Source organism: Streptomyces sp. NPDC053665, assembly GCF_055585285.1.
On record NZ_JBVJKK010000004.1, the window covers coordinates 222,031 to 277,369 of the forward strand.

Sequence of the window (55,339 nt, forward strand, 5' to 3'; positions counted from 1 at the left end):
GACGAGCCGGAGACCCTCGTCGTCGACATCGAGGAGCCGGCGGCCGGCGACGGCCGCCGCTGGCAGCACCTGCGCAGGCCCGAGGCGTACCGGGCGCTGCTGACCCCGTACGTCGGAGCGGACCGGGACCTGGCGGCCGAACTGCGGGCGTCCCTGACCGGGGGCGGCGGCCCGCAGCGGGGCGGGCCCGTCACCGCGACCAGCACACAGGAGGGGACCCGTTCGTGACCATCTTCGTAGCGCAGCACGCCCGCCGGGCCACACCGGAGGCGACGGCCTCCGCCGTACTCGACGATCTGGACGGCCGGGTGACCGACCAGGCGACGTTCGTCGTCCTGCCCGAGAACGTCTTCACCACCGGCGACGACGTCCGGGCGCTGCCCCCGGCGCTGCGCGAGCGGTGCCTGGACCGGCTGTCGGCACTGGCACGCACCCGCGGCACCTACGTGCTCACCGGCTCCTGGCCTGAGGAGGGGCCCGGCGGCGACCTGGTGCAGGTGGCCCGGCTGCTGGATCCGGACGGATCGGAATGCGCCCGACTCGAACGACCCGTCCTCGCCGACGGGACGACCGGCACCGGCGACGACTTCCCGGTCGTCGAGACGCCCTTCGGCCGGGTCGGGTTGCTCCTGGGCCCGGACTTCTGGCTCATCGAACCGCCCCGCATCGCCTGCCTCACCGGCGCCGAACTGCTGCTGGTGGCCGGCTCGCTCGACGGCACGCAGCAGGAGTCGCAGCGGGCCGCGGTGTGGGGCATCGCGACCCTCAACACCGTCGCCGTCGCCTTCGCCGGGTCGCTGAGCGAACGGTGCGGCGGAGGCAGTGCCGTGGCGGTGCCCGAGGGGTTCCTCACCGAGGCGGGCACCGGCGAGGACGTCGTCGAGGCGCCCTGGGACGTGGCGAGGATCCGGCGTTTGCGCGAACCCGACCTGCGGTTCCAGCAGACCCTCTGGTTCGGGCTGTGGGCGCGGCGCACCGAGCTGTACACGGACCTGACGGCGCGGGTGAGTTGAGATGCGCGCAGCCGGTTCCCCCGCCGCCGACGTCCGGCGGCGCATCGCCGCCGAGATGGCGGACGACGTGCCGTGGGAGAGGGTGCTCAACTCCATCTGCACCGAACCCCATCCCCTGGGGGTGGAGATGGCCTCCGCCGCCGCGCACACCAACCTCGGTGACGTGCGCATCTTCCGCGGCACCAAGCGCATCGAGCGCAAGGTCGTCGCGCTGCTGCTCGACCTGGTCGGCAACCCGGGCGGATCCGGCAGCCTGGTGTCCGGAGGCACCGAGGCGAACCTGATCGCCATGCTCGTGGCCCGCGAGTCGGCCCGCGCCCGGGGGCGGCTGACCGACCGGCCCGAGGTCGTCGTCAGCAGCACCGTGCACTTCTCCTTCACCAAGGTCTTCTCCCTCCTGGGGCTCACACCGGTCGTCGTGCCGGTCGACGAGTCGCTGCGGCTGCCGGCCGCCGAGGTGGCCCGCAGCATCGGCGAGCACACGGTCGCGGTCGTCGCGACCGCGGGCAGCAGCGAGTTCGGGGTGGTCGACGCGGTCGACGAGATCGGGCCGGTCGTGGCCGGGCGGGGCGTGCACCTGCACGTCGACGCGGCCACCGGCGGGTTCATCATCCCCTTCGCCCGTGAACTCGGGCACGACCTGCCGCAGTTCGACTTCACCGTCGAGGGCGTCGACTCGATCACCATCGACCCGCACAAGTACGGACTGGCCAACGTCCCGGCCGGGGCGATCCTGTTCCGCGGCGCACAGGACGCCGGACGCTTCGCCGTCGACTCCTTCTTCATCGACACACCGGTCCACCACACCCTGCTGGGCACCCGCCCCGGCTCGGCAGCCGTCTCGACCTACGCCGTGCTGGAACACCTCGGGCGCGACGGCTTCCTCGACCTCACCCGCACCAACTACGAGGTGACGCGCCACCTGGTGGACGGACTGCGGGCGGCCGGACACGAGCTGTTCGCCGAACCGCAGCTGAACATCGTCGTCGTCACCATGCCGCACGCCGTGCGGATCTCGCAGCTGCTGGAGACGCGGGGCTGGATCGTCTCCACGTCGAAGCGGTTCGGCGAGACGCTGCGGCTGGTCGTCACCCGCCACGTGACACCGAAGACGGTGGACGAGTTCCTCCCCGAGCTGGAACGGGCCTGCCGGGACGCGGCCGCCGAGGTGGCGCCGCGATGAGCCTCTTCCGTGGCGCCCGGACCCGGCTCGCCGCCCTCCAGATGCGGATCGAGCCCGGGCAGCGGGACGACAACCTGGCGCGGGCCGCGAAGCTGCTGTCCACCGCCCGCGAGCGGGAGGCCGACCTGGCATGCCTGCCGGCCACCTTCGCCACCGGCCTGAACTTCCCCACCCTGCGCACCGACGCGACCGGCGAGGACGGTCCGGTCGTCGAGTTCCTCGCCGAGCAGGCCCGCACCCTCGGCCTCCACATCGCCGCGGGCGTCCTGCTCGGCGCGGGGCGGGACGTCTACGACGCCGCCGTCCTGGTCGGCCCCGACGGGAACACGCTCGGCTGGTACCACCGCGCCTGCGTGTGGGCGGGCGAGTCCGCGTACATCTCCACCGGCTCACCCGGCGAGGTGATCGACACCCCCGTCGGGCGGATCGGCCTCCAGGTCAGCTACGACCTGCGGTTCCCCGAGGCGAGCCGGCAGTACCTCGCCCAGGACGCCGACCTCGTCGTCTGCGTGGCGAACCTCTTCGGGCCGTTCTCCCATCCGCTGCGCTCCCTGTGCCGGGCCCGGGCCGCCGACAACGAGTGCGCGCTGGTGCTCGCCAGCGGGGTGGGGGAGAACCGCTTCGCGAACATGACCTACGTCGGCCGCAGCATGATCGTGGACGGTCTGGTGCAGGACGCCCGCGAGGACCGGGACGCGGACATCCTCGCCGAGGCCGCCCCGGGCAGCGGGGAGACGGTGATCCACGCGGACGTGCACTGGCGGCAGCGGCGCAAGGTCCGCGCCGGACTGCCCTTCCACGACGACCTGCGCTCGACCTGGACCACGATCCACGGGGGGCGCGCCTGATGAGGGCCACGCGTATGCAGCCGGAGTCCGGCTGGCTCGGCGACGTCCTGGGCCTCGTCGTCATGGACATGCGGCAGTTCTTCGACAACCGCCTCTTCGCGGTGTCCACGCTGCTGACGTCGGTCTCGATGGTGCTGGCCTTCGGGGCGGCGACCGACCAGATGGTGAGCCCGGCCCCGACGGCCGCCACCTACTTCGGTTTCGTCTTCCCCGGCATCATCGGCGCCGGCATCATGTTCAGCTGCACCTACACCGTCGGCTACACGGTCATCATCGACCGCAACCGCCGCACCATCGAGGACCTCATCCTCTCCCCGCTGTCGTACTCGGGGTTCCTGCTGGCCCGGATCATCGGCGTCGTCCTCAAGTGCCTGTTCCAGTTCGTGCTGGTGCTCCTGCTCGGCGTCGGCGTGTTCGACGCCCGCATCGAGTCCGTCCCGATGTTCACCCTGGGCTTCTTCACCGCCTGCACGGCCTTCGCCGGGCTGGGCATCCTCATCGCGACCTACACCAACGAGATCTCCTTCCCGGCGGTGGTCAACATCATCGTGATCCCGCTCATGTACTTCGCCGGGATCTTCTTCCCCCTCGGCAACCTCGGCACCCTGGGCGAGGTCTTCGACAAGCTGCCCCTCGCGGTGCACGTCGACATGTTCCGCGCCGCCACCTCGCCGGACGTCTCGGCCACCGGGGCGTCGGTGCTGGCGGTGGCCTACTCGGTCCTGGCCCTGTCCGTCGCCGCCTGGGCCTTCCGCAGGAGGATCGGCCATGGCTGACACCACGAGCGCCGCAGCACCGGTCCTGTCGGTCACCCGCCTCGACCACCGGGTGAGCCCCGGCTTCGCCTTGCGCTCCCTCACCTTCTCCGTGCACGCGGGCGAAGGCGTGGCCGTCATCGGCACCAACGGCGCCGGCAAGACCACGCTGATCCGGCTCGTCGCCGGCCTGCTGCGCCCCTCCGGCGGCGAGGTGCGCGTCTGCGGCACCCCGCCCCGCCGCTGGGGCCAGATCGGCCGTCACATCGGCTACGTCCAGCAGGCCAAGGACCTCCCGGACGGCGTCAGCGTGGAGACCTACGTCAAGCACCAGCTCAAGCTCCGGCGGGCGGACCCCGGCCGCTACGAGGAGCTGATCGCCCTGGCCGGCCTGGAGCAGTACCGGCACCAGTACGTGCGCAGTCTGTCCGGCGGCAGCCAGCGCAAGCTGCACGTCATCTGCGCCGTGGCGCACCGGCCCGACCTGCTCATCCTGGACGAGCCGACCACGGGCCTGGACCCCGCGGCGCGCGAGACGCTGCTGGAGCTGCTGGGCGGCCTGAAAAAGGACGGCGTCGGCGTGCTCTTCGCCAGCCACCACCGCGACGAACTGGTCGCACTGGCCGACTCCGTCGTCGTGCTCCACCAGGGACGGCAGGTCCAGGACGCCTCGCTCGACGCCGTGACCCGGTGGGGCGAGCGCTCCAGCCTGATCCTGGAGGCCTTCACCGACACCCATCTCGCCCGGCTGCGCGACTGGGCCGGGCAGCAGGCGCAGGCCGGGGACGGCCCGATCCGCAGCGCCGGCCCCGCGGATCAGGGCGTGCGGCTCGACCTGGCCGACGGCGACCACCAGGGCACCCTGGCCGAGGTGGTCGCCCGGGCCCACGCAGCCGGCCTCGCACTGCGCTCCGCGTCCTACTTCCAGCCCACTCTGGCGGACGTCGTCCGTTCCATCGTCGACCGAGTCGAACCGGAGGACATCGCATGAGCATCACCACCACGACCACGAGCATGCCGTTCTGGAAGGAGTACCCGGAGCGCGACAGCGAGTGGGTGCGGCAGTACCCGACCAAGCACGTGCCGGTGAACGAGGACGAGGTGTTCACCCGCAAGCCCATGGGCGTCTACGTCCACATCCCGTTCTGCAACCGCCTGTGCTTCAGCTGCCCCTACATCAAGCACCAGACGGACCGCGACCTGACCCGCACCTATCTCGACGCTCTGAAGGCGGAGATCACCAACTACGCCGAGCGGCCCTACATCCAGGACCACGTCATCACCCTCGGCTACATCGGCGGCGGCACCCCGACCGCGCTGACCGCGCCCCAACTCGACGACCTGCTGGGCCACATGTACAGCAGCTTCGACATCGAGGAGGGCGCGGACTTCTCCATCGAGACCACCCCGGTCGACATCTCCGAGCGCAAGGCCACCGTCCTGCTGGAGCGCGGGATCCGGCGCATCAGCCTCGGTGTGCAGACCTTCGTGCCGGAGGAACTGAAGAACATCGGCCGGCCCAACGACCCCGAGATGCTCAAGGAGAGCATCAGGCTGCTGCGCCGGTGCGGCTTCGAGAACATCAACATCGACCTGATGCACGGCATCAACGGCCAGACGATGGAGAGCTGGGAGCACAGCCTCGACGTCGCCATCGACCTCGGGGTCACCTGCATCTCGTTCTACACCTACATGGAGTTCGCCCAGGTCTCCACCAAGCGCAGGAAACTGCCGCCGGTGCCGGAGAAGGCCGTGGTCGACGAGATGTTCCTGTTCGCCGCGGAGAAGCTGGCGAAGAACGGGTTCCTGGGCTACTACGGCGACTGCTTCGCCAAGCCCGGCTACCAGCCCAAGTACGGCGAGACGTCCTGGAGCGAGGACATCCCCATCATCCCGCTCGGCCCCACCGCCACCGGCCACCTGCGCGACCACTGGTACTTCAACGAGCCCGACATCGGCCGCTACATCCAGACGGTGCGGGAGGGGCGGCTGCCCATCTCCATGGGCAAGCACATCACCAAGTCGGAGTCGATCCGGCGGTCGATGGTGCTCGGCGTCAAGGCCGGACGGGTCGACCGCGAACGCTTCCGGCGCATCCACGGCGTGGACTTCATGGAGATGTTCCGCGCCGAGATCGACGACCTCATCGAGAAGGAACTCATCACCGCCGACGAGAACGGCATCGAGGTGACCGGCCCCAAGGGCTGGTACTACCTGGACAACATCTCCAAGGCGTTCTACTCGCCGGAGTACCGGCGCTACCCGCAGCACCTGGGAGCGGACATCTCCAACTTCATCTCGCGCCAGCCGATCCCCCTGCAGCTCACCACGCGCCCCAAGGACGAGGAGGCCGGCTGTGACCACTGCTGACACCCGACTGCTGAACCTCGGCGAGCGCGTTCCGCAGGCCTCGCCGCACGACGACATCGACCAGGTGCGCTTCTACGACCTGGGCATGCGACGCTCCGCGCTGATGGCCTACAAGCGGCCGAGCGACCGCATCCTGGCCAACGTCCGCGAGGGCATGACCGACCTGGTCGAGGTCGGCTTCAACACCGGTCTGCTGTCGCTGCACGTCGCGGGCAAGCTGCCCGACCTGGCCGTGTCGGGCGTGGAGGAGAACCAGAACCTGGTCGACGTCGCCGAGGACAACCTGACGCTGGCCGTGTGGGCCAACAGCGCCGGTGACGTGGAGTTCGAGATGGCCAAGCTGAACCGGCTGCCCTTCCCGGACGACTCCGCCGACGTCGTCTTCTCGTTCTCCTCGCTGCACCGCTGGCGCCGGCCCGTGGAGACGCTGAAGGAGTGCGCCCGCATCTGCAAGCCCGACGGTGTCGTGATCATCGAGGACATGAACCGGCACGCCGAGGAGGGGCACATCACCTTCATCCTGCAGTTCGTGAAGGAGGGCGGCGACGAGTTCATGCGCTCGCTGCAGGCCGCCTACACCCGGGACGAGGCGGCCGAACTGCTGCGGGAGGCGGGCCTGTCGGACTGGCAGGTGGTCGAGGAGGACCTCGGCCTGGTGATCTCCTCGCGCCCCCTCGAACCGGTGAGCATGTGATGCCCGGGACGAGGATCGCGGTGGTCCAGATGGAGTCCAAGCTCGGCAAGCCGGCCCAGAACCTGCGCCGCGCAGAGCACTACATCGGTGAGGCCGCCGCGCAGGGAGCCGACCTGATCTGCCTGCCCGAGGCGTTCTCCACCTCGGGCAACATCCTGGAGGTCGCCGACGTGTCGGTGCCCGTCCCGGGACCGGAGACCGCGTTCCTGTGCGAGCAGGCGAAGCAGGCCGGCGTGCACCTCGTGGCGGGCCTGCTGGAGCGCGGTGACGACGGCAGGTACTACAGCACCTCGGTCCTGTGCGGCCCCGAGGGAACCGTGCTCGGCCGCTACCGGCGGGTGCACTGCCACGAACTGGAGGCCCGCTACCTCACCGGAGGATCGGAGTACCCGGTCTTCGACGTCGAGTTCGGGCGCATCGGCCTGATGCAGGGCTACGACATCAACTTCCCTGAGGTCGCGCGGGAGTACTGCCGCCGCGGGGTCGACGTCATCGTGTGCTCCGCGCTCGTACCGGAGATGTTCGCCTACGTGGCGAACATGCGCCTGCCGGTCCGGGCCGTGGACGCCGAGTGCGTCGTGGCGTTCGCGTCCGGGATCGGCAACAACCTGTACGCCGGATTCGGCTACATGGGGCGCAGCCAGGTCCTGGCGGACCCGCTGTTCCTGGAGGCCGAGCGGTTCGACTTCGTCGACGGCGACGAACGGATGGTGGACCTCGGCAAGGAGCCCGGAGTCGGCGTCGTCGAGGTCGACCTGGACCGCATGCGGCGCTACCGCACCAAGGCCACCCTGAGCGGCGACTTGCAGCCGGCGACGTACTGGCAGTCCTGACGAGAGTGAAGGCCCATGCGCGTACTGCTCATCTCCACCAACAAGATCCGGGTACCGAGGCCGGCGCTGCCCATCGGCATGGCCTACATCAGCGCCGCCCTCAAACACGCCGGGCACCACGTCGACGTCCTCGACCTGCTCTGGGAGTCGCGCGAGCTGAAGGCGGTCCGCGAGAAGCTGACCACCGGGACGTACGACGTGGTCGGCATCGCCGTGCGCAACCTGGACAACCTGACGTTCATCGACCCGGTCTTCTTCGGCCCGATGACCGAGAAGATCGTCCAGTGCGTCCGCAAGTACACCAGCGCCACCGTCGTCCTCGGCGGATCGGGCTTCTCGGTCGAACCGCTGTCGTTCTTCGAGTACGCCCAGCCCGACTACGGCATCGCCGGTGAGGGCGAGGCCGGCATCGTCCAGCTGCTGGACCACCTGGAGAACGGCGGGCGGCTGGAGTCGATCTCCGGGCTCTGCTACCTCGACGAGGACGGCAGGTTCTGCCAGAACCAGTCGAGTCAGGCGTTCGACCTCGGAGCGCTGGAGCCCGACCGGTCCGTGTACGACCCGCGGTACTTCGAGGAGGGCGTCTCGGCGGCCTCCGACCTCACCCGCGACCACCAGCCGGCCATCGAGACGTTGCAGACCAAGCGGGGCTGCAAGCTGTTCTGCTCGTACTGCATCATCCGCAAGACCGAGGGCAAGGGCGACCGGTTCAAGGAACCCGCGGAGGTCGTCGGCGAGATCCAGCGGGCCATGGCGGAGAACCCGGCCGTGCGGGAGTTCGAGATCGTCGACGCGACCTTCAACTACCCGATGGAGTACGCCGCCGAGGTGTGCGAGGAGATGATCCGCGCCAAGCTCGACGTGCCCTGGTACTGCCAGCTGACGCCCAACGCGGTCACACCGGAGTTCGTGAAGCTCCTGCACGCGGCGGGCTGCATCCGGGTCGACCTCGGCACCGACGCACTCACCGACGAGGCCCTGTCGGACCTGATGAAGGGCTTCGACATGGCCCGGGTCCTGGAGATCGACCGCCTGTTCACGGCCAGCCCCATCGAGCACACCCACTGCATCTTCCTCGGCGGGCCGGGGGAGACGCCGCAGGCGCTCAGGGAGTCCATCCGGTTCACCGAGCGTCACCTCAACCCGGCCCAGATCTACGCCAACCTCGGCATCCGCATCCTCAGCGGCACCAAACTCCAGCGGCAGGCCGTCAAGGCGGGCATCCTGCGCGAGGGCCAGGGCACGTTCGTCCCGGCCTTCTACGTCGAGCCGGCGATCCTCGCCGACCGGGACACGCTGGACTTCGTCCGCAACGCCTACCTGAGCCACAAGAACTGGTACCTGTGGTGGGGCCTGGGCGGGCAGAACCTGACGGACCGTTCGAGGGAGACCGTCCAAGCCGTGGCCGACATGCAACAGGAGTACGAGTACGTCATGCAAGGCAAACCCCGGCTGGAACGCGCACCGAAGCCGCTGCCGGCCCAGCCCCTGAAACTCACGATCGGCACCCCGTGACCCCTGTCCCCGCCGCCGCGGACGAACTGGCGAAGGCCCTCGCGGCCCGCGCCGACCCGGACTTCGCGGTACGCATGCAGCGCTACTTCCCGCACGAGATCCGGGCCCTCGGGGTCGGCAACGCCGCCGTGGCCGAGATCGCCGGCCAGTACTTCCGCGAACGGCCCGCCGTCCCCGCCGCGACCCGGCTGCACCTGGCCGAGGAACTGCTGGCGCGCGCCGAGTACCACGAGGAGGTGCTGCTGGGCTTCGCCGTCCTGCACAAGGTCGCCAGGACCGGCCTCGGCGCCGAACTGCTCGACCGCTGCGAGCACTGGCTGCGGACGTACGTGTCCAACTGGGCGCAGTGCGACGACCTCTGCCTGAAACTGCTGTACCCGTTCTTCCTCGGGCACCTGGAGCTGATCCCGCGCACCCGGGACTGGGTGGAGTCGGCCTCCCCGTGGGCCCGGCGCGCCGCGAACGTGGCCGTCGTGAAGTTCGTGCGGCGCAAGGTGGGCCGCACCGTGTTCGAACTGCCGACGTCGCACGTCTTCGACAACTGCGCGCGGCTCATGCACGACCGTGACGTGTACGTCCAGAAGGGCTCGGGCTGGCTGCTGAAGGTGACCGCCGAGGTCCACCCCGACGAGGTGGCCGCGTTCCTGCGCACCTGGCGCGAGGAGATGCCCCGCGACACGTTCCGGTACGCGGTGGAGAAGATGGACCCGCGGCTGCGCCGGTCCTTGATGGAACGGGGACAGGGGTGACGTCATGAACGCGACCGGCCGCTACGTCCACCGGCGCGGCATCCACTGCGAGTCCGCCTGCCAGTGCGCCGTCCTCGCGGCCGCCGGACACGAGGCGGACGAGGAGACCGTGTTCGGGCTGGACGGGGGCTTCGGGTTCTCGTTCTTCCCGGCGGCCGGACAGGCTCCGGACATCGTCGTCGGCAAGCAGGCGGTCATGCCGCTCAGGGCGTCCCGGCTGATGGGTGTGGAGGTCGTCATGCACACCCCCAGGTCCGGGGCGGGCCTGGCCAAGCTGCTGGAGTCGGCGCCGGCCGTCATGACCCGGGTCGACCTCGGGCTGCTGCCGCACTGGGGACTGGAGGGGCGCTCCTCCTTCGGCGGGTACTTCGTCAACGTGGTCCGCCCCCTCGGGGCCGACGCGTTCGAGGTGTCGGACCCGGCGTTCGACGAACCCGTCACCGTGAGCACGGCCGATCTGCAGGCCGCCCGCTCCAGCCGCAACTCCCCGCCCCTCAACCCGGACTGGAAGGTCTACGTCTTCGGCGCGCCCCGGCGCACCCCGCAGCTCGACCGCGTGGGCCCGGTGGCCGTACGCACCCTGTGCCGTGAGGTCCTCAAACCGGGCAGCCGCAACCTCGGCATACCCGGGATGAGGCAACTGGCCACGACCGCGCCGTCCTGGCCGGATTCCAAACGCGGCGAGGTCGAGGACGTGGACCTGACCGGCCGGGTGATCCGCACCGACGCCCTGGCGCGCCAACTGCTGCACGTGGGCCGTCAGATCGAATCCTTCGGCACCGGCGGAGGCCTGTTCCGCCCGATGATCGGCCGCTACCTGCACAGGGTCGCCGACAGCACCGGCGAGGCGCGCTACGCCGAGGCGGCCGAGCGGTTCCTCGACAGCGGCCGGCTGTGGTCGGCCCTGGGATCCGCGCTGCTGACGGCGGGGGCCGTCACGGCCCGCGGCGATCTCACGGCGCTCGCGGACGCCGTGTCGGACACGGCGCGGTCCGCGATGGACGTCGAGAAGCGGGCGCTGACCGCCCTCACCCCTCTGTAGACGCGAGGTCGAGACATGCCCACCGAGGACGAGACCATACTGCTCCAGGGACCCCGGCACTGGAACGAGCACGCGCGCCGGCGCCGGGCACAGGGCGCTTTCCGGCCCGATCTGCGCAAGGCGGGGCTGCACGGTGCCGACCTTCAGGGTGCCGAACTCGCCGACGCGGACCTCACCGACGCGGTGCTGACCGAGTCGTACCTGATGTCCGCGGACCTCAGGGGCGCGAATCTGGAGGGCGCCGACCTGTGCGAGGCGTACCTCATCCTGGCCGAGCTGAACGGCTGCCGCCTGGTGGGCGCGAACCTGGACGGCGCCGACCTCAGCGGTGCCGATCTGAGCGGCGCGGTCCTCGACCCGGACTTCCGGCGGTCCGCCGTGATCTCGGACTACCTCACGATCTGGCCATAGCGAAAGGAGCTCCTCGTGATCGTTCTGGGCTACAACGGGTTCGGCAGGTCTGCGGAAATCTTCGGACGCCTCTTTCGCGCCACCGGCATCGACCGCCATCTGCTGTACGGGCACGACTCCGCCGCCGCCCTCCTCGTCGACGGGGAGCTGGTCGCCGCTGTGGAGGAGGAACGGCTCAACCGGGAGAAGAAGACGTCGAGTTTCCCGGTCAACGCGATGCGCTGGTGCCTGGACTCGGCCGGGCTGTCGTTCGACGACGTCGACGTGTTCGCGTTCTCCTGGCAGTTCTCCGAGGACGTGCTGAACAAGATGATCGCCGAGATCACCGAGGATCCGGCGGCGTCCGTGGACCAGAAGTTCGCGCGGCTGCAACGCCTGGCCGAGACGCACGCGGCCCTGTTCAGCCAGGACGCGACCGAGGCGGACTTCCTGGAGCACACGGGACACCGGCTGGACCCGGACAAGCTCGTCCGGGTGCCGCACCACCTCGCGCACCTGATGACGGGACACCACCTGGCGGGCGGCCGGGACGCGGCCTTCCTGGTCAGCGACGGCCGTGCCGAGTGGCTGTCCGCGATCATGGGAGAGGTGCGGGACGGAGAGGTCAAGGTCTTCGACGACATGACCATCGACTCCCGGCACTCGCTGGCGATGCTCTTCTCCGTGGTGACCCGCTACCTCGGATTCGTCCCGAACAACGACGAGTACAAGGTGATGGGCCTGGCCGGCTACGGCGCGCCGCCCGAGCCCAACCCCTTCCTCGAGCACGTGGTCGAGATGTGCCCCGACGGCACGTACAGGATCCCCTACCCGGCCAACGCCGTGCCCGCCTACTACGCACTCTTCGACCGCATCTTCGGCGGGGACGAGAACAGCCGGGAGCAGTTCGACTACCGGGTCCGCGTGGCCGGCGCCGCGCAGCACATGCTCGAGACGGTGACCGCCGGGCAGGTGCGCACACTCGAAGCCCGCAGTGACCTGCCCCGCATGGTCTTCGAGGGCGGGCTGGCCCTGAACTGCGTCAACAACAGCAAACTGCTGGAGCGTTCACGTTTCACCGAGATGGACGTCAGCTTCGGCGCGAGCGACGTCGGTGTGGCCATCGGGGCGGCTCTGTTCGCCTCCGGGCAGGCGGGCACACCCCCCAGGATCAGCACCTCGCCCTACCTGGGCCCCGACTACGGCGGTGAGGAGATCCTGGCGGCGCTCCGGCAGTTCGCCGACCGGGTCGTCTGGCGGGAGCTGGACCCCACCGATCTGCCGCGTGAGGCGGCGACCCTGATGCAGGAGCGGTGCGTGATCGGATGGTTCCAGGGACGTATGGAGTACGGCCCGCGCGCCCTGGGCAACCGCAGCATCCTGGCCAACCCGAGGTTCCCCGACATCAAGGACATCATCAACGAACGCATCAAGCACCGTGAGCAGTTCCGGCCCTTCGCCCCCGTCGTGCTGGAGCACCTGGCGCCGGAGGTCTTCGAACTCGGGAAGAAGACGTCGTCGCCCTACATGACGTTCGTGGTCCCGGTGCGGCCCGAGTACCAGGAGAGGATCCAGGGCGCCTGCCACGTCGACGGCACCTCACGGATCCAGACGGTCACCGAGGAGAGCAACCCGCTGCTCGCCCGGCTGCTGAGCGAGTTCAACGAACTGACGGGCATTCCCTGCCTGATCAACACCTCGTTCAACGTCGCCGGCGAACCCATCGTCTGCTCGCCCGCGGACGCCCTGTCCTGCTTCCTCAAAACAGAAATGGATCACCTGTTCCTCGGCACCTACCTGGTGTCCCGCATCTGACGCGGCGAACACCTTCCTGATTCTGGCGTCCGCAATCGTACTTTCCGGGGTTGCGCTACGCTCTACGCGACGGAAGGGAGACGTGGCCAGGTGGCGCTCTTGGAAGCAGAACCGTACGTCGGTCGACATTGCGAGTCGACCACACTCGTGAATTTGCTGCGGCAGCGAGAAGTGGATGTGTCGGAGCCGTTCGTCTTCGGAGTCGCAGGCGGCCTGTCGTTCATCTACTGGCGGACGAAGCAGATGCCGACGCCGTTCGTCGGGGGCCGCATCAAACCCGACACTCTGACGGACAACCTCGCGCAGGCCCTGGGACTGCGGCTGTCCGTGCACGAGACGTCGTCGGCGAAGCGGGCGAGGGACCATCTGCTGGCCGAGCTCGAGTCCGGTTCCCTGGTGGGTCTCAAGCTCGACCGCTACTGCCTCGACTACTCCACCGACGACTTCCGCTTCGCGGCCCACTACGTGGCCTGTGTCGGGCATGACGACGACGACCGGTTCGCCCTGGTCGAGACCCGGCCGCTCGGTCTGCAGTGGGCGTCCGGCGCATCCCTCGCGACGGCGCGCAACCCGCGCGGCCCGATGAGTTCCCGCAATCGCGCCTTCACCCTCGACCTTCCGAAAGGCGGCCTCCCCGATCTCGGAAAAGCGGCCCGCAAAGGCATCAGGACGGCGGCGGAGGCCTTCCTCGACCCGCCGATCTCCAATTTCGGATACAAGGGAATGCACAAAGTCGCCGACCTGATGCCGCAGTGGCTGGACGACCTCGAATCGCCCGCCGAAGGTCTCGCGGAAATTGCCACGATCATGGAGGACGCCGGGACCGGTGGAGGCTTGTTCCGCACGATGTGGGCGGAATTCCTCGCGGAAACCGCCGAGATCACCGAGGTCGACGCATATCAGGAGACCGCGGACGCCTACCGTGACGTGTCGCAGAAATGGACCGAGGTGGCCGCCCTCGTGAACGAAGCGGGGGCGTCATCGTCCCGGGAATCCCTCAACAGCGCCTCGAAGATCGTGCATGAGGCGGCGGACAAGGAGCAGCAGTTGATGCTCCGGTTGCTGGAGCTCTCCGCCTAAGTGGCAGCCGGCGAAGCGGCCCCCGTCCGCACCGCCCCGGCGGCCGGACCGTGCCGGCCGCCGGGAACGGTGTCGGGCTTCGCGGCGAGCAGGCTCAGCAGCCGCCGCAGTTGTAGTACAGGACGTCCCAGTGGTTGCCCTCGTCGGCGTAGATGTTGCCGGAGCCGGAGCGCCACTGCGGGGCACCGTCACCGCGCACACCGATGTAGGTGAACGTGTTCTTGATGTAGGTGCCGAGGCAGGTGTACTTGCTGAAATCGAGCTTGTAGCCGTTCCAGTGCGAGTAGGTGCCGGAGGCGTGCCCGGTCTCCGTGCCGCCCGTGATGTTCAGGGCGCAGCCGCTGGCCCGCTTGAGGGTCTGCGCGCCCTGCGCGGTGGCGAGGTTGAGCTGCTCGAAGGACGTACAGGTGGCGTTGTTGCGGTTGGAGCAGTTGCCGGACGACGACCAGGTGATGCCGACCTCCCGGAACATGGAGGTCGCGGTGGCGTGACTGATCTTGGTGACGGCGAACGCCTCGCCGGCGGTGCCGACGACGGCCGCGCCGGGTGCGACGACGAGCGCCAGAGCGGTCAGCAGGGAACGGAGCTTCGGAACCTGGAATGCCTTCATGGGGAGACCTTCCTGCGGGGGGGGGGGCGTGCTTCCTGTGGGGCGGCGGTGCAGGCGGTGCGGACCGATGATGCCCGGGGTCTACGCGCGTCCGCCAGAGGACAAAACGGAACGCCGTCACCACCGCTGCGAGGCCGGCCCGCCCGGACCCGCGCACATGTCCCGGTTGCCGGCCGCACATCGGCGTTCATGACCTGCGTGACGCGGGGTACCGGTGGGTGACCACCGCGCCGGGTGGCATGTGAGGAAAGGGCGGTTACGACAGGTGACGAATCCCGACGCGGTCTTCGCTTCGCTGGGAGTGGGCGCGTTGCTCGCGTCGGTACTGCCGCGGGTCCTGGCCGGGCGGCCGCTGTCACTGCCCCTGATCTTCCTGCTGTGCGGCATCGGCGTCTATCTGCTGCCCCTGCCGCTGCCCGCGGTCGACCCGGTGGCGGACCGGCTGGTGACCGAGCACATCACCGAGGTCGTCGTCATCATCTCGCTGATGGGCGCGGGGCTGGCGCTCAACCGGCCGGTGGGCCGGCGTCGCTGGCTGGTGACCTGGCGTCTGCTGGGCATCACCATGCCGCTGGCGTTCCTCATCACCGCGGGCCTGGCGTGGTGGCTGCTGGACTGGCCGCCGGCCGCGGCCCTCCTGCTCGGCGCGGTGCTCTCCCCGACGGATCCGGTGCTCGCCTCGGAGGTGCGGGTGGGGGAGCCCACGGACGACGAACACGACGAGGACGAGGCACGGTTCGCCCTCACCAGCGAGGCCGGCCTGAACGACGGGCTCGCCTTCCCGCTGACGTACGCCGCCGTGGGGCTGGCCGCCGTCGCGGGCACCGGCTGGTCGACCGAGTGGATCGGTTCGTGGGCGGCGCAGGACGTGGCCTACAAGTGTGCCGTCGGTGTGCTGGGGGGACTCCTGGTGGGCCGGCTGCTCGGCTGGCTGTTCTTCCGGGCCCGGTCCAGGTCGCTGCGGCTGTCCCAGCACCGCGAGGGGTTCGTCGCCCTCGGTGCCACCTTCCTGTCCTTCGGGCTGACCGAACTCGCCGGTGGCTACGGCTTCCTGGCGGTATTCGTCACCGCGTGCGCCATCCGCGCCGCCGAGCGCGCCCACGGCTACCACAACGTCCTGCACGACTTCATCGAGCAGGTGGAACGCCTGCTCACCGCCGTGGTGTTGTTCCTGCTGGGCGCCTTCATCGCCTCGGGCGGACTGTCCGCCCTGACGTGGCAGGGCGCGGCCGCCGCGCTCGCGGTGCTGCTGCTCGTCCGGCCGCTGACCGGGTGGCTCGGCCTGCTGCGGGCACCCCTGGGGAAGCGGGAGCGGTGGGTCGTCGCGGCGTACGGGGTGCGGGGGATCGGCTCGCTCTACTACCTCGCCTACGGCCTGGGGCAGCACGGCTTCGGTGTCCCCGAGCGAGAGCTGTGGTCCGTGGTGGTGTTCACCGTGCTGGTCTCCGTGGTGCTGCACGGTGTCACGGCGGGCCCGGTCATCACCCGCCTCGACCGGCTGCGCGGCATCCGGTCCCCGTAGCGCGCGGATCGGCGGCATACGAGGCCGGTGCCGTCGGGGGTACGGCGTGGACACCCCGCTCCGGGAAACTTGTTGGCGGGCCGCGGCGGCCACTGCTACGTTTCCGGAGGCCGTGCGACAGACCGAGGAGGTGGTACCCGTGAACGTATCGACATGGGTGCTCTCCTGCGGGGTCACGGTCGGGCTGTAGGTCGCCCGGGAGCGCCGTTCCTCAGCACTCCCGAAGGACACGACCATGCAGTTCACCTCGGAAACCCGTCTCGACGACGGCGTCCTCGCGCGCGACTTCGCCCTGGGCGACATCCCCGGCACCCTGTGGACGCCGCCCGGACCGGCGTCCGTGCCGCTGATTCTGATGGCCCACAACAACGGCCTGCCCAAGGCGGAGCCCCGGCTGGTCGCCCGAGCCCGTCACACCGCGGCGCGCGGCTACGCGGTGGCCTCCGTCGACGCCGCCGGCTGCGGCGACCGCCCCCGCTCCGCCGCCGAGGAACAGGCCCGCGCCGAACTCCGCAGGGCGATGCGGGCCGGCGAGCCGGTCGACGAGATCTTCGAGTCGTTCATCGGCCCGCTGGTCGAGAAGGCCGCCCCGGAGTGGCGGACCGTTCTGGACGCACTCCTCGCGCTGCCCGGGATCGACGGCCCGGTCGGATACTCGGGCTGGACCGCCCTCGGCATCCGGCTCATGGTGACGGAGCCGCGCATCGCCGCCGCCGGCCTCTTCGCGGGCGGGTTCGTGCCCCGCGGCCAGCGCGCGGAGGCCCGGCAGGTCACGGTCCCGCTGCTGCTGCTTTTGCAGTGGGACGACGAAGGCAATCCCCGGCAGCGGGCCCTGGACCTGTTCGACGCGTTCGGCACCAAGGAGAAGACGCTGCACGCCAACCTGGGCGGCCACACCGGCACACCCTGGTTCGAGCTGGAGGACGGGACCCGGTTCTTCGACCGCCACCTGAAGGAGCACCGCCCGGCGGCCCGGCGGCCCGGCGGCCCGGCGGCCCGGCGGCCCGGCGGCCCGGCGGCCCGGTGGCTCGGTGACCTGACCTGCCCGGCCGGTGACTTGCCCGGCCGGTGACCTGCCCGGCCGGTGTCCCGCCCGCCTGCGTCCGTCCAGGCGGGCGGGACACCGCCCCGGCCCAGCCGGCACCCCGGCCGCTGCGCCGCTCGCCCGCACACCCCGCGTAGCCTTCGACCTGTGTCGTCTGCCTCCCGTCTGCACCGTGTCGCCGTTCTCGTGCTCGAAGGTGCGAAGCCGCTCGACGTCGGCATCCCCGCCCAGGTCTTCACGACCCGCGCGAGCATGCCGTACGAGGTGCGGGTGTGCGGGGCGACGCCCGGGCTCGTGACCGGCGGCGACGGACTCGCCTACCACGTCGCGCACGGACTGGACGCGCTGGAGTGGGCCGACATCGTCTTCGTCCCCGGATACCGCCACCCCGACCGTGACGACCCGCCGCAGGCCGTCGTCGACGCGCTGGTGGCCGCCCACGAGCGCGGGGCGCGGCTCGCGGCGATCTCCACCGGTGCCTTCGCCCTCGCCGCCACGGGTCTGCTCGACGGCAGGCGCGCCACGACGCACTGGCACTACACCCGAGCCCTCGTGGCCAAGCATCCGGACGTCCGCGTGGACGAGAACGTGCTGTTCGTCGACGAGGGCCGCGTGCTCACCTCGGCCGGCGCCGCCTCCGGCATCGACCTCTGTCTGCACATCCTGCGCGGTGACCTGGGCGTGGCCGCCTCCAACCACGCCGCCCGGCGACTGGTCGCCGCGCCCTACCGCAGCGGAGGTCAGGCCCAGTACGTGCCCCGCAGCGTGCCCGAACCGCTCGGCGAGCGGTTCGCCGACACCCGCGAGTGGGCGCTGCACCGGCTGGGGGAGCCCCTCACCCTCGACATCCTGGCGCGCCAGGCGGGCGTGTCGGCGCGGACGTTCTCCCGGCGCTTCGTCGAGGAGACCGGCTACACGCCGATGCAGTGGGTGATGCGCGCCCGCATCGACCTGGCCCGCGAACTGCTGGAGCGTTCGGAGCGCAGCGTGGAGCAGATCGCCGCCGACATCGGCCTGGGCACCGGTGCGAACCTGCGTCTGCACTTCCAGCGCATCCTCGGCACCACCCCGAGCGAGTACCGGCGCACCTTCACCCGGGGCGAGTAGCCCCGTCCCCACCCCGCTCTTCGCTCCGTCGCTGCAGGCCAGGACACCCCCCGTGGCGGGATCCTTTTGAACCGTGGCGATACCGCCACTGTCCGAGCGGCCGCCGGCGAGCGAGCCTGGTGGGCGAAGGGAAGGGACACCACTCATGACTCGCATCGCCATCAACGGTTTCGGCCGCATCGGACGCAACGTGCTGCGCGCACTGCTGGAGCGCGACAGCGCCCTGGAGGTCGTCGCCGTCAACGACCTCACGGAGCCCGCCGCCCTCGCCCGGCTGCTCGCCTACGACAGCACGGCCGGCCGGCTCGGGCGGCCGGTGACCGCCGACGGGGACTTCCTCGTCGTCGACGGGCGCCGGATCAAGGTGCTGGCCGAGCGCGAGCCGGCGCAGCTGCCCTGGGCCGAGCTCGGCGTGGACATCGTCCTGGAGGCCACCGGACGCTTCACCGCGGCCAAGGCCGCCCGCGCCCACCTCGACGCGGGCGCCAAGAAGGTGCTGGTCAGCGCGCCCTCCGACGGCGCCGACGTCACCCTGGCGTTCGGGGTCAACACCGACGCCTACGACCCCGAGCTGCACACGGTCGTCTCCAACGCCTCCTGCACGACCAACGCGCTCGCGCCGCTGGCCCAGGTGCTCGACGACCTCGCCGGCATCGAGCACGGGTTCATGACGACGGTGCACGCCTACACGCAGGAGCAGAACCTCCAGGACGGACCGCACCGCGACGCCCGTCGCGCCCGGGCCGCCGGCGTCAACATCGTGCCCACCACGACCGGCGCCGCCAAGGCCATCGGCCTGGTGCTGCCCGGCCTCGACGGAAAGCTGTCGGGTGACTCGATCCGCGTGCCGGTGCCGGTCGGCTCGATCGTCGAGCTGAACACGACCGTCGCCCGCGACGTGTCGCGCGAGGACGTGCTGGAGGCCTACCGCAAGGCGGCGCAGGGGCCGCTCGCCGGCGTCCTCGAGTACTCGGAGGACCCGCTGGTGTCGACCGACATCGTGGGCAACCCGGCGTCCTCGATCTTCGACTCCGCCCTCACGCGCGTCGACGGCCGCCACGTCAAGGTCGTCGCCTGGTACGACAACGAGTGGGGCTTCTCGAACCGCGTGATCGACACGCTCGAACTGCTCGCCGGGCGCTGATCCGACGCCGGGGCGGCGCGTCCACGGGGGCGGCCGCTCCCGGCGGCACTTCCCTCGGAGCGCTCCGGTCGGCCCCTCCCGGCCGGCCGGGGCGCTCAGGCGTGTCCACCGCCGGCTAGGCGGGTTCCGCGTCGGCCGGAGCGGCGGCGACGGTGCCGGGCCGCCGCACGGTCAGCCGGCTCACCTCGTACGACATCTCGGTCGTCCCCGGCTGCGGGGGAGGGTGGTAACGGCCCGCGCAGACCGACAGGTTGACGATGAGGTAGGCGTGCCAGCTCCGCCCCACCCCCCGGCCGTCGGCGAAGACCTGCCTGCCGTTGAGCCACCAACGCACCGAGCGGGCGCCGAACTCGGTGCACAGGTCCACCCACGCGCCCGGACGGACCGCCTCGTCGCGGTGGTAACGGTTCGTGCCGCGCACGTGGTTGGTGAACTCGAGCAGATCCGGGTTGTCCGGGTGGTACTCGAAGACGTCGATCTCCTGGTCGCCGTCGCGCCAGGTCCAGATGGCCGGCCAGGCGCCGATCTCCTCGGGCAGCCTGACGCGGGCCTCCAGCACGTCCCCGGCCCGGACGGTGAACTCCTCCTGGCTCCCCTCGGTGGTCAGCAGCCCGGTGTTCCACCGTCCGTCGCGCCGCCGCCGGGCGCGCAGCACCCCCGACCGGCTGTACGCGGCATCGGACACCAGGTGATCCAGCTTGTCGTCACGCGGATTGATCGGGCCTCCGTCCGGATACGCCCACGAACGCCCGGCGACCCATTGAGCGGTGGACGTGAAATCGGCCGTGAAGACGACCGGTGCGGTGGCCGGGCGAGCCGGTAAGGGTTCGGTCATGCCGAATGTCTCACCCTGCCCTCGGCGTGTCATGCACCGAACCCTCCCACCGCCCCCGCTTTGACCCTTTCGGGTGAGGGTTCCCGGGAGCGCGGCCGCCGCTGCTCCCCTCTTTCCACGTACCCGAACACCCCTGTGAACGCGGCTCGTTGTGTGGACGCCCACGGCCTCTTGATGCCTGGGAGGGCCTCTGCTTCTCTGTTGTTAGGAAAGTTTCCTACTAGTCATGCGCCTGAACGGAGTTCATATGAGGGCCCCACACCCGTCGCTCCGCCGAGGAGTCGCAGCCGCCGCACTCGGCAGTGTCCTGCTGCTCCTGCTCGCTCTCGTGCCGACCGGCAACGCGCGCGCGGCCGTCGCTCCCCGTACCGCGGCCGTCACCCCGGTCTCCGCCAACGGTCAACTCAAGGTCTGTGGCACCAAGTTGTGCAACAGCCGTGGCAACCCCGTCCAGTTGCGGGGCATGAGCACTCACGGCACCCAGTGGTACCCGCACTGCCTGACGAGCGGCTCGCTCAACGCCCTGGCCGACGACTGGAAGGCCGACGTCCTGCGTGTCTCCACCTATGTGCAGGAGGACGGGTACGAGACCGACCCCCAGCACTTCACCGAGCTGGCGAACTCCCTCATCCGGCAGGCGAGCGACCGCGGCCTGTACGTGATCGTCGACTGGCACATGCTCACCCCGGGCGACCCCCACGCCAACCTCGGCCGGGCGCGGCAGTTCTTCACCGACATCGCCACCCGCAACAAGGACAGGAACAACATCCTCTACGAGATCGCCAACGAGCCCAGCGGGGTGAGCTGGTCGCGGATCAAGAGCTACGCGGAGCAGATCATCCCGACGATCCGTGCCGTGGACCACGACGCCCCCGTCCTGGTCGGCACCCGCGCCTGGTCCTCGTTCGGCGTCTCCGAGGGCGGCAACGAGACGGAGGTCGTGAACAACCCGGTCAAGGCGTCCAACATCATGTACACGTTCCACTTCTACGCCTCCTCGCACCGCGACGAGTACCTGGCGACCCTCTCCCGGGCCGCGGACAGGCTGCCCGTCTTCGTCACCGAGTTCGGCACGCAGAACTACGCCGGCGAGGGCGCCGACGACTTCGCCATGTCGCAGCGCTACCTCGACCTCATGGCCGCCAAGAAGATCAGCTGGGTGAACTGGAACTTCTCCGACGACCACCGCTCGGGGGCCGTCTTCAAGACCGGCACGTGCGACCGGTCCGGGCCCTGGACGGGCACCGCGCCGCTGAAGCCGGCCGGCGTCTGGATCCGCGAACGCATCAGGACGCCGGACGCCTTCCCCGCCGCCTGACCGGGCCCAGCCCCGGTCGCCGGGTTCCCGTGCAGGGGTCCGGCGGCCGGGCCACCGCCCGCCGTCACGGTGCCTCGCCGCCCCGGTCCGCCTCCTGGCGCAGCACCTCCTCCAGATCGCCCAGCCGGTCCAGCCCCTGCACCGCGCGCCGCATCCGCGCGTTCCCGGACAACCGGTCGCGGTGCCGGTGCAGGAACGCCCAGTACCCGGCGGTGTACGGGCAGGCCCGCGGGCCGGTGCGGTCGGTGGGCCGGAAGGCGCAGCCGCCGCACAGGTCGCTCATGCGGTGGATGTAGGCGCCCCCGGAGGTGTACGGCTTGGTCGTCATCCGGCCCCCGTCGGCGTACTGGGACATGCCGACCACGTTGGGCAGCATCACCCAGTCGTAGCCGTCGACGAAGCAGCGGTGGAACCAGTCGGTGACGGCCGCCGGGTCCCAGCCGCGCTGGAGCGCGTGGCTGCCCAGCACCATCAGACGCGGGATGTGGTGCGTCCAGCCCGTGTCGCGGACCTGCGCGAGCACCCCGGACAGACACCGGGCGGTGACCGCGTCGGCGTCGAGCTCGGCGAAGTAGGCCGGCAGCGGCCCGGTGTGCCCCAGGGCGTTCCCGTGCCGGTAGTCCTCCCCGAAATGCCAGTACAGCTGCCAGACGTACTCCCGCCACCCCGCGACCTGGCGGACGAACCCCTCGGCGCTGTTCACGGCGACGGCACCCTCCCGCCAGGCGCGCTCGGCGTGCTCGACGCACTCGGCCGGGTGCAGCAGCCCCAGGTTCATCGAGGACGACAGCAGACTGTGGGCCATCACCGGGTCGCCGGCCAGCATCGCGTCCTCGTACGGCCCGAAGGCGGCCAGCCGGTGCGCCACGAAGCGCCGCAGCGCCGACAGCGCCTCGCGCCGGGTGGCGGGGAAGCGACGGGGGCCGTCCCGGCCGACGAACCGCACACCGTCCTCGCGCTCCCACCGGTCGAGGTCCTCACGCACCTCGGCGTCGATGTCGTCCTCCCGCGGCCGGTACGGCGCCGCCACGTCCAGCGTGGTGGCGCCGCGCGGCGGGGGCTCGCGGTTGGCGTGGTCGTGGTTGAACCGTCCCCCCGCCGGGTGGCCGCCGTCCATCAGCAGGTCGTGCCGTTCACGCACCCAGTGGTAGAAGGTCTCCTGCAGCAGCCGCCGTCCGCCGAGCCCCTCGGCCCACCGCGCGAACTCCTCGTGCGCGACCAGGAATCCGCGTGCGGGCAGCACCCGCACCGCCGGCAGGGACCGCACCAGCCGCAGCGCCGCGTAGGAGGTGGGGTGGCACACCGTGACCGGCGCGTCCCCCACCGCGCGGCGCAGGCCCTCGCGGTAGGTCTCCGCCCTCACGTACGTCACCCGCTCACCCAGCTCCGCCGCGCGGTGGCGTATCGCCGAGAGCACCAGGTGGGCCTTGGCGCGGTGGAAGCGCCGGCGCCGGAAGACGGACCGCGCCTCGATCATGACGACGGGCGCCCCGCGCTCGGGGCCCTGCGCACCGGCGGGGGACAGGAAGTGCGGGCCGAGCTGGTCGCCGAAGATCCAGTGTGAGGTGGGCATGGCGTGGCTTTCCGTGAGGGGCCGGGGCCTGCACGCGGGCGGTGAGGTCCGGCGCTGCGCCCGCCGCCACCGTCCCCGCCCCGTGGGGATCACCCACCCAGGGTTCGGCACCCGGGGCGGTGCCGGATGCGACCGGCCGCCCGCGTCCCCCGTTCGGACGCCGCCGCACCGACCGTGCCACCCGCACGGCGCACGGCCAGGTGGTTGATCGAAGAGCCCGCCGCGGATGCGAGGCCCCGAGGTTGCGCAATCGATCTTCTCGGTCCGTTCCGCAGGAGTCCCGGATGACCTCGGCGCGAGGTCGGCGCACCCGTCCCGGCCACCGCTCCCGGAGTCGTACGCGCGTTTGATGCGGCGAATAGGGGTCATTCGCATGCCATGCCCGCCTCCCAGCGGGGCGGCCCGGACAGGACCACGCCGAGAGACCACGCAGACGAGGGGTGAGACGCGATGACCGTCGCGACACAGCAGGGTGGCGGGGGCGGTTCCAGCGGCCTCTACGACGTTCTCGAGCTCATCCTCGACCGCGGCCTGGTGATCGACGCCTTCGTGCGTGTCTCCCTCGTCGGCATCGAGATCCTCAAGATCGACATTCGGATCGTGGTGGCCAGCGTGGACACGTATCTGCGCTTCGCCGAGGCGTGCAACCGCCTCGACCTGGAAGCCGGACCGCGCAAGCCGGCCGGCCTCACGGAACTTGCGGGCAAGGTCACGGAGTCCGGTGCCCGCGGCAAGACGAAGGGTGCCTTGTCCGGCGCCGCGGAGACCATCGCCGACGCCTTCCAGCAGGCCCGCGACGAGGGCCGCGAGCGGCAGGCGGGACGCCGCCGCTCGTAGGACGGCGCGGGGAACGGCGGCCCGGTCCGCCACCTCGATCCCCGGCCCGTCCGTCCGGCCGGCTTCGGGGCGGCGGCCCGCCAGGACGCGGTGTCACCGAGGCGGTGAGGGAGGGCGCGGAGGCACCGGGAGCATGAAAGTGGCGACTTTTGTGTCGATGATCGAATAGTCGAGCCGACTTCGGGGTAGAACGGATCACGGGTCTGTTCCCGGAGCGGAGGGACCCGCCACTCACCAGGCCGGTACTCCCGGCGAGATCGAAGGATTCTGTATGGCCAGCGGCACCGTTAAGTGGTTCAACTCCGAAAAGGGCTTCGGATTCATCGCCCAGGACGGCGGCGGACCGGACGTCTTCGCTCACTACTCGAACATCGCCGGCAACGGATACCGCGAGCTGGTCGAGGGCGAGCAGGTCACGTTCGACGTCACCCAGGGCCAGAAGGGCCCCCAGGCCGAGAACATCGTCCGCGGCTGACGCCCCGGCCGGCCCCTGGAGCCCCGTCGCGGAGTGACACCACCGACGTGTCGGGGAGCCGCTCGGCAACCGTGAGGCTCACAGCCCAGAGGCCGCAGGTCTGCATCTCGCAAAGCGCACATCAGGGGCCCGGCACCAGCCGGGCCCCTGACGCGTTCCTCCGGCCGGCCAGGCGCCCCGCCCCCACCGAAGGCCGTGGAACGGCTCGGGCGGTGCCCGCGCGGTGGGCGCGGACACCGCCCGGGGCGACGTCGAGGGCGAGGAGAGCGAAGGAACTTGCTGCAAAGGAATGTGAGAAGGAAGCTCCTTCATGGCCTCGCCGAAGGCAACGCTAGCACTCAGTCCGGGATCAGGTCCCCCAGGTTTTCGAGCGTGACGACCCGGGAGCCCGCGGGCAGCCCCTCGGGACGCTCGAGACCGATGTACGTCACGGGCTCGTCCGGGACCACCCCCTCGTCCCACAGCTCCACGGTCGTGGCGCCGTCGGACAGCAGACCGGCCAGATAGCGCACCGTCAGGTACTCACGCTCCACCAGGGAGCGCACCACCTTGGACACCGATACCTGGTTCTCCTCGACGCGGTTGGCCGCCGAGATGCCCTTCAGGTACAGGTGCAGCCACTTCGCGGACCACCGGCCGTCGTCCCCGCGCCGGAACACCAGCGGCAACGCCACCCGTCCCACCCCGCGCAGCTCCGACTTCGCCCGCACCGTGCGCGGCTCGAACGGCCGGCCCTTCTGCTCGCCGTCGCGCACCATGAAGCCGAAGAACGACTCCTCGGCCTCCTCGAAACCCTCTCCCGCGTAGATGTTGACCTGCGGCACGACGAAGGCGCCGTGCACCCGGCCCAGCGACAGGTCGATGAACTCCGAGGCCCCCTCGGGCGCCTCGGTCACATCGCCCGAGTGCCTGCCCCCGACAGCCCGCAGGGACGTGTACGACAGCCAGGAACCCGTGCTGTAGTCGCTGTTGAGCAGCAGGGCCGAGAGGTCGTAGTCGGTGCGCTGCCGGCTCTGCTTCCAGTACACGAAGAAGCGCAGGCGCTCGCCGTCGACCGCCGAGAGCGAACCGCGGGGCAGCACTCCGAGCCCGGCCGCGGACGCCTTGCCGCTGATCGGGAGGGCCACGTCGAGTACGTCCGGATCGACCAGCAGCCGGCCCGTGGCGGGAAGCCTGCGGCGTATCTCGGCGTCGAGGGCGCCGATCAGGCGGGCGCGGTCGGCGGCCGGTACCGGGGGCCGCAGATCCGGAGCGACCCAGCCCCGGCCCCGGCTGTTGACGAAGAGCCGCAGCCGTCCGCCGTCCCGCTCCCGGTTCTGGAAGTGCTCGCGCACGGACAGCAGGACCCGGCCGGAGACCTGGGGGGCGACCTCCACCGCGGCGGCGACCACCACGTCCCGCTCGTCCTGGCCTTCGGCTGTGCGCAGCAGACGGTCCAGGGCGCGGAACAGCCTGCCGGGGGCGGACTTGAGCAGGTGCACGGCACCGAGGACGTCGGACTCGCCGAGCAACTGCTCGAAGCGGCTGTCGAACGACCGAGCCTCCTTCTCGCCCCGCGCCACGGCGAACACGTCGGCGGCGTGCGGCCACCGCGGGTACTCGTGCGGATGCAGGCGCTCCCCGAGTCGCTTGAAGGGCTCCCGGTGGGCGTGCACGTCGGCCAGCTTGGCGGGGTTCGCCTCGACCACGGCGTCCAGGGCCGCGAGCAGCGAGCGGCGAACCGGCCGCGGGATCGCCCGGAACCGGGTCGGCTCCCGCAGCGTCACATCGCCGCCCGAGAGCGCGCAGGCCAGCCGCAGCACGTCGACGACCGTGTCGAGCAGCGGATCCGCGCCGACGGCGAGGCGGGCCGCGTTGACCAGGGCGCGGTTCTCCCGAACCGGGATCGTCTCCGGCTGCGGCCCGGACGCGCACCGCTCGGCGAGGACCCTGAGGTCGCCCAGGTGCTCCTCGCTGAGCGGTGTCGCACTGCCGGCCAGCGCCAGGTACAGGTCGGTGACCTCGCCGTCCAGGTCCCGTCCGAGGTCCAGCACGGTCACGCGGTCGCCCGCCGAGGCGATCAACTCGTCCTGCGCCGCGAGCATCTCCTCGTAGGTGTGCTGGTAACGGCCGTAGGCGGGCAGGCTGAGCAGGTCCAGCACACCACGCGCGAGCTGGGTCAGTGTGTGTGCGCGGGACGTGTCGTCGACGAGTGCCTGGGCCACGCACCGCGTCCAGAACTCCTCGGTGCCGGGCACGTTGGCCGGGAAGTCGATGAAGTACGCGTTGTGCCGGACGTGGTCGCCCACCATCTCCTGCACGGTGCGCAGGGTTCGCCTGGCGGTGTGCACGACCGCGGCTTCGGACAGCCCGGACAGGTGGGCCAGGAGTTCCGCCGAGAGCTTGAAGCCCACGGACGCCAGGGTCGCGTCGAACTGCCGCGCGGCGGTGGCGCCTTCCCCGGTCGAGCCCTTGGGGGCGGGGATGCGGTGGGTGTGTCGGAGGACCAGTGATTCCAGACCGTGCGCCATGCGGGGATGATCGCAGGTCTGTGCGAACGGACGCATCGCAGTTTCCCGGCCGCCTGGCCCGTCTGTGGACCGTCCGCGGACCGTCCGCCCGCCGGACGATGTCAGGCCAGCGGTTCGTAGCAGTCGTAGTTGCGCTGGGCGATGATCCTGCCGTCCCGGAATTCGAGGAACGCCGCGATGTGCGCCCGCATGACATGGCCCGCGGGCAGATCGCCGAAGCCGGTGGCAAGGGTGCCGGACCATCTGATCTCCAGGGCGACCTGGTCACCCGTGACCACGGCGTTGGTGACGTCGTAGCTCTGAGCGGCGAGCAGCGTACGGGCCCGGGCGGACGCGGCGAGTGTCTCCGCGCGATCGCGGTCGGCGCCCGCGGGGAACAGGGCGTTGGGCAACTGGGAGTGGGTCATGTCCGGGTGCAGGAACTCCGCGAGCTCCTCCGGCGCGGCCAGCCGGGCCACCGCCTCGTGATAGCGGAGAGCCGTACGGACGTGGGGGTGCTGATGGGTCTGCGTCATATGCACAACCATAGTTGCACAACCGAGGTTGTCAAAGGGATGCTGGGGCACATGCGTGAACCAGTTGATCCCTCCGGCCTCGACCTGGGCAGCCTCGCCCTGTTCGTCGGCTTCGCGGCCGCCGGCGCGGTGCAGGCCGACCTTGCGGACCAGGGTTTCGGCGATCTGCGAATGTCGCACGGGTACGTCTTCCAGCACCTGATCGACGCGCAGCCCACCGTGAGCGACCTGTCCGAGAAGCTCGACATGACTCAGCAGGGCGCCTCGAAGGCCGTCGCCGAACTGGAGCGGCTGGGCTACGTCACACGTCTGCCGAGTGCTCGCGACGCGCGCATCCGGCATGTCGCCCTGACGAGCAAGGGCAGGGAAGCCGTCACCGCCGCGCGGCAGGCGCGGGAGCGTCTCGAGGCGCGGCTGCGCCAGCGCTCCGCGGGAGCGGCCTCCGACGGGGCGCACGGCACGGCCTTCGACGTGACCCGGGCGGTGCTCGTCGATCTCCTCGACGAACTGGGCGGCGCGGCGGCGGTCCACCGCCGTGATGTCAGACCGCCGCGGTGAGATCAGGGTGATCGGGTGGGTACGGGCGAGTACTTGGTGCTCGTGCACCTCTCCGAGGTGCCGCAGTGCCGGATGCGGCTGAGCGAACCGGCTCACACGTGTGGCCTGGGGGCGGTGTCCGCGCCGCCCGCCGTGTCGGGGCGCAGGCTCATCATGTCCACGGTCGGCACCACCGCCCGGGGCGTGGTGACCGTGACCGTGTGACCGGCATCGGTGAGCGCCCCGTACGGCGCGGCGAACTCCTCGGCCTGATACCGGTCGCGTACCTGGTCCCCTCCCTGAGGGTCGCCCCGCGCTGCTCCCGGCGTCCAGGTGCCGCACCGTGGCGGCTCTGTGCGCCCAGGGGTGCGCACGAACCGGGCGGCGGCTGTGGACGCGAGATGACCGTGCTTGTGTTTAGTGGACCGGTCGTCTAGTTTGAGGTCGAGGCCTCCGGGCTTCGTCATCCGGCTTCCGGGGCGAGCATGGTCTTGTCCGGACGAAAGCGAGAGGGGAGAAGCGATGAAGGAGTTCCTGGTCGTCATCACCACGACCATTCCCGAGGGCACCGACCCTGCCGAGGTCGACAGACGCCGTGCCGCGGAGTCCGAGCGGGCCGCGGAACTTGCAGCCACCGGTCATCTGTTCCGGCTGTGGAGGCCCGTCGGCGAACTGCACAGTGTCGGCGTGTGGCGCGCGGACGACGAGGCCGAGCTGCGGGAGAAGGTGCTCGGCACCCTGCCGCTGTGGCCGTGGATGAGGGCGGAGGTCACCGCCCTGCAATCACACCCCAATGATCCGGGCTCGGCCGAGGCCGCCGCCTGACCGCAGTCCGCCCGCAACACGAGCCAGGGCCCAGTACGGGGTGCGGCGTCGAGATCACACCTTCCGAGAGGAGTCAGGGATGACCGGCACGGCAGCGCAGGAGACCGTCCTGCGGGACGTCATGGACCAGTGGAGATCCGCGGTGGACGCGCACGAGCCGGACAAGGTCGCCGCACTCTTCACCGAGGACGCCGTCTTCCAAGGACTGCACCCCTACAGCGTCGGACGGCAGGGGATCGCGGACTACTACGACCACCAGCCCCTCGGGCTGGCGGCGGAGTACGAGGTGCTCGAGCTGCGCCACCTCGCCGAGGGCGCACTGCTGGCCTACCTCGACGTCTCCTTCACCTTCACCGACCGGCCGGACATCCGGGTCACCCTCGGTGTCGTATTGAAGCAGGTGGCCGGCACCTGGCAGATCGCCCACTACCAGGTGAGCAAACTGGACTGACGGCGCCCGGCAGGGAAGTCGTCGGCGCCGAGCAGGATCTCTAGTGCCCGCCCGCGGCCCAGGGAACGGGGCAGCCGTCCCGTGACGTTGCCCCCGGGCACCGAGCCGATTCCGACCTCGAACTGCCCGAGAACGGCGCCCGGACCGGCGAAGCGGATGTCGGACGCCAGGACGAACTCGCTGCCCGCGCCACGGGCGCGGCCGTCGATCTCGCTGATGGTGAGGGCGGGGACCCAGCCCAGCCGGTGCAGATTGTCGGCGAACGGATGCAGCCCGGATGCCCGGGCCGCATGGCGGCCACCCGGGAGCGGTCGGCCGGCATGCCCCGGTGCGTTGGTGCACGGCAGGGCGATCGTCAGCAGGGCGGCCGGGGCTCCTGGTGAGGAGGCCGTGTCCGCAGGGGCCGCCCGCCTGCCGCACAGCCTGAGCGGCACCGGCGCCGAGTGGTGGCGCTCACCATGCCGCTTTACGTTCGTAGGGGACCGCCACGGGCTGTCGCATCGCAAGGTGACTGACCACCGGTCTTCAGCCCTCCGAACCATCCGCCGGAAGGGTGCCGAACCCACACTGCTCGGAGGTGCCAGATGACCGCCGGCACGCCTCGGCCCGCCGCTCCCCGTCTCACCGGCCAGACGGTGGTGGTGATCGGCGGAAGCTCCGGCATCGGGCTCGCGACCGCCCGCCGTGTACGCGACGAGGGAGGTCGGGCCGTCCTCACCGGACGGGATCCCGAGCGGCTGCGACACGCGGCGGGGGAGGTACAGGCCGCGGGCACGGCGGCGTTCGACGCCACCGACACCGACCGGCTCGAGCTGTTCTTCCAACAGCTGCCCGAACCGGTCGACCACGTGGTCGTCACGGCCGGCGGCCCCTTCTACATGCCGCTGGCCGATCTGGACGTCGCCGAGGCCCGCCGTCACTTCGCCGACCGTCTGGCCATGAACCTGACGGTCGCCCGGTGCTGCCGCGAACGGGTCCGTCCCGCCGGCACCCTGGTGTTCATCGGCGGCACGGGAGCACGACGCCCCGGACCGGGTCTCGCCGTCATCGCCGCGCTGACCGCGGCCCTTCCGGCCCTCACGGCCAACCTCGCGCTGGAAGTGGCGCCGGTCCGCGTCAACCTCATCGCCGCCGGATTCGTCGACACGCCCCTGTCCGCGTCCCTCCTCGGCGACCGCATCGAGGCCCGCCGCGAGGAACTGCGCGCTGCCCTGCCGATCCGCCGGGTCGTCGACGCCGACGACGTGGCCGCCCTGGCGACGCACATCATGGTCAACGACGCCCTCACCGGTGCCACCTACGACATCGACGGCGGGCAGCAACTCCTTCCGCACTGAGCCGGCGAGGTTCGCGTCCCGTGCCCGGCGATCCAGGTGCCCGACCGGCTGCGTCGCCCGCTCCGGAAGGCCGGTCGGCGGTCCCGCGCCTATCGTGGTCGGAGAGCCGCCCGCCACGGCCGGCCCCGGCAGCACACAGCGACCGACATGCACGAAGCCCTCGTCGGCACCGTGTCCCGTGCACGATCCTCCGCACCTCGGGAGTTGCCCATGACCACGGCTCGGGACCTGGCCCTGATCGCCCACGACCCCCAGACCGAATCCGCCGTGGACCAGGGGGAGTTGTCCCTCGCGCTGGCCGGAGCGGAACTGGCCGACCTCATCGACGCCACCGCCCTGTCGCTCGACGGCGACGTTCTGGTGCCGGGCGGACCGACGGCACTCGGTGACCCCCTGCTGCGGGAGGCTGCCTCGCTCCGGGCTCCGGAGGCACCCCGCGAGACCGTGGAGGACTGGCTGTGGCGCCGGGGGAACGGGCTCGCGGCGCGATACCGCAGCGTGCTGGAGGGGGAGGGAGCCGTGACACGCGCCCCCTCCCGCCACAATCCGCTGCGACGCACCCGGCCGGTACCTGCGGACCCCTCCGCCCTGAACTCGGCCAGGGACCGCCGGGCCGCGGGTGACCCGGTGCTCGCCGGCCTCGCTGCCGCGGCCGGCTTGAGCGACCTTCCCGGCGACGCGCTCACCGGCCTGTCGGACGAGCACAGCACCGTGCTGGCCGCCGTGCACCAGGCGGTCACGGAACTCGCCGCCGAGCGGCAGCGCCGGTCCATCGAGGCCGCCGCGTTCGACAACATCTGGCGCGGCGACTGACCGACGCCCGGTCCTCAGCGGTCCTCTTCGGCGCTCTCGGCAGGCGAACGCGCGTCAGCCGCCCCGCTCGCGGGCTCCGCGGTCCCGATGGCTCTCCAGGACGCGCAGCCACACCTCGCTGATCGTCGGGAACGCGGGAACCGCGTGCCACAACCGCTCCACGGGCGTCTCACCGGCGATCACCACGGTTGCGGAGTACAGCAGTTCCTGCGTTCCGGGACCGACGAAGGTCGCACCGACGATCGTGCCGCGGTCGGCGTCGATCAGCACCCGGGCCCTGCCCCGGTAGCCCTCGGCGTACTGCAGCGCGCCGGCGATGCGGGCGAGGTCGTAGTCGACGACGTCCACCCGGCGGCCGGTCCGCTCCGCTTCCCGCGTGGTCAGTCCCACGCTCGTCACTTCGGGTTCGGAGAAGACCACTTGCGGCACGGCGGCGCTGTCGGCCGTCGAGGCGTGCCTGCCCCACGGGCCGTCGTCGAGCGGCTCGCCCTTCGCGCGTGCGCCGATGACGGCACCGGCGATCCGCGCCTGGTACTTCCCCTGATGCGTCATGAGCGCCCGGTGGTTGACGTCCCCGACGGCGTAGAGCCAACCGTCGGGTACGTCCGTCACGCGGTAGGAGTCGTCCACGCTCAGCCAGCCGCCGGGGGAGAGCCCGACGGTGTCCAGGCCGATGTCCGCGGTGTGCGGCGCGCGGCCGGTCGCGAAGAGGATCTCGTCGCCGACCAGCGAGCTCCCGTCGTTCAGCGTGACGTGCACGGGACCGGCCCCGCCGTCCTCCCGGGCGACCGCGCTCACCGAGGCGCCGAAGCGCACATCGGCTCCGGCGGCTCGCAGGGCGTCGGCCACCATCTCGCCGGCGAACGGCTCCATCCGGTTCAGCAGCCCCCTTTCACCCCTGACCAGCAGGGTCACCCGGGAGCCGAACGCCTGGAAAGCGGTGGCCATCTCGACGGCCACCACACCGCCCCCCACCACGACGAGCCGGTCCGGCACGTGCCGGGCGGCGGTCGCGTCCCGGTTGGTCCACGGCCGCACCTGCTCAAGACCCGGCAGATCCGGGAACGCCGTGATGGTCCCGGTGCACACACCCACCGCGTGCCGGGCGGTCAGGCGGACGGTCCCGCCGTCCGGTGTGTCGACCACGACCCGGCGGGGTCCGTCCAGCCGGCCGTGGCCGCGCAGCAGGTCCACCGACACCGAGTCGAGCCAGTCGACCTGGTCGTCGTCCTTCCAGTAGGCGGACATCTGGTCCCGGTAGGCGAAGACGGCCGGTACGTCCAGGGGGCCTTCCACCGCTCGTCTCAGCCCCGGCACCCGGCGGGCGTCGGCCCGCGCCACCACCGGGCGCAACAGGGCCTTGCTGGGTTCACATGCCCAGAACGAGCATTCGCCGCCGAGCAGTTCGTCCTCCACGATCACGGTGGTGAGTCCGGCCGCCCGGGTCCGTTCGGCGAGATTCTCCCCTGCGGGACCCGCGCCGAGAACCACCACGTCGTAGGCGCGTGACGTGCCGTCCATGCCTGCTCCCGTCCTTCGACGTCCGCTTTCCCAGTGTGCTCCCCCGTCCGGACCGACGCCCGGTGTGAGTACGCGGGGCCCCTACCATGGGCTCATGTCACGGCCACGCGGAAGCCGGACCGCACCGAACCGGGCCCGCAGCCCCTCACCGCGCAGGAGGAGGCCGTCGTACGGTCACTGCCCCGCGTGATCTACGCCCTGCCCCGGGCGATCGACGCCGACATGATGCGCGAGCAGGGGCTGTCCCTCGTCGAGTACCTCGCGCTGGTGCACCTGTCCGAGGCCCCGGGCCGGCAGGCGCGCATGAGCGATCTGGCCGCCGCCGTCGAGATGTCACTGAGCGGCATGACCCGGCTGGTGACCCGGCTCGAGGGCCAGGGCCTCGTCCGGCGGACCTGGGCGGACGAGGACGCCCGAGGGTGGAACGCCCTGCTCACCGACGACGGACTGGCCCGGCTCGAAGAGGCGTGGCCGTCCAACCTCGCCTCCGTGCGCCGTCATTTCCTCGACCGCCTGGCGGGCGTCGACCTGGCGCAACTGGCCGCTGCCCTGCGCCACGTGGCCACCTGACCGATACCGCTCAGCGCCCGGGAAGCCGCTCGGTGACCTCCTGGACGACCCAGCCGTTGCCGTCCGGGTCGGTGAAGGAGGCGTAGGAGGCGTAGCTGCCCCGCTCCGGGTCGAGGCCGGGGACCCGGGCCTTGTCACCCGCGTGGTGGAAGATCCCCCCGGCGTCGTGGAAGACCTCGCTGACGTCCGCTCCTGCCTGGGCCAGTTCCTTCCGCGCCGCCTCGATGTCCTGGACCACGAGGTGGAGTCCATCGGCGGACCCCGGGGCGGCCGCGCTGATGTCGTGGCCGAAGATCACCGAGCAGGCCGACCCGGGTGGCGTCAGCTGTACCACGCGAAGACCGTCGTCAGCGGTGAAGTCGGCGTCCAAGCGCCAACCCAGGCCTTGGTAGAAGGACTTCGCCCGGTCGACATCGGCCACCGGTATCACTACGACTTCGAGTTTCATGTCCATGGTGGGGCCTTCCTGGGATACCTGTGTGATCCGCTGCCGGCGGACGCCTCCGGTGCGGCCCGTCGTCCCGCGGAGGTGGGACGACCACCGGTCGTGCTCCGCGCACGGTGGGCGCCCGCCCGCGACGTCCGAACGAGGCGGCGCCGCCGTGGGGACGGCGTGTGACTGGCGGGCTGTCGTGGCCGTCGTGCTGTCGCGCTCGGGGAAGTGGCGCGGGATGCCAGCCGTGTTCGCGCACCGGCGCTCATCTGCGGTGCGGCAGCGTCACCGGCCTTCTCGAAGCTACCGCGCACGGCTGCCGGTCACCACTCAAGGCGCCGACCGCCGTGCACGGACGCCGAGTTGACGCCGGAAGCGTGTCCGCCGAGGCCGGTACCGCCGCGCGCGACTCAGTGACCGGCTGTCTGTCCGCCGTCGACGGGGAGGATCGCGCCCGTGACGAAGGGGGCGTTCTCCAGGTAGACGACCGCGTCGGTGATGTCGTCGATCTCGCCCATGCGTCCTACCGGATGCAGTGCGGCGAGCGCCGCGTGGTGCTGCTCGGGATGCATCGGGGTCTTGATCGTGCCGAGGGCGACGGCGTTGGAGCGGATGCCGCGGGAGGCGTACTCGATGGCCAGGGCCTTGGTGGCGGCCTGGAGCCCGCCCTTGGAGAGGGAGGCGAGGACGGAGGGGACAGCGGAGTTCGGGTGCTCCACCAGACTCGTCGTGATCTGCACGATGTGCCCGCCGCCCTGCTTGAGCATCTGCTCGACCGCCGGCCGGCTGATGTGGAAGAAGCCGCGCACGTTGATGCCCATCACGGCCTCGTAGTCGTCCTCGGTGAACGCGGTGAACGGCTTCGAGACGAAGATCCCGGCGTTGTTCACCAGGGTGTCGATGCGCCCGAACCGTTCCAGGCCGGCCGCGATGACGCGCTCCGCGGTGGCGCGGTCCGCGATGTCTCCCTGCACGGCGAGGACGTCCGCGTCCTGCGACTGCTCGATGCTGCGCGAGGTGGCCACGACGCTGTAGCCCAGCTTGCGGTAGGCCGTGACGAGCCCGGCGCCGATGCCCTGGGACGCGCCCGTGACGACAGCGACCTTACGGCCCGGTGCGCCTGTGCTCGGGATGTTCATGGTGGCCTCTTCTCCTGGTGCGGAAGTCGATAGTAGACCGACCGTCTACTCATGGTCCGGAGAGTAGTGGACCGGCCTGCTGGCGGCAAACGCCCTGCTCTGCCGGCTATGAGGGGCGGTGCAAGCGAGGTGCTTGTGAGCGGGGCGGCTCCGAGCCGTTCCGGCGTTCGGTTCCGTACGGGACGATCGGCTGCCCGTCGTCAGTAGTCGAATGGTCGTATACTCGCGGTATGGGACGCACCAGCGACGCCAGGGAGAAGATCCTCGATGCCGCGCAGTCGCTCATCGAGCTGCGGGGCTACTCGGCGCTGGGTGTGGCCGAGATCTGCAAGACGGCCGGAGTGCCCAAGGGCAGCTTCTACTACTTCTTCGAGTCCAAGGAAGCGCTGGCGCTCGCCGTGCTCGACGAGCAGTGGGCGGCCCAGCGGGAGAGTTGGGACCGCGTCCTGAGCGGCGACCAGGAGCCCCTGCTGCGGCTGCGGCAGCTGTTCGAGGAGACGGCGGCCGCGCAGCGTGCCGGTCAGGAGACGTGCGGCACGGTCTCCGGCTGCATGTTCGGCAACCTCACGCTGGAGCTCAGCAATCAGACGGAGTCCATCCGCCGGCGTCTGCAGGAGATCTTCGAGGCCCAGGTGGACATGGTCGACGGGGTGGTCGCGGCCGCCGTCGAGCGAGGCGACGCCAAGGTCTCCGACAGCCGGGACGCCGCGCGTGCCGTCGTCGCCCAGTTGGAGGGGCAGGTGCTGTTCGCCAAGCTCTACAACAACACCGCGCAGCTCGACGCCCTGTGGCTGAACTGCCTGGCTCTCCTGGGCGCGCGGATGCCCGCGTCGGACGCGGCCGCGGTCTGACCGACGGTCACACCGTGCCGGTTCTCGCGACGAGGTCCGCCGCGGCCTCCTCCTGTGCGGCCCGGTGGCCGAAGAGGCCCGGCAGCCCGCCGGTGTGGAGGAACACCGTGCGTCGTCCCGGGCGGAGGTGTCCGTCCTCGACGGCCGCCATCAGACCGGCCATGGCCCGACCCGTGTAGACGGGGTCGAGGACGATGCCCTCTGTGCGGGCCGTGACCTTCAGCGCGGCCATGACCGAGGCGGGCAACGAGCCGTAGCCGTCGCCGACCTGGTCCAGCCGCAGCCGGAGCGAGGTGGGCGGCGCAGTGGTGGGGCCCAGGCCGGAGGCGAGTGCGGAGACCACCTGTGCCGGTTCCGCCACAGCGCCGCAGTGGACTCCGAGCACCCGCTCGGCGCCGAGCGCGTGGACCAGGCCGGCCATGGTGCCGCCGGATCCCACTGCCACCACGACCGTGTGCAGCTCGGGGGCCTGCTCGAGCAGTTCCCGGCCGCACGCGCTGTACCCTCGCGCCCCGAGCACGCTCGAACCGCCGAAAGGGATCAGGGCCGGTACGGCGCCGTCGGCGCGGAGCCGGGCGGCGACTTCGGAGGCCATGGCGCTCAGGGCGTCGCCGTGGAGCTCACCGGCCCACACGACGCTGGCGCCGAACAGCGAGTCCAGGGTCAGGTTGCCCTGAACGGAGGCGTCGGGGCCGCCCGCCAGCACCAGCACGGTCCGCAGTCCCAGACGGGCGCCCGCTGCGGCGGTCAGCCGCGCGTGGTTGCTCTGCGGGGCCCCGGTCGTCACGAGGTGGGTCGCCCCCTCGTCGAGCGCCGCCGCGCACAACCACTCCAGCTTGCGCGTCTTGTTGCCGCCGCCGCCCATGCCGCTCAGGTCGTCGCGTTTGATCCACAGATCGTCCGCGCCGAGGCCGAGGTGCCGGGCGAGCCGGGGGAGTGGCTCCAAGGGGGTGGGCCAGGTGCCGAGCCGTACGGGTGCGATGCCATCGTGTGCGGAGGTCATGATCACAGGATCGCACCGGCACGTGCTCCCTCACATGACGAGAGGGTCGTCATGATGTGCTGGACTCAGCAAGATCGGTCCACCGGTCCGTGGCCGCCGACCGGTGGGCCGATCGACGGCCGCGCCCGATCCGTCACCCTCGTGAACGGCTCGTCAGGGCCGGGGTCGTTCCCTCAGCGCCAGTACCGCCGCGGCCGCCACGATCGAGAGCCCCGCTCCACCCAGGATCGCGACGTTCGTCCCGTCCCCGAGTCCGCCGCCCGAGGAGGTGACGACAGCGATCGTGAGGGCCACGCCGACGGACGAGCCGACGTACCTGAGAGTCTGCTGGGCGCCGGAGCCCATGGCCGCCCGGGCGGCGGGCACCGACTCCACCGCGAGCAGCGGCAGGGCCGCGTTGAGCAGGCCACTCCCCACACCGCTGATGACCAGGCCGGGGAGCAGACGCTCCCAGGAGCCGGAGTTGACGGCGCCGAGCAGGGCCAGGGCGCCCGCCGCGTGCAGCACGAAGCCCAGCGCCAGTTGATGACGCGTCGGCACGCGGCCCGCCAAGCGCTTGGCTTGCAGCGCCACACCGAAGGACAGCCCCGACCAGAGCAGGAACAGCCACGCCGTCCCGATCGGTGACAGGCCGAGCGTCTGCTGGAGGATGAACGGGAGGAAGCTGAACAGGCCGATCACCGCAAGGCCCGTGAACAGACCGCCGACCGAGGACCCCAGGAAGGCGGGACGGCGCAGCAGGCCCAAATCCACCATCGGGTTCTTCGTCCGGCGTTCCACGGTTGCGAAGAGCCCCACCAGCACCACGGCCGCGAGGAGCAGCAGGCCCACCGGCGCGCGAAGCCAGCCGTCACGGCCCAGGGTCAGGGCGGCGACCAGCGAGACCAGGGCCAGACCGAAGGACAGGGCGCCCAGGATGTCGGGACGGCCGGCCCTGGGGGAGCGGGATTCCGCCAGCGTCCGCGCCGACAGGATCGCCACGAGCAGCACCGCTGCGCCCAGGAGGCCGTAGGCCACCCGCCAGCTCGGTATGGCGCCCACCACCAAGGGGCCCATCGCGGTGCCGCCGCTGACGAAGGCGCCCCAGATGCCGGTGGCGTGCAGCCGTCCGCGCGGGCTCGGGAAGGCGTGCACCAGGAGGCCGAGGCTGCTGGCGAGGATCGCCGCACTGGCCGCGCCCTGTGCGACGCGGGCCAGCGTGAACGTCAGGGTCGACGTGGCGAGCCCGCCCAGCGCCGTGGTGATGCCGAGGGTCAGGGTGCCGGCGAGGAAGATGCGGCGGCGGCCGTAGTCGTCGGCGAGACTGCCCGCGACCAGCAGGAGGGCGGCGAGCCCCAGAGGTGTGCCGTTGATGAGCCAGGCCTGCGCGGAGAGCGGGGTGTGCAGGGCCGCGGCGGTGTCCGGGAGGGTGACGAGGGGAGCCGCGTACGTCATCAGCGTCAGGGCGGTTGCCGCGCTGGTCAGGGCGAGGGTGGCACGCGGTTTCGGAGGGAGTGCCGAGGTGTGCGTGTGCACGGCGGATGCCGTCGCCGCGGTCGAGGTACCCAGGGTCATGAGGGTTGGCCTCCGAAGCTATCCAGTGACGGTTCATTCATTGAACCTGCTGTGCGTCACCCTAGCGTCGGCCGTCGCGTCGTCGATGCCGCCGCCCTCTGTGAGTTCAATCACTGAACCGACGAGGTACTGTGGGTGCATGCCCCTGGGTAAGGACTACGCGACGCAAGAGTGCTCCATCGCGCACGCGCTGGAGGTGGTGGGCGACCGGTGGACGTTGCTCGTGGTGCGCGACGCCCTGTTCGGCGTCCGCCGCTACAACGACTTCCTCGTGCACCTCGGCATCCCACGGGCCGTCCTCTCCGCCCGCCTGCAAAGGCTCGCTGAGCAGGGCATCCTTGAGAAGCGGCGGTACCAGCAGTCGCCCCCGCGGGACGAGTACGTGATCACCGAACGCGGCAGCGCCCTGTGGCCCACGCTGCGCTCGCTGAGTGCCTGGGGGCGCGAGCACATCACGGGCGTGCAGTTGCGCTTCTTCAGGCACGCCGAGTGCGGCACCGAGCTGGGGTCGTACGGCGAATGCCCTTCGTGTGCCGTGCTGGTGCCCGCGCGGGACGTCCTCATGGAGCCGGGGCCCGGCCTGGCTCCCGACCCGGAGGACCCGGTCAGCCGGGCGCTGCTCAAGCCCAAGCGGCTGCTGGAACCCCTCACCGTCTGACGAACCCGGCGCGCGCGGGCGACCCGCAACCTCCGTTCCGGTGGGCGGGCCGAGGGCGTACGACTGCGCGGCTCAGACGCGCCTGACGGTGATGCCGCTGCTCTCCAGTGCGGTGGTCTCGTCGGCAGGGGCGCCGGTGTCCGTCACGAGGACGTGCACCGAGGACGGGGGAGCGACGTGGGCCTGCGCGGTGCGGCCCAGCTTGCCGCCGTCGGCAGCGGCGATGACGCGGCGGGCCGAAGCGATCGCCGCCTTCTTGACCACCGCCTCGTCGAGGTCGTAGGCGGTCAGGCCGTCGCCCGCGGTCAATCCGCAGCAGCCCAGGACGGCGGTGTCGAAACGCAGTGCCGACAGGGAGGCCAGGGTCAGGGGGCCGATGAGGGCCCCCTCGGCGGCGCGCGGCCGGCCGCCCGGGACGAGGAGCGAGGTCGGTTCGGGCGCGTCGCCGAGCACCTGGATCGCCTGCAACGACAGGGGCATCACGGTGACCGGCCGCCCTCGCAGCAGCCGGGCGACCTCCAGGCACGTCGTACCGCTGTCGAGCAGCACCGTCTCCCCGTCGGACACGAGGGAGGCCACCTCCGCCGCGATCCGGCGCTTTGCCTCCACGGCTTCGTGGGCGCGCAGGGAGAAGGGGGGTTCCTCACCCCGCAGCAGAAGCGTGCGTGCGCCACCCCGGAACCGTTCGAGGACGCCCTGGGCGGCCAGGTGGTCCAGGTCCCGGCGGACGGTCATCTCCGAGGCGGCCGTCAGCTCGGCCAGTTCGGAGACCGACGCCCGGCCCGCCTCCTGGACGGCCTGGGTGATCAGGCGATGACGTTCCACGGTGTTCATGGAGTGATTCAACACCACGCTGACCGAACACCGGAAGTGTGAGAAAACCGTGGTTCCGAACAGTCGATGTGTTCGTTAGGGTGAGCGCATGGAGAGAGCGCTGCGCGTCGCCCGCGCTGTGACGGTTGTCTATTTCGTACTCAACGGCACGTTGCTCGGCATGTGGGTGGTGCAGATCCCGGCGGTCGAGGAGCGTGTGGGCATCTCCCATGCGGCCCTGGGCGGGTTCCTCGTGCTGCTGGGCGCCGGAGCCTTCGTCGGCATGCAGGTCGGAGGGCGCCTGTCCGACCGGCTCGGCACCCGCACCGTCGTCCCGCTGGCGGGAGTGCTGTGCAGCGCCACCCTCGTGCTGCCCGGCCTTGCGCGGGAGCCGTGGGCCCTCGGAGCGGCCCTCCTGCTGTTCGGTTTCGGCAACGGCACCCTCGACGTCAGCATGAACGCCCACGCCGTGCAGGTGGAGAAGGCCTATGAGCGGCCCGTCATGTCGGCCTTCCACGCCACGTTCTCCGTCGGCGGCGTCCTTGCCGCGCTCGCCGGTGCCGCCGCCGTCGACATCGGCTGGGACCCGGCCACGACCCTGGGCGCCGCCGCCGCTGCCGGGGTCGTCGTCGCCCTCGGTGCGGCCCGTGGCCTGCTGCCCCCCGCGGCGGCGGCCCCCGTGGCGGGCCCCGGGGACCGGACCCGGCCGTCGAAGCGGCCCGTGCCCGGCCGCATCTGGCTCCTGGCCGTCCTGGCACTGCTGATCATGCTGTGCGAGGGAGCCGCCAACGACTGGAGCGTCCTGCACCTCAGGACCGTGCTGGACGCGCCCGAGAGCACCGCCGCCTTCGCCTTCGGCACGTACGCGACGACCATGACGATCGGTCGGCTGCTGGCGGACCGGATCTCGGGGCGCTTCGGGCCCGTCGCGGTCCTGCGCCACGGCGCGGCCCTGGCCGCCGTCGGCATCACGGTCGCGGCCCTGTCCCCGTGGGTCTGGGCGGCTCTGACCGGCTGGGCGCTGTTCGGCCTCGGCCTGTCGGGCTGCGTTCCGCAGTTGTTCAGTGCCGCCGGTCACGCGGACCCCGCGGCGGCGGGAACCAACGTCTCCCGGGTGGCCGGGCTGGGCTACATCGGCATGCTGGCAGGCCCGGCCGTCATCGGCTGGATGACGCACCTCGTGGCGCTCAACCACACGTTCCTGCTGCTGTCCCTCTTCTGTGCGACCGCCGTCGCCGCGGCCGGCGTCCTGCGCCCCGTCCCGGAACGGCCGCGCACCGCCGAGCCGGTCTCCTGACCGCCTGCGCGGCGCGGCCTGACCACGCGCCGCGCAGGCTCTCGGCGCCGTGGGATTCCGGGTCGCCCCCTCGGTGCCTCGACGGCCGTCCGCCTCAACGCCCGGATCGCCGCACCTGAACGGCGCGCTGGGCCTCGTGGAGATTGGCCGGCCGGACCACACCGGTGGTGCCGTACAGCTCCAGCCGGCTGTGCAGGTCGCCTTGGAAGTCGGGTACGTCGATCTGGTCGAACTCCCGGACCTCGTTGATGCCGACGGTCGCGGAGTACGGCGCCAGGGCGTCGATCTTCATGAGGCCCGCGCGTCCGTTGGTGACGCGGATGTTCCAGTGCGTGAAACGGGCACCGAAAAGGGGCCCGGCGCTGGCATCGCCGCCGTGGCGGCCGTTGTTGTGCACGGTGATGTCGGTGCGGACGTTGGCGAACGGCATGCCCCGGTGACTGTCGAAGGTGCCCATCCTCATCTCCCCGCGCGACCAGACGTTGTGGGAGGACAGCCCTTCGACGTTGATGCCGTGCAGCTGGGTGCCGGCGGGGGCAGGGGTGGTGCGCTCCTCGATGGTGAAGTCCTGGACGAGGTTGTCGTGTGAGCCCTCGCGGCAGAAGTACGGGTGGTGACTGCCCCGTCCCGAGACACGTGTGCGGCGCAGGGTGCAGGCGGAGGCGGCGACCAGGCCGAAGCCGTTGTCGGTGTTCCGGACCGTCACGTCGTCCACCCAGCAGTCGTACACGCATTGCAGCACGACGCCGTTGTACCCCAGGTCGAGGAGGTGGGGTTGCTGCGGTGTCTCCACCGCCTCCAGCGTGAGCCCTTCGACGCCCGAGCCGGTCAACTCCGGTACGTGTGTGGTGAACTGCGGTTCCCACTCGGGGCGCAGGTCCAGCGGGAGGGGGCGTTCGAGTGTCACTTCGTGTCCGCGGACGCGGGTGATGCGGACGGGCCACTCGTAGGGGACGTAGGAGAGCAGCTTGCTCTTGTCGGCCCAGGTGTAGGCGTCGGGTCCCGGGCCGTCCCCCGCCATGTGCCGCAGCAGGGTGTGCCCGGGGTCGTCGCTGAGGCGGAGCAGGACCAGGGCGCCCGGGCGCAGGCCCGCCGGGTCGGTCACGGTCACGGTCCAGTCGCCTGCGCGGGCTGCGGCGGTGCGGGTGAGTGTGCGCCACTCCTCGCGCCGGTTGCCGGTCCAGCCCTCGAACGGCCACGCGCGCGCTCTGATCGCCTCGGTGAGGGAGTTCCAACGCGCCTCGGGCGCCAGCCAGATGAGGCCGCCCGCCCAGGACCAGGACGACTTGTCGCCGCCGTACCGGGAGCCGTACGGACCGATGAGCTCGGTGAGGTTCCTGGTGGCGCGGAGGGTCGTCCGTCCGCTGCCGGCGCCACGCAGGACCACGTGGGAGTGCCCGAGGCGGATCAGTCCGTCGATGCGGAGGACGCCGGGCGGGATGCGGACCGTGCCGCCGCCCGCGGCACCGGCTGCGGCGATGGCGCGGTTGATCGCCGGGGCGCAGTCCGTCCGGCCGTCCGCCACCGCGCCGAAGTCACGCACGTCGGCGACGACCGGGCGGCGGGGCAGCCGTGCGGCCCCGCCGCCGAAGCCCGCCCGTCCGACGAAGGGGATCTGGGGATGCCGGTACGGCTCGCGGACGAACTCGTGCCACAGCTCCGGCACGGTCCCGCGGGTGCCCGGCGCCGCGAACGCGGTGTCGCTCCCCGCGATCACGCCGGCCGCCACGGCTGCGGCACTGCCGAGCAGCGCCCGTCTGCTGAGCCCGGAGGCGACTGCGGCCTCGTGTCCCTTCATGCACGCATCTCCTGTTCGTTCCCGGGGGCTTGGCCACCCGAGAGTGACACGCGACAGCCGAGACGTACACCCATGCGTACAAAGTTCATATGCCTGAACGCCGTGGCGATGTGAAGGATGCGAGCAGCCCGAAGTCCCCGAGTGGGAGGGCCCACCCGGGGACTCGAGCCGTCATGTCACGTCAGGTCAGGTCAGGTCAGGGGAACTGGACCACCTTGGAGGGGACGGTGTCCGTCCCCGATGTGGGAGCCCCGGTGTCATTGACGACGTGGCGGTACTGACCCTTCCCGCCGAGGGAGATCACCATCATGTGCCGCATCTTGATGCCGGGTTTGACCGGTACCTGGAAGCCGTGGTGCTGCACGATGGTGTCGTCGGAGGTGTAGTTGCAGTAACTGCCGAGCGCCCAGGCCTCGTGCTCGTTCACCGAGTCGGCGACCTTGTAGGCCGCGTACCCCACGATGCCGTCATGGGTGATGGCGGCCTCGTCGGGAGCGTCGTAGGCCTTCTCGTTCTGGAAGAAGATCGTGCGGCCGCGCTCGCCGTTCCAGAGCACGTCGTACTTGTTGAAGTGCTCGACGAACAGGCCGGTGGTCAGGACGTCGTCGCCGTTGACGCGCAGGCCGTAGTCGGCGCGGTTGGTCTCCCAGCCCACGCCCTCGCCGTGGTCGGCCCGCCAGATCCAGGTGTGGTCTATGAGGACGTCGTCGCTGTTGACGACCACCGAGTTGGTGGCGAGACCGGGGCCCGCACCGCCGATGCGCACGAACACGTCCTGCATCGTGGTGGGGTTGTCCGCGTGGTCGGCCGACGCACCGGGCTGGCCGATGCGCAGCAGCGTGTCGGAGTTGGCCGCGCCGGCGTCGATCAGGAAGCCCGCGAGGCGGACGCCGTCCACGTCGGCGACGTGCATGGCGTCGATGCCGCCGTCGGGGATGATCGTCGCCAGTCCGAGTCCGAGGACGACGGTGTTGGCGCGGTCGACCTCGATGGTCCGGTCGAGGTGGTAGACACCGGGCGTGAACAGCAGGTTGAGGCCCTGGTCGAGGGCCGCGTTGATGGTGGCGGCCGTGGCGCCGGGCTTGACCACGTAGAACTGGTCCAGCGGCAGGGAGGTGCCGCCGCTGTTCGCCGGCCAGGACACGCCGCGCGCGTTGGTGCGCTTGGCGGGCACGAAGACCTTGTAGGTGCTGCCGTCCAGGTAGAGGAACGGCTTCTCGCGGGACAGGGGCGTGGTGTCGAACGTGGTGTACGGGCCGGTGGCGAAGTTGGTCGCGGGCGCGCCCTGGACGCCCGTGAAGGTCATGTTCCACACGCCGTTGGTCCACCCGCCGACGCTGCTGTCGCGGGTGTACCACTGCTGCTGCGAGTAGGGGCCGACCGTGCCGTCGATCTTGGAGTCGGCGATGTAGCCGCCGGAGGCCCAACCGTAGCCGTTGGGCGCGAGGTTGAGGCCGCCCTTGACGTGGATCCGGCGGAACGGCGCCGCCTGGGCGACCGCCCACCGGTTGGTGCCGTTGGCCGGGGTGAGGGCCAGGTTCTCGGCCGACCGCCAGAAGTTCTGGGTGGCGTTGCCGTTGAACCACCCGGCGTCCACGGTGATGTCACCGTTGATCTGGACGTCGTCGGGGTTGAGCCCGAGGCCGGAGATCGAGGTGTAGAAGCCCAGTTGGGCGTTGATGTTGTTGTACGTGCCCGGCTTGAGCAGGAACTGGTAGCGGCCGCTGCCGAACTGGCTCTTCTCCTGCTGGGCGAAGACCTGGTCGAACTTCTGCTGCAGGTTCGGCGTCGAAGGATCGACGACGATGACGTTCGGGCCCAGGTCGCCGCCGCCCTGGATCGGGCCGGAGCCGCCGTCGGACGCCGTGTGCACGGCCACCTCCCACAGGGAGTAGCCATAGGAGGTGGCCCGGGCCGTGCCCAGGACACGTACGTAACGGCCGGTGCCCTCGACCTCGTAGGACGCGCGCCCGCCGGTGGCGCCGGTGACTTCCTTCAGGGTGCGCCAGTCCTGGCCGTCGCCGGACGCCTGGAGCTTGAAGTCCTTGGCGTGGGCGACCTCCCAGTTCAGGTCGATCTTGCACAGATCCCGCGCCGAGCCCAGATCGACCTGGACCCACTGGGGATCGGAGGGCCGGCTCGACCAGCGGGTGCCGGCGTCACCGTCGAACGCGGCCGAGGCGGGGGTGCCGGCGTTCTCGACGGAGGAGGCCGAAGAGGGCTTGCCCAGCGCGGCGTTGCCTGTCCCGCACGTGGCCGGGGGCGTGTCGTCGGTGGTGCCGAAGACCTGGAACTCCCACAGGGAGTAGCCCCAGGACGTGGCGCGCTGAAGCCCTTGCAGCCGGACGTAGCGAGCCTGGCCCGAGACGTCCACGGTGTCGACGCCGCCGTCGCCGCCCGTGACGGTCTTCGCGTCGTTCCAGCTGGCGCCGTCCCGGGACAGCTGGATCTTGTACTCCTTGCCGTAGGCGGCCTCCCAGTCGAGGACGACCCGGGTGACGGACGCCGTGGCGCCCAGATCCACCTGCAGCCACTGGTTGTCGCTCGCGGCCGACGACCAGCGGGTGCCCCGGTCGCCGTCCACGACGTTGGCGGCGGGCGTCCCGGCGTTCTCGTTCGAGGACGAGGTGACGGTCCTGCCCTGGGACAGCGGCGTCTCCGCTGCCGCGGCGGGCAGCTGGGCCGGGAGAGTGACGAGCGCCGCGGTGGCGATCAGTGTGACACCCAGTGCCCGCCGTCTGCGGCGTCGCACGTCGGTGATGTGTCTCATGCGTCAACTTTCTGCGGGGCCGGTGCGGGCTCACGCGCGAGCGTGCCGCTCGGCGCACAGGCATGCCGATGGGGAGAACGGCGGTGGGGCCGCTTAGTTCACGGTGTGATTTAAGGGGTGATGCAATCGGTGGGCAAGCCCTCGGACACGGATTGCCGTCAAAGCAGCGGGAATTGGGGGCGCGAGCGGGCCCCTGGGCCGACGGGCGGCGCCGGTTGGTGAGGTGGGGCCGGGGGAGGGCGGAGCGCTGGCGGTGAGTCAGCCCGCGGTGGTCGACCGGCGGACGATCACCGAGGTCGGCAGGATGACCGGCTGCCCGGGATGCGCTTCGCCCGACAGGCGGCCGAGGAGCATCCGGGCCGCGGTCTCCCCCATCCGGCGCATCGGCTGCCGGACCGTGGTCAGGGCCGGCTGGGTCAGGCGTGCCACCGGGATGTCGTCGAAGCCGATGACGGCGACGTCCTCCGGCACCCGCAGTCCCGCCGCGCGCAGAGCGGACAGGGCACCCATGGCGGCGAGGTCGTTGTGTGCGAAGACGGCGTCGAACTCCCGTCCCTCCCGCAGGAGACGGCGGACCGACTCCTCACCGCCGGCCTCGGTGAAGTCGCTCTCGACGAAGAGCGTGGAATCCGTCGGGTGGCCGCTCGCGGCGTACGCGGCGTCGAAGCCCTCGCGGCGGTCGCGTACGCAGCCGAAGCGCAGCGGCCCGGCCAGGACCAACGGCCGGAGCCGCCCCTCGTCCAGCAGGTGGCGCGCGGCCGCGGCTCCCCCCTCACGATTGGCCGCGGTCACGTACGGGAACTCCGGGTGGCGGCCCCGGTCGTCGATCAGCACGACCGGAAGTCCCCTGCGGTGCAGTGCGGTCAGCATCGCCAGCGTGTCCTCCGGCTCCACGGCGATCAGTCCGTCGAAGGCGCGGGCCGAGACCTGGCTGGTGAACCACTCGACCGAGTCGGTGCCCCGGTTGCAGGTGAACAGCAGCAGACCGAACTCGGCCGCCTCCACCGTGTCGACGACCCCCTGGAGCACCTCACCCATCCACGGCCAGGTCAGGGACGGGACGAGCATGCCGACCGTGCGGCTCCTCCCACGGGCCAGGCCCACCGCACCGGAACTCGGCACGTACCCCAGCCGGTCGATGACCTCCCGGACCCGGGCGGCCGTCGAACTGTCCACCTCGCCGCGCGTGTTGAGCACCCGGGAGACGGTCGTCTTGCTCACGCCGGCCATCCGGGCCACGTCCGCGATGGTGACACGCACCGCATCCCTCTTCCTGCGCACGAACACACGGCCGCCGGACGGGACCGCCCCCGACCGGATCCGGCGCCGCTCCCGGAGCGACGCCCGAGTCAAACAGCGGCTTTCCCCCCACGTCAACACCGCAGTCAGGCGCCGCGGCGGCACCTCGCCGCCGCCCTGTGCCGGGGCCGCCGCACAGGCCGTCGGCCACGGCGAAGTCCGAGGCGGAGCAGAGCAGTTGGGCGTACCAATCGCTACGGGAGGTATTGACGGCAGCGCGGTGTGTCCCTTTCATTCACGCACAAGGCCGGAACCGGTTCCGGAACCGCTTCCGGCAACAGCCCCCACCACTTCCCCCAGGAGGAGTGCTGTGCTGAGAACATCCCCCCGCCCGCCCACCGGCAGCCGGTCCAGGCGCCGCGCCTGGACCACCGCCCTGGCCTCCCTCGGCCTGCTGTTCGCGACCCTCTACACCGGAGCGGCCAACCCCGGCAGCCGCCCGGACAGCACCGACCTGAACGCCGCCCCGCAGGGCGCCCAGGTGGTCCGGGTCGCGGAGTTCCTCGCCGAATGCCCCTACAGCCACCGGCTCCCCGACGACCCGATCGTCTTCCCGGGGCTGCCCGGCGCCTCCCACATGCACAGCTTCTTCGGCAGCCGGGTCACCAACGCGCACACCGACGTCACCGACCTGCTCGGCTCGGCCTCGACCTGCGCCCCCGCCGTGGACACGTCGTCGTACTGGGTGCCCACGCTCTACCGCAACGACCAGCCCGTGGAACCGACCGGCACCACCTTCTACTACCTCGGCGAGGGCGTCCGCGACGACGTCATCCAGCGCATCCGCCCGTTCCCGCAGGGGCTGCGCATCGTGGCGGGCAACGCCAAGGCGACCGGCGTCGGCGACCCCACCTCGGTGGCCCGCTGGTCCTGCCTCCACCACGGCGAGGTCAACCCCTCGAAGGACTTCGTCACCTGCCCGGCGGGCTCGATGCTGGAGTCCTACCTGGACTTCCCGCAGTGCTGGAACGGGAAGGACCTGGACTCCGCCGACCACAAGAGCCACATGTCCTACCCGGTGAACGGCGCGTGCCCGTCCACCCACCCCGTGCCCGTGCCCAAGCTGCGGCAGGTGCTGCGCTACCCCGTGTCGGGGAGCACCCAGGGCCTGCGGCTCGCCTCCGGGCCCGGCTACACGATGCACGGCGACTTCTTCAACGCCTGGCCCGAGAACGAACTCGCCCGCAGGGTCACCACCTGCATCAACGCGATCGTGAAGTGCGGAGCGGACGGCAACCCCTCCTGACCCCGCGAGACGCGGCACAGTCCCCGCCTCGGCACGGCGACCACGCTCAAGGAGCAACGATGGCCCCTCCGACTCCTCGCCGGTTCGGCAAGGCCCTCGTCGCCACCGTGCTGTGCGCGGTGGCCGTGTCGGGGTGTGGCGGCTCGCCGCCGCCGGAACGGCCGCAACCCCGTGCGGTCGCCCGGCCCGACGCCACCGAGGTGGGCTGGATCCAGTTGGCGATCGCGATGGACGTACAGGCCCGGCACCTGCTCCTGCTCGCACCGGAGCGCAGTGGCGACAGGGAGGTGCGGCACTGGGCGTCCGAGGTCGCCGCCGGCCGGGACACCGAACTCATCCGGCTTCGCGCCCTCTTGAGCAGGAGAGGAATCCCCGACGACAACCCCCACGAGGGCCACGACATGCCGGGCATGGCCGACGCGCGGGAACTGCGTGCTCTGCGCACCGCCCGCGGCCGGACCTTCGACCGGCTCCTGCGCTCGGCGCTGCGGGAACATCTGGAGCAGGCACGGAGGTTGGCCGTCGCCGTGCAGAAGGCCGACGTCGGTGCCGACGTGAGGAGGACGGCGCTCGACGCGGGTGCGTCCGCGTCGGACGCCTTGCGCCGGATGCCCCCGCCCTGACCGCGCCCGGGCCGGCCGTCCCGACCGGCCGGGTGAGGGCTCGAGGGGTGCTCGGCGACCGGTCCGGGGGTCGCGGCGTCCTACGACGCCGCCACCCTTCCGCCACCAGGACGTCCCGGCGCGCGTCCGCTGGGACGGCCCGGGTTCGCCCACCGTGATCAGCCGAGACCGAGAAGGTCGAGCAGGAACTGGATGAGGCCGTATCCGCCGTCCATCGAGGTCACCCCCTCTCCGCGTGCACTGGGTGTGGGTCATCCATACCGGGGGCGACACGCCTTGATGTTCGGCCGGATGAGGTATTTGTGCACGGTGCGGGCGGGGAACGTACGGGCAGGCGGGACGTGGGCCGTCAGCGCGAGTGACCCGCCGGGGTCCGGTCCGGGAGGACGCGGATCACCGGCCCGGACGGGTCCGGTGTCCGTGCGGGCGGGTGACGCGGCCACGCCACGGAGGGCGGCCACGGCCGTCCGTGCGGCCGGGGCTCGCTTGCCCGAGGGCGGCACCGTGACCGTGCCGCGCGTGAGAGGCATCCGTGAGAAGTCGTGTCACCGACATCCCGTAGGCTCCCGGCCATGAACGAGGGGGAATCCGGCAGACGGGTCATCGACGGGCGCTTCGAGCTGGAGGCGCGACTCGGCGGCGGTGGCATGGGCCTGGTGTGGCGGGCCCGCGATCTCATCCTGGACCGAGCGGTCGCGCTCAAGGAGGTACGGCCGTCCGATCCGGGTCTCGCCGAGTACGATCCGGCCGCCGCGGCGATGCTGCGGGCGCGGGTGCTGCGCGAGGCACGGGCCCTGGCCCGGGTCGACCACCCCAACGTGGTCACCATCCACCACGTCGTGGACGGCGGCGAGCACACCTACCCGTGGCTCGTCATGGAGTTGGTGACCGGCGGGTCGCTGCAGGACCGGCTGGACAAGGGTCCGCTGGCGCCCGTCGAGGCCGCCCGGATCGGCCGCGAGGTGCTGGCCGCACTGCGCGCCGCGCACGCCGTCGGCATCCAGCACCGGGACGTGAAGCCCGCCAACGTGCTGATGAGGCCCGACGGGCGCCCCGTGCTCACCGACTTCGGCATCGCCGCCATCAGGGAGTCGACCGTGCTGACCGCGACCGGGTCCATCATCGGCACGCCCGACTACATGGCCCCCGAGCGCATCTCCGGCGGCGAGGGCGGCCCGGGCTCCGACCTGTGGTCACTGGCGATGATGCTGTACGTCGCCGTCGAGGGGCATCACCCGCTGCGCAGGGGCACCACCCTCGCGACGCTCGCCGCCCTCCTCAGCGAGGAGCTCCCGCCTGCTCGCCGGGCCGGGGTGCTCACCGGCTTCCTGAACGCCGTGCTCGTCAAGGACCCGGCCGGCCGGGCGGACGCCGAGACGGCGGACCGGATGCTGGCGGAGGCGGCCGGCGGCTCCGGCCCCGCGCCCGGTGCCCCCGGCGGGGACCACCAGGCTCCGCCCGGCGGAGGCGGCCCGGCGACCTCGTACCGGCTGGCGCCGGCGCCGGACCCGGTGCCCGCCCCTTCCGGGTTCGGGCCCCCGACGGGTTTCGGCCCGCCGACCGGCTTCCGGCCGACGGGCCCCTACGACGCCGTGCCCGGGCCCGTCGCTCCGTCGACGCCCTACCCGACGGGCCCCACGCGGTCGACGACGCGACCGGGCGGCCGGGCGAGGAGCCGCATCATCGTCGCCTCGTCCGTCGTCGGCACCGTGCTCGCGGGAGTCCTCGTGTGGACGCTGGTACCGGACGGCGGTGACAAGGGCGACGGGGAGGCAGCCGATCGCCCCGGCTCCTCGTCGACGTCGACCGGCACGAAGGACCCCACCCCCGAAGCGCCGAGGGCGTCCCGGTCGGCCCCGGCCTCGCAGGCGGACGCGGACACCGATCTGCTCACCCCGGACGGCATCCGGACGGCGGTGAAGGAGATCGAGGCCGCGACCGGCACGGACCGCGCGTGCCGCTTCATCGTCTATCCGGGATACGTGTCGGCGGAGATCATGGTGAAGGGAAGCGCCACCAAGTACGACTCGTACACCTACCGCCCGGGCCGAGGTGTCGAGAAGGGCATCATCAGCGGCGCGATCATCGGGGGCGACCGCCCGTTCGACCTCGACGAGTTCGACTGGGACGTCCTTCCCTCCTTGCTGAAGCGGGCGGAGAAGGACCTGAACGTGGAGGATCCGACCTCGCGTTACCTCGTGGTCCGCCCCGCCGACGACACCTTCGACACACCCCTCGGACTGGCGGTCTACTTCGCCGACGAACATGTGAGCGGCCATCTGAACGCCGATCTGAAGGGCAAGGTGACGCAGGTCCTGCCCGCGCAGGACTGAACCCGGGGGGCGCGAGCCGCCGATCGCCGGGGAGTCGAGGTGCTTCACATGCCTTTGCTGCGACTTACGCGGTTTCTCCCGGCAGTGTGTCCTGCACGGTGAAGTGTCCGAGGGTGCCGGTGACGTCCAGCAGGCGGCTGACCGAGGCGTTGAGCGGGCCGAGCAGGACGAAGGCGCGGCCCGTGGCGTCGTGGCGGCGCCGGGCGTCCAGGAGCGCGTTCAGCAGCATGCTGTCGGCGAAGACCACCTGCGAGAGATCCACGGCGGTGGTGGGCAGCCCGGCGCGGTCGGCCGCCGCCCAGGCGGCCTGGACGTCCTCCGCGTCCTCGAAGTCCAGCTCACCGCGCAAAGCGACACACACCACCTGATCGAGGCGGGTGACGTGTACTTTCGTCGACTCGAAGGGCACAGACATTGGCTCATCCTCACACCGGAGCCAAACGAAGATCCAGTAAGTCCCGGTGTGATCGCCATGACACCGACGGACGCAGGGCTCCGTGCCGGCCGGGTCACCGGACAGGTCGCCCGCACTCCGGGTGGCGGCCCGGAGGGGCGCCGGCGTGCTCTACTGTCTGACCATGGCTGCACCGCACTCGGCCCACGGACATCACCCGGTCGGCGACCTCACCGCACACGACCTCTCGGCCTTCGATCTCACCGATATGGCCGCGTGCGGTGTGCGACTGCGGGAAGCCGTCCGGTCGGCGCCGACGCTCGACGCGGCGGCACAGTCCCTCGCCGACTTCCTCCACGGCCGGCTGAGCACCGACCGGGGCGCGCGGCGCCCGGACGTCAGCGTGCATCTCGCTTCCCGCCCGAGCCGCGACGCGTTGCGGGAGTTCCGCCCGCGGGCCGCCGGCCTGCCGGACACGGACCCCTCCCCGCCGGGGGAAGCCACCGGCAGTGCCGCTCTGGCGTACCGGCTGCTCGAGCGGACCGGGGCCGGGACGGAACACACGGACGACACACCTCTGCTCGAAGCGGGTGTCGCCGTCCTGCAGGTGGACCGCACCGGCGACGCACCGCAGCCGGAAGGGGGCGACGACCGCGATCCCGCGTCGGCCCTGCTCTTCGGGGGGCCCCTGACCGGGCAGGAGTGGTTCGTCGTGACGCTGGCCTGCCCCGTCGAGCTGCCTAGTGCGACCGCGGACCTGTTCCGCCCCCTGGCCTGCGGCGCGCGCCTGGCGTTGCTGTCCGCCGGAGGCGCGCCGCCCGCGCTGCAGGCACAGGCGGCGGCCGCCCTGGCGGACAGCCTGGACGGCACGGTGGCGAGGCGGGCCGCGCACCTGCAGGGTGCCGTGGCCGAACTGCGCTCCACCGAGGCCCGGTTGCGGCGCTCCCAGCGAGAGCTCCAGCAGCGCGAGAGCGAACTGCGCGAGGAAGCCGCCATCGTGGAACTCTTGCAGGAGATCGGCGGCACCCTCGCCGCGGAACTGGACCTCGACGCACTGGTCCAGCGCGCGGTCGACACCGCGACCCGCCTGTCCGGGGCGGAGTTCGGGGCGTTCTTCTACAACGTCCTCGGCGAGACCGGGGAGTCGTACCTGCTCTACGTCATCTCCGGTGTGGACCGGTCGGAGTTCGACAAGTTCCCCATGCCGCGGAACACCCAGGTGTTCGAGCCGACGTTCCGCGGTCTGGGGGTCGTGCGGTCGGACGACATCACCGCGGACCCCCGCTACGGGCACAACGCGCCGCACCACGGCATGCCCGAAGGGCACCTGCCGGTCCGCAGCTACCTCGCCGTTCCCGTGGTCTCCCGCGGGACGGTGCTCGGCGGCTTCTTCTTCGGGCACGCCGAGCCCGGAGTGTTCACCCAGCGCCACGAGCGCCTGGTCACGGGCGTCGCCTCGCAGGCCGCCGTGGCCCTGCAGAACGCGCAGAGCTACCGCCAGGAGCGGGAAGCGGCGATGGCGCTCCAGCGCCACCTGCTGCCGCGCCTGCCCCGGGTGGACGGCATCGTCACCACCTCGCGCTACCTCCCCGCGGCGCGCAGCCGCGGCGCCGGGGGCGACTGGGTGGACCTCATACCGCTGCGCGACGGCGACGTGGCCCTGGTGGTCGGCGATGTCATGGGCAAGGGGGTCACAGCGGCAGCCGTGATGGGGCAGATCCGCACGGCCTGCCGCGCCTACGCCCAACTCGGCCTCACCCCCTCCGAGGTCCTGGAGCAACTGAGCATCCTCGTCGACGACATCGCACCCGGCTCCATCGTCACCTGCGTCTACGCCCTGCTGGACCGGGACCGCGCCCTGCTGCGTGCGGCCGTGGCCGGCCATCTGCCGCCGGCCCTGCGCGATCCGCACGGCGGCGTACGGTTCCTCGACGAACAGGTGGGACCGCCCCTGGGAGTGGGACGGCGGCAGTACGCGCAGGCGGAAGCCCGCCTGGAGTCCGGTGCGCGGCTCCTGCTGTACACCGACGGCCTGGTCGAACGCCGCGGGCGCTCCATCGACGACGGCCTGCGGCAGCTCGGCGAACTGCTGGCGGGTCCGGTGGGCGAGGTCGAGGCCGACTGCGACTCGTGGCTGGAGGCACTGGCCGACGGACAGCACGACGACGACATCGCCATGCTGTACCTCTACCGGCCGGAGGATCCGGCCCACCACGTCGTGTCGGTCGTACGGGACTATCCACCGGTCTCCGGCGCGGTCCCCGAGGCCCGCGACCTGGCAGCCCGGACCATGCGCGCCTGGGGCCTTCCCCACCTCGCGAACGACCTGATGCTCATCGCCGACGAACTGGTGGCCAACGCCGTACGCCACGCCAGGACCGCGATGCGGGTCGAACTGCGGCGCAGCGGCGGACGCGTCGTCCTCGAAGTGACGGACAGCAGCACCGAGGAGCCGCGGCTGATCGTGTCGAACCCGGGGGAGTTCGGGCACCGGGGCATATTCCTGGTGGACGCGCTCGCGACACGATGGGGCACCCGCCCGATCGACGGCGGCAAAGTCGTGTGGGTGGAGGTCGCCACCGCGTGACACCCGCCCCGGCCCGCTCCACGGACAGCCCTCCGTCCTGCCCGCCCACTCCACCGGAAAGACGCCCGCGATGACCCCGTCCCAGGAACCCGAGGCGCACGAGCCCATCAGCCCGGCAGAGGCCGACACCGGCAGCCTGCTCCCGACCGGGCCCTCCCTGACCCTCGTCTCCCGTCGCGGCCCCCGGCACGCGGTCGTCGCCGTGACCGGCCCCCTCGACTACCACACCACGCCCCAGTTGCTCGGGCACCTGACCACCAAGGAGATGCAGGAGGTTCCCCTGCTGCTCCTCGACCTGGACCAGGTCGACTTCTGCGACTCCAGCGCGCTCGGTGCCTTCGTCGCCCTCCACCGCGGCCGCATCGAGGCGGGGCACGGATTCGGGCTGACCGGGTTGCAGCCGGAGGTCCTGCGCATTCTGGAGCTCACGCGTCTGACGACCGTGCTGCCGCTGTACGCCACGGTCGACGAGGCCCTGTCGGCCTGACGCACCCAGCGGGGGACTCCACCGCCGGGGCAGGGCGGCGGGACACCGTGTGCAAGCCGCCGAGGGCTGGGTACCTGCGTTCGGTGGCTCGTCGACGACGGGTGTCCGAGCGGTTGCGCGTGGGCGCGGTGGGGAGAACGAAGTGGGGTTGCGCGAGATGCGGGGCGCACGGACGGTGCGGGGATGTGCCCGGATCCTGGCGGGCCGCTACCGTCTGGACGC

Annotated in this window: 53 protein-coding genes and 1 pseudogene (2 of these 54 running past the window's edge); 38 read left to right on the forward strand and 16 right to left on the reverse strand. The window is 71.4% G+C overall.

All coding sequences use genetic code 11. The annotated features are described in order from the left end of the window. From ACZ6ZN_RS18190 to ACZ6ZN_RS18260, 15 genes are all read left to right on the forward strand, one after another. A protein-coding gene (locus ACZ6ZN_RS18190) for a carbon-nitrogen hydrolase family protein (protein ID WP_398108029.1) crosses the window boundary here: on the forward strand, positions 1 to 228 show its final stretch. Its footprint begins 711 nt before the window's first position; 228 of the gene's 939 nt are visible here — the last part of the coding sequence; its start codon lies beyond the left edge, outside the window; its stop codon occupies positions 226 to 228. After that, on the forward strand, positions 225 to 1,013 hold the full coding sequence (locus ACZ6ZN_RS18195; RefSeq protein WP_469647333.1) for a carbon-nitrogen hydrolase family protein: 789 nt from the start codon (positions 225 to 227) through the stop codon (positions 1,011 to 1,013). The genes ACZ6ZN_RS18190 and ACZ6ZN_RS18195 overlap by 4 nt, the downstream gene beginning before the upstream one ends. 1 nt (position 1,014) lies before the next feature. Beyond that, positions 1,015 to 2,196 carry a tyrosine decarboxylase MfnA gene (gene mfnA / locus ACZ6ZN_RS18200; protein WP_469647335.1) on the forward strand — a complete coding sequence of 394 codons (1,182 nt, stop codon included), beginning with the start codon at positions 1,015 to 1,017 and terminating at the stop codon, positions 2,194 to 2,196. Next, on the forward strand, positions 2,193 to 3,044 hold the full coding sequence (locus ACZ6ZN_RS18205; protein ID WP_398108026.1) for a carbon-nitrogen hydrolase family protein: 852 nt from the start codon (positions 2,193 to 2,195) through the stop codon (positions 3,042 to 3,044). Before mfnA ends, ACZ6ZN_RS18205 begins: the two co-directional genes overlap by 4 nt. After that, the gene (locus tag ACZ6ZN_RS18210; protein WP_469647337.1) at positions 3,044 to 3,820 is read left to right on the forward strand and encodes an ABC transporter permease; all 777 of its coding nucleotides are present in this window, start codon (positions 3,044 to 3,046) and stop codon (positions 3,818 to 3,820) included. Before ACZ6ZN_RS18205 ends, ACZ6ZN_RS18210 begins: the two co-directional genes overlap by 1 nt. Next, on the forward strand, positions 3,813 to 4,790 hold the full coding sequence (locus ACZ6ZN_RS18215; protein ID WP_398108024.1) for an ABC transporter ATP-binding protein: 978 nt from the start codon (positions 3,813 to 3,815) through the stop codon (positions 4,788 to 4,790). Before ACZ6ZN_RS18210 ends, ACZ6ZN_RS18215 begins: the two co-directional genes overlap by 8 nt. Next, positions 4,787 to 6,169 (forward strand): coproporphyrinogen-III oxidase family protein, encoded by a 1,383-nt coding sequence (locus ACZ6ZN_RS18220; protein ID WP_469647341.1) that lies wholly within the window; start codon positions 4,787 to 4,789, stop codon positions 6,167 to 6,169. The genes ACZ6ZN_RS18215 and ACZ6ZN_RS18220 overlap by 4 nt, the downstream gene beginning before the upstream one ends. Then, positions 6,156 to 6,863, forward strand: a complete 708-nt coding sequence (locus tag ACZ6ZN_RS18225) for a class I SAM-dependent methyltransferase (RefSeq protein ID WP_469647342.1) — start codon at positions 6,156 to 6,158, stop codon at positions 6,861 to 6,863. The genes ACZ6ZN_RS18220 and ACZ6ZN_RS18225 overlap by 14 nt, the downstream gene beginning before the upstream one ends. Continuing rightward, positions 6,863 to 7,696: a carbon-nitrogen hydrolase family protein gene (locus ACZ6ZN_RS18230; RefSeq protein ID WP_398108021.1), complete on the forward strand. Its 834-nt coding sequence runs from the start codon at positions 6,863 to 6,865 to the stop codon at positions 7,694 to 7,696. Before ACZ6ZN_RS18225 ends, ACZ6ZN_RS18230 begins: the two co-directional genes overlap by 1 nt. 15 nt (positions 7,697 to 7,711) lie before the next feature. Further along, the gene (locus ACZ6ZN_RS18235; RefSeq protein ID WP_469647345.1) at positions 7,712 to 9,211 is read left to right on the forward strand and encodes a B12-binding domain-containing radical SAM protein; all 1,500 of its coding nucleotides are present in this window, start codon (positions 7,712 to 7,714) and stop codon (positions 9,209 to 9,211) included. Then, positions 9,208 to 9,960 (forward strand): DNA alkylation repair protein, encoded by a 753-nt coding sequence (locus ACZ6ZN_RS18240; protein WP_469647348.1) that lies wholly within the window; start codon positions 9,208 to 9,210, stop codon positions 9,958 to 9,960. The genes ACZ6ZN_RS18235 and ACZ6ZN_RS18240 overlap by 4 nt, the downstream gene beginning before the upstream one ends. Positions 9,961 to 9,964: 4 nt before the next feature. Further along, positions 9,965 to 11,002, forward strand: coding sequence for a BtrH N-terminal domain-containing protein (locus ACZ6ZN_RS18245; protein ID WP_469647351.1), 1,038 nt, complete (start codon positions 9,965 to 9,967; stop codon positions 11,000 to 11,002). Positions 11,003 to 11,017: 15 nt separating this feature from the next. Further along, a complete protein-coding gene (locus ACZ6ZN_RS18250) occupies positions 11,018 to 11,413 on the forward strand; it encodes a pentapeptide repeat-containing protein (RefSeq protein ID WP_469647353.1) in 396 nt (131 codons plus the stop codon). 15 nt (positions 11,414 to 11,428) lie between these two features. Then, positions 11,429 to 13,207: a carbamoyltransferase family protein gene (locus ACZ6ZN_RS18255; RefSeq protein WP_469647356.1), complete on the forward strand. Its 1,779-nt coding sequence runs from the start codon at positions 11,429 to 11,431 to the stop codon at positions 13,205 to 13,207. A 90-nt stretch (positions 13,208 to 13,297) separates the two neighbouring features. Then, complete coding sequence (locus ACZ6ZN_RS18260; protein ID WP_469647358.1) at positions 13,298 to 14,287, forward strand: BtrH N-terminal domain-containing protein; 990 nt, start codon at positions 13,298 to 13,300, stop codon at positions 14,285 to 14,287. Between the two features lie 94 nt (positions 14,288 to 14,381). On the opposite strand, the gene ACZ6ZN_RS18265 is transcribed toward ACZ6ZN_RS18260, so the two are convergent. Beyond that, positions 14,382 to 14,897, reverse strand: a complete 516-nt coding sequence (locus ACZ6ZN_RS18265; RefSeq protein WP_451879818.1) for a hypothetical protein — start codon at positions 14,895 to 14,897, stop codon at positions 14,382 to 14,384. Positions 14,898 to 15,162: 265 nt separating this feature from the next. Here ACZ6ZN_RS18265 and ACZ6ZN_RS18270 point away from each other — a divergent pair, with 265 nt between their 5' ends. From ACZ6ZN_RS18270 to gap, 4 genes and pseudogenes are all read left to right on the forward strand, one after another. Then, complete coding sequence (locus tag ACZ6ZN_RS18270; protein WP_469647361.1) at positions 15,163 to 16,419, forward strand: cation:proton antiporter; 1,257 nt, start codon at positions 15,163 to 15,165, stop codon at positions 16,417 to 16,419. Between the two features lie 235 nt (positions 16,420 to 16,654). Next, positions 16,655 to 17,374, forward strand: a pseudogene (locus tag ACZ6ZN_RS18275) (dienelactone hydrolase family protein); the annotation flags it as partial. Positions 17,375 to 17,611: 237 nt separating this feature from the next. Further along, positions 17,612 to 18,571, forward strand: coding sequence for a GlxA family transcriptional regulator (locus ACZ6ZN_RS18280; RefSeq protein WP_398108011.1), 960 nt, complete (start codon positions 17,612 to 17,614; stop codon positions 18,569 to 18,571). A gap of 145 nt (positions 18,572 to 18,716) precedes the next feature. Further along, positions 18,717 to 19,715: a type I glyceraldehyde-3-phosphate dehydrogenase gene (gene gap, locus ACZ6ZN_RS18285; RefSeq protein ID WP_398108010.1), complete on the forward strand. Its 999-nt coding sequence runs from the start codon at positions 18,717 to 18,719 to the stop codon at positions 19,713 to 19,715. 115 nt (positions 19,716 to 19,830) lie between these two features. Here the strand turns inward: gap and ACZ6ZN_RS18290 are convergent, their stop codons facing one another. Continuing rightward, positions 19,831 to 20,550 (reverse strand): beta-glucanase, encoded by a 720-nt coding sequence (locus tag ACZ6ZN_RS18290; RefSeq protein WP_398108009.1) that lies wholly within the window; start codon positions 20,548 to 20,550, stop codon positions 19,831 to 19,833. 247 nt (positions 20,551 to 20,797) lie between these two features. On the opposite strand from ACZ6ZN_RS18290, the gene ACZ6ZN_RS18295 reads away from it, so the two are divergent. Then, the gene (locus tag ACZ6ZN_RS18295) at positions 20,798 to 21,868 is read left to right on the forward strand and encodes a glycoside hydrolase family 5 protein (protein WP_469647365.1); all 1,071 of its coding nucleotides are present in this window, start codon (positions 20,798 to 20,800) and stop codon (positions 21,866 to 21,868) included. A gap of 64 nt (positions 21,869 to 21,932) precedes the next feature. Here the strand turns inward: ACZ6ZN_RS18295 and ACZ6ZN_RS18300 are convergent, their stop codons facing one another. Next, positions 21,933 to 23,441 carry a cryptochrome/photolyase family protein gene (locus tag ACZ6ZN_RS18300; RefSeq protein ID WP_469647368.1) on the reverse strand — a complete coding sequence of 503 codons (1,509 nt, stop codon included), beginning with the start codon at positions 23,439 to 23,441 and terminating at the stop codon, positions 21,933 to 21,935. A gap of 450 nt (positions 23,442 to 23,891) precedes the next feature. Here ACZ6ZN_RS18300 and ACZ6ZN_RS18305 point away from each other — a divergent pair, with 450 nt between their 5' ends. Together ACZ6ZN_RS18305 and ACZ6ZN_RS18310 are read left to right on the forward strand one after the other, a co-directional pair. Continuing rightward, entirely contained in the window at positions 23,892 to 24,278 is a 387-nt protein-coding gene (locus tag ACZ6ZN_RS18305; protein ID WP_369198257.1) for a gas vesicle structural protein GvpA, read from the forward strand. Between the two features lie 271 nt (positions 24,279 to 24,549). After that, entirely contained in the window at positions 24,550 to 24,753 is a 204-nt protein-coding gene (locus ACZ6ZN_RS18310; RefSeq protein WP_333930472.1) for a cold-shock protein, read from the forward strand. Between the two features lie 338 nt (positions 24,754 to 25,091). Here ACZ6ZN_RS18310 and ACZ6ZN_RS18315 read toward each other — a convergent pair whose 3' ends face one another. After that, positions 25,092 to 27,263 carry a TerD family protein gene (locus ACZ6ZN_RS18315; protein ID WP_469647372.1) on the reverse strand — a complete coding sequence of 724 codons (2,172 nt, stop codon included), beginning with the start codon at positions 27,261 to 27,263 and terminating at the stop codon, positions 25,092 to 25,094. A gap of 101 nt (positions 27,264 to 27,364) precedes the next feature. After that, the gene (locus tag ACZ6ZN_RS18320) at positions 27,365 to 27,778 is read right to left on the reverse strand and encodes a nuclear transport factor 2 family protein (protein ID WP_451879473.1); all 414 of its coding nucleotides are present in this window, start codon (positions 27,776 to 27,778) and stop codon (positions 27,365 to 27,367) included. A 51-nt stretch (positions 27,779 to 27,829) separates the two neighbouring features. Between ACZ6ZN_RS18320 and ACZ6ZN_RS18325 the strand changes: the two genes are divergently transcribed. The 4 genes from ACZ6ZN_RS18325 to ACZ6ZN_RS18340 all read left to right on the forward strand — a co-directional run bounded on the left by ACZ6ZN_RS18325 (position 27,830) and on the right by ACZ6ZN_RS18340 (position 29,591). Next, positions 27,830 to 28,336, forward strand: a complete 507-nt coding sequence (locus ACZ6ZN_RS18325) for a MarR family winged helix-turn-helix transcriptional regulator (protein ID WP_469647375.1) — start codon at positions 27,830 to 27,832, stop codon at positions 28,334 to 28,336. A gap of 15 nt (positions 28,337 to 28,351) precedes the next feature. After that, the gene (locus ACZ6ZN_RS18330; RefSeq protein WP_469647378.1) at positions 28,352 to 28,540 is read left to right on the forward strand and encodes a hypothetical protein; all 189 of its coding nucleotides are present in this window, start codon (positions 28,352 to 28,354) and stop codon (positions 28,538 to 28,540) included. Positions 28,541 to 28,837: 297 nt separating this feature from the next. Beyond that, entirely contained in the window at positions 28,838 to 29,140 is a 303-nt protein-coding gene (locus ACZ6ZN_RS18335; RefSeq protein ID WP_469647381.1) for a muconolactone Delta-isomerase family protein, read from the forward strand. A 79-nt stretch (positions 29,141 to 29,219) separates the two neighbouring features. Next, entirely contained in the window at positions 29,220 to 29,591 is a 372-nt protein-coding gene (locus ACZ6ZN_RS18340; protein WP_469647382.1) for a YybH family protein, read from the forward strand. On the opposite strand, the gene ACZ6ZN_RS18345 is transcribed toward ACZ6ZN_RS18340, so the two are convergent. Further along, entirely contained in the window at positions 29,567 to 30,025 is a 459-nt protein-coding gene (locus tag ACZ6ZN_RS18345; RefSeq protein ID WP_469647384.1) for an enoyl-CoA hydratase/isomerase family protein, read from the reverse strand. The two genes, ACZ6ZN_RS18340 and ACZ6ZN_RS18345, sit on opposite strands and share 25 nt — an antisense overlap. Positions 30,026 to 30,175: 150 nt before the next feature. Here ACZ6ZN_RS18345 and ACZ6ZN_RS18350 point away from each other — a divergent pair, with 150 nt between their 5' ends. Both ACZ6ZN_RS18350 and ACZ6ZN_RS18355 read left to right on the forward strand, forming a co-directional pair. Next, positions 30,176 to 30,928, forward strand: a complete 753-nt coding sequence (locus ACZ6ZN_RS18350; RefSeq protein WP_469647386.1) for an SDR family oxidoreductase — start codon at positions 30,176 to 30,178, stop codon at positions 30,926 to 30,928. 210 nt (positions 30,929 to 31,138) lie between these two features. Then, a complete protein-coding gene (locus ACZ6ZN_RS18355) occupies positions 31,139 to 31,741 on the forward strand; it encodes a GOLPH3/VPS74 family protein (protein ID WP_469647389.1) in 603 nt (200 codons plus the stop codon). A gap of 54 nt (positions 31,742 to 31,795) precedes the next feature. Here ACZ6ZN_RS18355 and ACZ6ZN_RS18360 read toward each other — a convergent pair whose 3' ends face one another. Next, the gene (locus tag ACZ6ZN_RS18360; protein WP_469647392.1) at positions 31,796 to 33,262 is read right to left on the reverse strand and encodes a dihydrolipoyl dehydrogenase family protein; all 1,467 of its coding nucleotides are present in this window, start codon (positions 33,260 to 33,262) and stop codon (positions 31,796 to 31,798) included. 186 nt (positions 33,263 to 33,448) lie between these two features. On the opposite strand from ACZ6ZN_RS18360, the gene ACZ6ZN_RS18365 reads away from it, so the two are divergent. Continuing rightward, positions 33,449 to 33,832 carry a MarR family winged helix-turn-helix transcriptional regulator gene (locus ACZ6ZN_RS18365; RefSeq protein WP_469647395.1) on the forward strand — a complete coding sequence of 128 codons (384 nt, stop codon included), beginning with the start codon at positions 33,449 to 33,451 and terminating at the stop codon, positions 33,830 to 33,832. A 10-nt stretch (positions 33,833 to 33,842) separates the two neighbouring features. Here ACZ6ZN_RS18365 and ACZ6ZN_RS18370 read toward each other — a convergent pair whose 3' ends face one another. Together ACZ6ZN_RS18370 and ACZ6ZN_RS18375 are read right to left on the reverse strand one after the other, a co-directional pair. Beyond that, positions 33,843 to 34,286, reverse strand: a complete 444-nt coding sequence (locus ACZ6ZN_RS18370; RefSeq protein WP_469647397.1) for a VOC family protein — start codon at positions 34,284 to 34,286, stop codon at positions 33,843 to 33,845. A gap of 389 nt (positions 34,287 to 34,675) precedes the next feature. Beyond that, entirely contained in the window at positions 34,676 to 35,404 is a 729-nt protein-coding gene (locus tag ACZ6ZN_RS18375; RefSeq protein WP_469647399.1) for an SDR family NAD(P)-dependent oxidoreductase, read from the reverse strand. Between the two features lie 230 nt (positions 35,405 to 35,634). Here ACZ6ZN_RS18375 and ACZ6ZN_RS18380 point away from each other — a divergent pair, with 230 nt between their 5' ends. Further along, positions 35,635 to 36,255 (forward strand): TetR/AcrR family transcriptional regulator, encoded by a 621-nt coding sequence (locus ACZ6ZN_RS18380; protein ID WP_469647403.1) that lies wholly within the window; start codon positions 35,635 to 35,637, stop codon positions 36,253 to 36,255. A 7-nt stretch (positions 36,256 to 36,262) separates the two neighbouring features. On the opposite strand, the gene ACZ6ZN_RS18385 is transcribed toward ACZ6ZN_RS18380, so the two are convergent. Next, positions 36,263 to 37,258, reverse strand: a complete 996-nt coding sequence (locus ACZ6ZN_RS18385; protein ID WP_469647404.1) for a D-cysteine desulfhydrase family protein — start codon at positions 37,256 to 37,258, stop codon at positions 36,263 to 36,265. Between the two features lie 153 nt (positions 37,259 to 37,411). Beyond that, a complete protein-coding gene (locus ACZ6ZN_RS18390) occupies positions 37,412 to 38,812 on the reverse strand; it encodes an MFS transporter (RefSeq protein WP_469647407.1) in 1,401 nt (466 codons plus the stop codon). Positions 38,813 to 38,951: 139 nt separating this feature from the next. On the opposite strand from ACZ6ZN_RS18390, the gene ACZ6ZN_RS18395 reads away from it, so the two are divergent. Next, the gene (locus ACZ6ZN_RS18395) at positions 38,952 to 39,470 is read left to right on the forward strand and encodes a winged helix-turn-helix transcriptional regulator (protein WP_469647409.1); all 519 of its coding nucleotides are present in this window, start codon (positions 38,952 to 38,954) and stop codon (positions 39,468 to 39,470) included. Between the two features lie 72 nt (positions 39,471 to 39,542). On the opposite strand, the gene ACZ6ZN_RS18400 is transcribed toward ACZ6ZN_RS18395, so the two are convergent. Next, a complete protein-coding gene (locus ACZ6ZN_RS18400) occupies positions 39,543 to 40,304 on the reverse strand; it encodes a DeoR/GlpR family DNA-binding transcription regulator (RefSeq protein ID WP_398108003.1) in 762 nt (253 codons plus the stop codon). 88 nt (positions 40,305 to 40,392) lie between these two features. Here ACZ6ZN_RS18400 and ACZ6ZN_RS18405 point away from each other — a divergent pair, with 88 nt between their 5' ends. After that, positions 40,393 to 41,580, forward strand: coding sequence for an MFS transporter (locus tag ACZ6ZN_RS18405; protein ID WP_469647413.1), 1,188 nt, complete (start codon positions 40,393 to 40,395; stop codon positions 41,578 to 41,580). Positions 41,581 to 41,674: 94 nt separating this feature from the next. Here the strand turns inward: ACZ6ZN_RS18405 and ACZ6ZN_RS18410 are convergent, their stop codons facing one another. The 3 genes from ACZ6ZN_RS18410 to ACZ6ZN_RS18420 all read right to left on the reverse strand — a co-directional run bounded on the left by ACZ6ZN_RS18410 (position 41,675) and on the right by ACZ6ZN_RS18420 (position 47,408). Next, entirely contained in the window at positions 41,675 to 43,378 is a 1,704-nt protein-coding gene (locus tag ACZ6ZN_RS18410) for a glycosyl hydrolase family 28-related protein (protein ID WP_469647416.1), read from the reverse strand. Between the two features lie 196 nt (positions 43,379 to 43,574). Beyond that, on the reverse strand, positions 43,575 to 46,148 hold the full coding sequence (locus tag ACZ6ZN_RS18415) for a discoidin domain-containing protein (protein WP_469647418.1): 2,574 nt from the start codon (positions 46,146 to 46,148) through the stop codon (positions 43,575 to 43,577). 258 nt (positions 46,149 to 46,406) lie between these two features. After that, positions 46,407 to 47,408 carry a LacI family DNA-binding transcriptional regulator gene (locus tag ACZ6ZN_RS18420; protein ID WP_469647422.1) on the reverse strand — a complete coding sequence of 334 codons (1,002 nt, stop codon included), beginning with the start codon at positions 47,406 to 47,408 and terminating at the stop codon, positions 46,407 to 46,409. Positions 47,409 to 47,757: 349 nt separating this feature from the next. On the opposite strand from ACZ6ZN_RS18420, the gene ACZ6ZN_RS18425 reads away from it, so the two are divergent. From ACZ6ZN_RS18425 to ACZ6ZN_RS18435, 3 genes are all read left to right on the forward strand, one after another. After that, the gene (locus ACZ6ZN_RS18425; RefSeq protein WP_469647425.1) at positions 47,758 to 48,693 is read left to right on the forward strand and encodes a DUF1996 domain-containing protein; all 936 of its coding nucleotides are present in this window, start codon (positions 47,758 to 47,760) and stop codon (positions 48,691 to 48,693) included. Positions 48,694 to 48,752: 59 nt separating this feature from the next. Continuing rightward, positions 48,753 to 49,316: a DUF305 domain-containing protein gene (locus tag ACZ6ZN_RS18430; RefSeq protein WP_469647428.1), complete on the forward strand. Its 564-nt coding sequence runs from the start codon at positions 48,753 to 48,755 to the stop codon at positions 49,314 to 49,316. Positions 49,317 to 49,888: 572 nt separating this feature from the next. Further along, positions 49,889 to 51,649, forward strand: a complete 1,761-nt coding sequence (locus ACZ6ZN_RS18435; RefSeq protein WP_469647431.1) for a serine/threonine-protein kinase — start codon at positions 49,889 to 49,891, stop codon at positions 51,647 to 51,649. A 64-nt stretch (positions 51,650 to 51,713) separates the two neighbouring features. Here ACZ6ZN_RS18435 and ACZ6ZN_RS18440 read toward each other — a convergent pair whose 3' ends face one another. Continuing rightward, positions 51,714 to 52,064: an STAS domain-containing protein gene (locus ACZ6ZN_RS18440; RefSeq protein WP_469647434.1), complete on the reverse strand. Its 351-nt coding sequence runs from the start codon at positions 52,062 to 52,064 to the stop codon at positions 51,714 to 51,716. Positions 52,065 to 52,227: 163 nt separating this feature from the next. Between ACZ6ZN_RS18440 and ACZ6ZN_RS18445 the strand changes: the two genes are divergently transcribed. From ACZ6ZN_RS18445 to ACZ6ZN_RS18455, 3 genes are all read left to right on the forward strand, one after another. Beyond that, positions 52,228 to 54,630 (forward strand): ATP-binding SpoIIE family protein phosphatase, encoded by a 2,403-nt coding sequence (locus tag ACZ6ZN_RS18445; RefSeq protein ID WP_469647437.1) that lies wholly within the window; start codon positions 52,228 to 52,230, stop codon positions 54,628 to 54,630. A gap of 70 nt (positions 54,631 to 54,700) precedes the next feature. After that, a complete protein-coding gene (locus ACZ6ZN_RS18450; RefSeq protein WP_398107993.1) occupies positions 54,701 to 55,117 on the forward strand; it encodes an STAS domain-containing protein in 417 nt (138 codons plus the stop codon). A 142-nt stretch (positions 55,118 to 55,259) separates the two neighbouring features. Further along, positions 55,260 to 55,339 carry the 5' end (the start) of a serine/threonine-protein kinase gene (locus ACZ6ZN_RS18455; RefSeq protein WP_469647440.1) on the forward strand. The gene runs 1,408 nt beyond the window's last position, so only the first 80 of its 1,488 coding nucleotides appear in the window; it begins with the start codon at positions 55,260 to 55,262; its stop codon lies beyond the right edge, outside the window.

Coding starts and splice junctions, on each gene's coding strand:
- mfnA (WP_469647335.1), top strand. CDS start 1,015: ATGCGCGCAGCCGGTTCCCCCGCCGCCGACGTCCGGCGGCGCATCGCC.
- ACZ6ZN_RS18205 (WP_398108026.1), top strand. CDS start 2,193: ATGAGCCTCTTCCGTGGCGCCCGGACCCGGCTCGCCGCCCTCCAGATG.
- ACZ6ZN_RS18210 (WP_469647337.1), top strand. CDS start 3,044: ATGAGGGCCACGCGTATGCAGCCGGAGTCCGGCTGGCTCGGCGACGTC.
- ACZ6ZN_RS18215 (WP_398108024.1), top strand. CDS start 3,813: ATGGCTGACACCACGAGCGCCGCAGCACCGGTCCTGTCGGTCACCCGC.
- ACZ6ZN_RS18220 (WP_469647341.1), top strand. CDS start 4,787: ATGAGCATCACCACCACGACCACGAGCATGCCGTTCTGGAAGGAGTAC.
- ACZ6ZN_RS18230 (WP_398108021.1), top strand. CDS start 6,863: ATGCCCGGGACGAGGATCGCGGTGGTCCAGATGGAGTCCAAGCTCGGC.
- ACZ6ZN_RS18235 (WP_469647345.1), top strand. CDS start 7,712: ATGCGCGTACTGCTCATCTCCACCAACAAGATCCGGGTACCGAGGCCG.
- ACZ6ZN_RS18245 (WP_469647351.1), top strand. CDS start 9,965: ATGAACGCGACCGGCCGCTACGTCCACCGGCGCGGCATCCACTGCGAG.
- ACZ6ZN_RS18250 (WP_469647353.1), top strand. CDS start 11,018: ATGCCCACCGAGGACGAGACCATACTGCTCCAGGGACCCCGGCACTGG.
- ACZ6ZN_RS18265 (WP_451879818.1), bottom strand. CDS start 14,897: ATGAAGGCATTCCAGGTTCCGAAGCTCCGTTCCCTGCTGACCGCTCTG.
- gap (WP_398108010.1), top strand. CDS start 18,717: ATGACTCGCATCGCCATCAACGGTTTCGGCCGCATCGGACGCAACGTG.
- ACZ6ZN_RS18290 (WP_398108009.1), bottom strand. CDS start 20,550: ATGACCGAACCCTTACCGGCTCGCCCGGCCACCGCACCGGTCGTCTTC.
- ACZ6ZN_RS18295 (WP_469647365.1), top strand. CDS start 20,798: ATGAGGGCCCCACACCCGTCGCTCCGCCGAGGAGTCGCAGCCGCCGCA.
- ACZ6ZN_RS18300 (WP_469647368.1), bottom strand. CDS start 23,441: ATGCCCACCTCACACTGGATCTTCGGCGACCAGCTCGGCCCGCACTTC.
- ACZ6ZN_RS18305 (WP_369198257.1), top strand. CDS start 23,892: ATGACCGTCGCGACACAGCAGGGTGGCGGGGGCGGTTCCAGCGGCCTC.
- ACZ6ZN_RS18310 (WP_333930472.1), top strand. CDS start 24,550: ATGGCCAGCGGCACCGTTAAGTGGTTCAACTCCGAAAAGGGCTTCGGA.
- ACZ6ZN_RS18315 (WP_469647372.1), bottom strand. CDS start 27,263: ATGGCGCACGGTCTGGAATCACTGGTCCTCCGACACACCCACCGCATC.
- ACZ6ZN_RS18320 (WP_451879473.1), bottom strand. CDS start 27,778: ATGACGCAGACCCATCAGCACCCCCACGTCCGTACGGCTCTCCGCTAT.
- ACZ6ZN_RS18325 (WP_469647375.1), top strand. CDS start 27,830: ATGCGTGAACCAGTTGATCCCTCCGGCCTCGACCTGGGCAGCCTCGCC.
- ACZ6ZN_RS18335 (WP_469647381.1), top strand. CDS start 28,838: ATGAAGGAGTTCCTGGTCGTCATCACCACGACCATTCCCGAGGGCACC.
- ACZ6ZN_RS18340 (WP_469647382.1), top strand. CDS start 29,220: ATGACCGGCACGGCAGCGCAGGAGACCGTCCTGCGGGACGTCATGGAC.
- ACZ6ZN_RS18350 (WP_469647386.1), top strand. CDS start 30,176: ATGACCGCCGGCACGCCTCGGCCCGCCGCTCCCCGTCTCACCGGCCAG.
- ACZ6ZN_RS18355 (WP_469647389.1), top strand. CDS start 31,139: ATGACCACGGCTCGGGACCTGGCCCTGATCGCCCACGACCCCCAGACC.
- ACZ6ZN_RS18360 (WP_469647392.1), bottom strand. CDS start 33,262: ATGGACGGCACGTCACGCGCCTACGACGTGGTGGTTCTCGGCGCGGGT.
- ACZ6ZN_RS18370 (WP_469647397.1), bottom strand. CDS start 34,286: ATGGACATGAAACTCGAAGTCGTAGTGATACCGGTGGCCGATGTCGAC.
- ACZ6ZN_RS18375 (WP_469647399.1), bottom strand. CDS start 35,404: ATGAACATCCCGAGCACAGGCGCACCGGGCCGTAAGGTCGCTGTCGTC.
- ACZ6ZN_RS18380 (WP_469647403.1), top strand. CDS start 35,635: ATGGGACGCACCAGCGACGCCAGGGAGAAGATCCTCGATGCCGCGCAG.
- ACZ6ZN_RS18385 (WP_469647404.1), bottom strand. CDS start 37,258: ATGACCTCCGCACACGATGGCATCGCACCCGTACGGCTCGGCACCTGG.
- ACZ6ZN_RS18390 (WP_469647407.1), bottom strand. CDS start 38,812: ATGACCCTGGGTACCTCGACCGCGGCGACGGCATCCGCCGTGCACACG.
- ACZ6ZN_RS18395 (WP_469647409.1), top strand. CDS start 38,952: ATGCCCCTGGGTAAGGACTACGCGACGCAAGAGTGCTCCATCGCGCAC.
- ACZ6ZN_RS18400 (WP_398108003.1), bottom strand. CDS start 40,304: ATGAACACCGTGGAACGTCATCGCCTGATCACCCAGGCCGTCCAGGAG.
- ACZ6ZN_RS18405 (WP_469647413.1), top strand. CDS start 40,393: ATGGAGAGAGCGCTGCGCGTCGCCCGCGCTGTGACGGTTGTCTATTTC.
- ACZ6ZN_RS18410 (WP_469647416.1), bottom strand. CDS start 43,378: ATGAAGGGACACGAGGCCGCAGTCGCCTCCGGGCTCAGCAGACGGGCG.
- ACZ6ZN_RS18415 (WP_469647418.1), bottom strand. CDS start 46,148: ATGAGACACATCACCGACGTGCGACGCCGCAGACGGCGGGCACTGGGT.
- ACZ6ZN_RS18430 (WP_469647428.1), top strand. CDS start 48,753: ATGGCCCCTCCGACTCCTCGCCGGTTCGGCAAGGCCCTCGTCGCCACC.
- ACZ6ZN_RS18435 (WP_469647431.1), top strand. CDS start 49,889: ATGAACGAGGGGGAATCCGGCAGACGGGTCATCGACGGGCGCTTCGAG.
- ACZ6ZN_RS18440 (WP_469647434.1), bottom strand. CDS start 52,064: ATGTCTGTGCCCTTCGAGTCGACGAAAGTACACGTCACCCGCCTCGAT.
- ACZ6ZN_RS18445 (WP_469647437.1), top strand. CDS start 52,228: ATGGCTGCACCGCACTCGGCCCACGGACATCACCCGGTCGGCGACCTC.
- ACZ6ZN_RS18450 (WP_398107993.1), top strand. CDS start 54,701: ATGACCCCGTCCCAGGAACCCGAGGCGCACGAGCCCATCAGCCCGGCA.